The organism is Leisingera sp. S232 (assembly GCF_049800895.1).
Taxonomy (GTDB): Bacteria; Pseudomonadota; Alphaproteobacteria; order Rhodobacterales; family Rhodobacteraceae; genus Leisingera.
The window spans coordinates 1-55,863 of record NZ_JBNAFX010000018.1 but is presented as its reverse complement, the minus strand read 5'-3'; the positions used below and the strand labels follow the sequence as shown (position 1 = coordinate 55,863).

54 protein-coding genes and 3 pseudogenes (1 of these 57 only partly in view) are annotated in these 55,863 nt (G+C 62.0%); 28 read left to right on the top strand and 29 right to left on the bottom strand.

Annotated features, from left to right (window positions below; all coding sequences use genetic code 11):
• From ACP151_RS12375 to ACP151_RS12355, 5 genes are all read left to right on the top strand, one after another.
• Positions 1–196, top strand: the final stretch of a protein-coding gene (locus ACP151_RS12375; protein WP_424979206.1) for a glycine betaine ABC transporter substrate-binding protein. It extends 755 nt beyond the left edge of the window; 196 of the gene's 951 nt are visible here — the last part of the coding sequence; its start codon lies beyond the left edge, outside the window; the stop codon is at positions 194–196.
• Between the two features lie 76 nt (positions 197–272).
• Positions 273–1,322 (top strand): quaternary amine ABC transporter ATP-binding protein, encoded by a 1,050-nt coding sequence (locus ACP151_RS12370; protein ID WP_424979205.1) that lies wholly within the window; start codon positions 273–275, stop codon positions 1,320–1,322.
• On the top strand, positions 1,319–2,878 hold the full coding sequence (locus ACP151_RS12365; RefSeq protein ID WP_424979204.1) for an ABC transporter permease: 1,560 nt from the start codon (positions 1,319–1,321) through the stop codon (positions 2,876–2,878). The genes ACP151_RS12370 and ACP151_RS12365 overlap by 4 nt, the downstream gene beginning before the upstream one ends.
• An 83-nt stretch (positions 2,879–2,961) precedes the next feature.
• Complete coding sequence (locus tag ACP151_RS12360) at positions 2,962–3,951, top strand: arginase family protein (RefSeq protein ID WP_424979203.1); 990 nt, start codon at positions 2,962–2,964, stop codon at positions 3,949–3,951.
• Complete coding sequence (locus ACP151_RS12355; protein ID WP_424979202.1) at positions 3,948–4,928, top strand: agmatinase; 981 nt, start codon at positions 3,948–3,950, stop codon at positions 4,926–4,928. Before ACP151_RS12360 ends, ACP151_RS12355 begins: the two co-directional genes overlap by 4 nt.
• Positions 4,929–5,481: 553 nt before the next feature.
• Here ACP151_RS12355 and ACP151_RS12350 read toward each other — a convergent pair.
• Positions 5,482–6,024: a winged helix-turn-helix transcriptional regulator gene (locus tag ACP151_RS12350; protein WP_424979201.1), complete on the bottom strand. Its 543-nt coding sequence runs from the start codon at positions 6,022–6,024 to the stop codon at positions 5,482–5,484.
• A gap of 39 nt (positions 6,025–6,063) precedes the next feature.
• Between ACP151_RS12350 and ACP151_RS12345 the strand changes: the two genes are divergently transcribed.
• Positions 6,064–6,444, top strand: coding sequence for a VOC family protein (locus ACP151_RS12345; protein ID WP_424979200.1), 381 nt, complete (start codon positions 6,064–6,066; stop codon positions 6,442–6,444).
• A 205-nt stretch (positions 6,445–6,649) separates the two neighbouring features.
• Here the strand turns inward: ACP151_RS12345 and ACP151_RS12340 are convergent, their stop codons facing one another.
• Positions 6,650–7,168: a YHS domain-containing (seleno)protein gene (locus ACP151_RS12340; RefSeq protein WP_424979199.1), complete on the bottom strand. Its 519-nt coding sequence runs from the start codon at positions 7,166–7,168 to the stop codon at positions 6,650–6,652.
• Between the two features lie 271 nt (positions 7,169–7,439).
• Here ACP151_RS12340 and yghU point away from each other — a divergent pair, with 271 nt between their 5' ends.
• Entirely contained in the window at positions 7,440–8,315 is an 876-nt protein-coding gene (yghU, locus tag ACP151_RS12335; protein ID WP_424979198.1) for a glutathione-dependent disulfide-bond oxidoreductase, read from the top strand.
• Positions 8,316–8,613: 298 nt separating this feature from the next.
• Here yghU and ACP151_RS12330 read toward each other — a convergent pair whose 3' ends face one another.
• A complete protein-coding gene (locus tag ACP151_RS12330) occupies positions 8,614–9,405 on the bottom strand; it encodes an SseB family protein (protein WP_424979197.1) in 792 nt (263 codons plus the stop codon).
• Positions 9,405–9,995 carry a uracil-DNA glycosylase family protein gene (locus tag ACP151_RS12325; RefSeq protein WP_424979229.1) on the bottom strand — a complete coding sequence of 197 codons (591 nt, stop codon included), beginning with the start codon at positions 9,993–9,995 and terminating at the stop codon, positions 9,405–9,407. Before ACP151_RS12325 ends, ACP151_RS12330 begins: the two co-directional genes overlap by 1 nt.
• A gap of 267 nt (positions 9,996–10,262) precedes the next feature.
• Here ACP151_RS12325 and ACP151_RS12320 point away from each other — a divergent pair, with 267 nt between their 5' ends.
• From ACP151_RS12320 to ACP151_RS12305, 4 genes are read left to right on the top strand one after another with little or no spacing between them, the layout of a single operon-like run.
• Positions 10,263–10,922 (top strand): ABC transporter ATP-binding protein, encoded by a 660-nt coding sequence (locus ACP151_RS12320; RefSeq protein WP_424979196.1) that lies wholly within the window; start codon positions 10,263–10,265, stop codon positions 10,920–10,922.
• Positions 10,900–12,606: a capsule biosynthesis protein gene (locus ACP151_RS12315; protein ID WP_424979195.1), complete on the top strand. Its 1,707-nt coding sequence runs from the start codon at positions 10,900–10,902 to the stop codon at positions 12,604–12,606. Before ACP151_RS12320 ends, ACP151_RS12315 begins: the two co-directional genes overlap by 23 nt.
• Before the next feature lie 28 nt (positions 12,607–12,634).
• Positions 12,635–13,468 carry a 3-deoxy-8-phosphooctulonate synthase gene (gene kdsA, locus ACP151_RS12310; protein WP_424979194.1) on the top strand — a complete coding sequence of 278 codons (834 nt, stop codon included), beginning with the start codon at positions 12,635–12,637 and terminating at the stop codon, positions 13,466–13,468.
• Between the two features lie 17 nt (positions 13,469–13,485).
• Positions 13,486–14,982, top strand: coding sequence for a phosphomannomutase/phosphoglucomutase (locus ACP151_RS12305; RefSeq protein ID WP_424979193.1), 1,497 nt, complete (start codon positions 13,486–13,488; stop codon positions 14,980–14,982).
• 215 nt (positions 14,983–15,197) lie between these two features.
• Here ACP151_RS12305 and ACP151_RS12300 read toward each other — a convergent pair whose 3' ends face one another.
• The 3 genes and pseudogenes from ACP151_RS12300 to ACP151_RS12290 form a co-directional block, all read right to left on the bottom strand.
• Positions 15,198–17,123 carry an AsmA family protein gene (locus tag ACP151_RS12300; RefSeq protein ID WP_424979192.1) on the bottom strand — a complete coding sequence of 642 codons (1,926 nt, stop codon included), beginning with the start codon at positions 17,121–17,123 and terminating at the stop codon, positions 15,198–15,200.
• A gap of 576 nt (positions 17,124–17,699) precedes the next feature.
• Positions 17,700–19,118, bottom strand: a complete 1,419-nt coding sequence (gene rimO / locus ACP151_RS12295; protein WP_424979191.1) for a 30S ribosomal protein S12 methylthiotransferase RimO — start codon at positions 19,116–19,118, stop codon at positions 17,700–17,702.
• Between the two features lie 353 nt (positions 19,119–19,471).
• Positions 19,472–19,719, bottom strand: a pseudogene (locus tag ACP151_RS12290) (IS5/IS1182 family transposase); the annotation flags it as partial.
• A 252-nt stretch (positions 19,720–19,971) separates the two neighbouring features.
• Here ACP151_RS12290 and ACP151_RS12285 point away from each other — a divergent pair.
• Complete coding sequence (locus ACP151_RS12285) at positions 19,972–20,214, top strand: CDGSH iron-sulfur domain-containing protein (protein WP_424979190.1); 243 nt, start codon at positions 19,972–19,974, stop codon at positions 20,212–20,214.
• Positions 20,215–20,271: 57 nt separating this feature from the next.
• On the opposite strand, the gene ACP151_RS12280 is transcribed toward ACP151_RS12285, so the two are convergent.
• The 4 genes from ACP151_RS12280 to ACP151_RS12265 all read right to left on the bottom strand — a co-directional run bounded on the left by ACP151_RS12280 (position 20,272) and on the right by ACP151_RS12265 (position 22,008).
• Positions 20,272–20,532, bottom strand: coding sequence for a DUF6455 family protein (locus ACP151_RS12280; RefSeq protein WP_424979189.1), 261 nt, complete (start codon positions 20,530–20,532; stop codon positions 20,272–20,274).
• A 14-nt stretch (positions 20,533–20,546) separates the two neighbouring features.
• Complete coding sequence (locus ACP151_RS12275) at positions 20,547–20,810, bottom strand: DUF6455 family protein (RefSeq protein WP_424979188.1); 264 nt, start codon at positions 20,808–20,810, stop codon at positions 20,547–20,549.
• A 98-nt stretch (positions 20,811–20,908) separates the two neighbouring features.
• Complete coding sequence (locus tag ACP151_RS12270) at positions 20,909–21,292, bottom strand: YigZ family protein (protein WP_424979187.1); 384 nt, start codon at positions 21,290–21,292, stop codon at positions 20,909–20,911.
• 2 nt (positions 21,293–21,294) lie between these two features.
• Positions 21,295–22,008: a M48 family metalloprotease gene (locus ACP151_RS12265; RefSeq protein ID WP_424979186.1), complete on the bottom strand. Its 714-nt coding sequence runs from the start codon at positions 22,006–22,008 to the stop codon at positions 21,295–21,297.
• A gap of 149 nt (positions 22,009–22,157) precedes the next feature.
• Between ACP151_RS12265 and ACP151_RS12260 the strand changes: the two genes are divergently transcribed.
• On the top strand, positions 22,158–22,397 hold the full coding sequence (locus ACP151_RS12260; RefSeq protein WP_424979185.1) for a hypothetical protein: 240 nt from the start codon (positions 22,158–22,160) through the stop codon (positions 22,395–22,397).
• A gap of 29 nt (positions 22,398–22,426) precedes the next feature.
• Here ACP151_RS12260 and ACP151_RS12255 read toward each other — a convergent pair whose 3' ends face one another.
• A complete protein-coding gene (locus ACP151_RS12255) occupies positions 22,427–22,708 on the bottom strand; it encodes a DUF167 domain-containing protein (RefSeq protein ID WP_424979184.1) in 282 nt (93 codons plus the stop codon).
• A 198-nt stretch (positions 22,709–22,906) separates the two neighbouring features.
• Between ACP151_RS12255 and ACP151_RS12250 the strand changes: the two genes are divergently transcribed.
• Together ACP151_RS12250 and ACP151_RS12245 are read left to right on the top strand one after the other, a co-directional pair.
• Entirely contained in the window at positions 22,907–23,485 is a 579-nt protein-coding gene (locus tag ACP151_RS12250; protein WP_424979183.1) for a nitroreductase family protein, read from the top strand.
• Complete coding sequence (locus ACP151_RS12245; RefSeq protein ID WP_424979182.1) at positions 23,482–24,171, top strand: EI24 domain-containing protein; 690 nt, start codon at positions 23,482–23,484, stop codon at positions 24,169–24,171. The genes ACP151_RS12250 and ACP151_RS12245 overlap by 4 nt, the downstream gene beginning before the upstream one ends.
• Positions 24,172–24,287: 116 nt before the next feature.
• Here ACP151_RS12245 and ACP151_RS12240 read toward each other — a convergent pair whose 3' ends face one another.
• Complete coding sequence (locus ACP151_RS12240; protein WP_424979181.1) at positions 24,288–24,563, bottom strand: DUF1467 family protein; 276 nt, start codon at positions 24,561–24,563, stop codon at positions 24,288–24,290.
• A gap of 57 nt (positions 24,564–24,620) precedes the next feature.
• Positions 24,621–25,025, bottom strand: a complete 405-nt coding sequence (mce, locus tag ACP151_RS12235; protein ID WP_019296058.1) for a methylmalonyl-CoA epimerase — start codon at positions 25,023–25,025, stop codon at positions 24,621–24,623.
• 178 nt (positions 25,026–25,203) lie between these two features.
• Between mce and ACP151_RS12230 the strand changes: the two genes are divergently transcribed.
• Positions 25,204–25,923 carry a response regulator gene (locus tag ACP151_RS12230; protein ID WP_424979180.1) on the top strand — a complete coding sequence of 240 codons (720 nt, stop codon included), beginning with the start codon at positions 25,204–25,206 and terminating at the stop codon, positions 25,921–25,923.
• A 459-nt stretch (positions 25,924–26,382) separates the two neighbouring features.
• Here the strand turns inward: ACP151_RS12230 and ACP151_RS12225 are convergent, their stop codons facing one another.
• From ACP151_RS12225 to ACP151_RS12205, 5 genes are all read right to left on the bottom strand, one after another.
• Positions 26,383–27,606, bottom strand: coding sequence for a DUF1501 domain-containing protein (locus ACP151_RS12225; protein WP_424979179.1), 1,224 nt, complete (start codon positions 27,604–27,606; stop codon positions 26,383–26,385).
• Positions 27,607–27,637: 31 nt separating this feature from the next.
• Positions 27,638–29,023 carry a DUF1800 domain-containing protein gene (locus ACP151_RS12220; RefSeq protein WP_424979178.1) on the bottom strand — a complete coding sequence of 462 codons (1,386 nt, stop codon included), beginning with the start codon at positions 29,021–29,023 and terminating at the stop codon, positions 27,638–27,640.
• 255 nt (positions 29,024–29,278) lie between these two features.
• The gene (gene aspS / locus ACP151_RS12215) at positions 29,279–31,063 is read right to left on the bottom strand and encodes an aspartate--tRNA ligase (RefSeq protein WP_424979177.1); all 1,785 of its coding nucleotides are present in this window, start codon (positions 31,061–31,063) and stop codon (positions 29,279–29,281) included.
• A gap of 349 nt (positions 31,064–31,412) precedes the next feature.
• Positions 31,413–32,066 (bottom strand): aminotransferase class IV family protein, encoded by a 654-nt coding sequence (locus tag ACP151_RS12210; RefSeq protein ID WP_424979176.1) that lies wholly within the window; start codon positions 32,064–32,066, stop codon positions 31,413–31,415.
• The gene (locus ACP151_RS12205; protein WP_424979175.1) at positions 32,009–33,214 is read right to left on the bottom strand and encodes an aminodeoxychorismate synthase component I; all 1,206 of its coding nucleotides are present in this window, start codon (positions 33,212–33,214) and stop codon (positions 32,009–32,011) included. The genes ACP151_RS12210 and ACP151_RS12205 overlap by 58 nt, the downstream gene beginning before the upstream one ends.
• A 199-nt stretch (positions 33,215–33,413) precedes the next feature.
• Here ACP151_RS12205 and carB point away from each other — a divergent pair, with 199 nt between their 5' ends.
• Positions 33,414–36,785, top strand: coding sequence for a carbamoyl-phosphate synthase large subunit (gene carB, locus ACP151_RS12200; protein WP_424979174.1), 3,372 nt, complete (start codon positions 33,414–33,416; stop codon positions 36,783–36,785).
• Positions 36,786–36,912: 127 nt separating this feature from the next.
• Here carB and ACP151_RS12195 read toward each other — a convergent pair whose 3' ends face one another.
• Both ACP151_RS12195 and ACP151_RS12190 read right to left on the bottom strand, forming a co-directional pair.
• Positions 36,913–37,614 (bottom strand): trypsin-like serine peptidase, encoded by a 702-nt coding sequence (locus ACP151_RS12195; protein WP_424979173.1) that lies wholly within the window; start codon positions 37,612–37,614, stop codon positions 36,913–36,915.
• A 911-nt stretch (positions 37,615–38,525) separates the two neighbouring features.
• Positions 38,526–38,990, bottom strand: coding sequence for a hypothetical protein (locus ACP151_RS12190; protein WP_424979172.1), 465 nt, complete (start codon positions 38,988–38,990; stop codon positions 38,526–38,528).
• Between the two features lie 367 nt (positions 38,991–39,357).
• Between ACP151_RS12190 and ACP151_RS12185 the strand changes: the two genes are divergently transcribed.
• Positions 39,358–39,963 (top strand): thymidine kinase, encoded by a 606-nt coding sequence (locus tag ACP151_RS12185; protein ID WP_424979171.1) that lies wholly within the window; start codon positions 39,358–39,360, stop codon positions 39,961–39,963.
• A gap of 80 nt (positions 39,964–40,043) precedes the next feature.
• Here ACP151_RS12185 and ACP151_RS12180 read toward each other — a convergent pair whose 3' ends face one another.
• From ACP151_RS12180 to ACP151_RS12160, 5 genes are all read right to left on the bottom strand, one after another.
• A complete protein-coding gene (locus ACP151_RS12180) occupies positions 40,044–40,997 on the bottom strand; it encodes a 2-hydroxyacid dehydrogenase (RefSeq protein WP_424979170.1) in 954 nt (317 codons plus the stop codon).
• A gap of 1 nt (position 40,998) precedes the next feature.
• Positions 40,999–41,337 carry a tRNA-binding protein gene (locus ACP151_RS12175; protein ID WP_424979169.1) on the bottom strand — a complete coding sequence of 113 codons (339 nt, stop codon included), beginning with the start codon at positions 41,335–41,337 and terminating at the stop codon, positions 40,999–41,001.
• Positions 41,330–42,145, bottom strand: a complete 816-nt coding sequence (gene proC / locus ACP151_RS12170) for a pyrroline-5-carboxylate reductase (RefSeq protein ID WP_424979168.1) — start codon at positions 42,143–42,145, stop codon at positions 41,330–41,332. The genes ACP151_RS12175 and proC overlap by 8 nt, the downstream gene beginning before the upstream one ends.
• Before the next feature lie 40 nt (positions 42,146–42,185).
• Positions 42,186–42,686, bottom strand: a complete 501-nt coding sequence (locus ACP151_RS12165; RefSeq protein ID WP_424979167.1) for a YbjN domain-containing protein — start codon at positions 42,684–42,686, stop codon at positions 42,186–42,188.
• 748 nt (positions 42,687–43,434) lie between these two features.
• Positions 43,435–43,680: an accessory factor UbiK family protein gene (locus ACP151_RS12160; RefSeq protein WP_424979166.1), complete on the bottom strand. Its 246-nt coding sequence runs from the start codon at positions 43,678–43,680 to the stop codon at positions 43,435–43,437.
• 97 nt (positions 43,681–43,777) lie between these two features.
• Here ACP151_RS12160 and lgt point away from each other — a divergent pair, with 97 nt between their 5' ends.
• The 5 genes and pseudogenes from lgt to ACP151_RS12135 form a co-directional block, all read left to right on the top strand.
• The gene (gene lgt / locus ACP151_RS12155; RefSeq protein WP_424979165.1) at positions 43,778–44,677 is read left to right on the top strand and encodes a prolipoprotein diacylglyceryl transferase; all 900 of its coding nucleotides are present in this window, start codon (positions 43,778–43,780) and stop codon (positions 44,675–44,677) included.
• Entirely contained in the window at positions 44,674–45,741 is a 1,068-nt protein-coding gene (locus ACP151_RS12150) for a class I SAM-dependent methyltransferase (RefSeq protein ID WP_424979164.1), read from the top strand. The genes lgt and ACP151_RS12150 overlap by 4 nt, the downstream gene beginning before the upstream one ends.
• A 9-nt stretch (positions 45,742–45,750) precedes the next feature.
• Complete coding sequence (gene pgeF, locus ACP151_RS12145; RefSeq protein ID WP_424979163.1) at positions 45,751–46,506, top strand: peptidoglycan editing factor PgeF; 756 nt, start codon at positions 45,751–45,753, stop codon at positions 46,504–46,506.
• Positions 46,507–47,195: 689 nt separating this feature from the next.
• Complete coding sequence (locus ACP151_RS12140; RefSeq protein ID WP_424979162.1) at positions 47,196–47,966, top strand: Hint domain-containing protein; 771 nt, start codon at positions 47,196–47,198, stop codon at positions 47,964–47,966.
• 317 nt (positions 47,967–48,283) lie between these two features.
• Positions 48,284–48,463, top strand: a pseudogene (locus ACP151_RS12135) (IS5/IS1182 family transposase); the annotation flags it as partial.
• Between the two features lie 79 nt (positions 48,464–48,542).
• Here the strand turns inward: ACP151_RS12135 and ACP151_RS12130 are convergent.
• A complete protein-coding gene (locus tag ACP151_RS12130) occupies positions 48,543–49,043 on the bottom strand; it encodes an Lrp/AsnC family transcriptional regulator (protein WP_424979161.1) in 501 nt (166 codons plus the stop codon).
• A gap of 242 nt (positions 49,044–49,285) precedes the next feature.
• Between ACP151_RS12130 and trxB the strand changes: the two genes are divergently transcribed.
• The 3 genes from trxB to ACP151_RS12115 are packed head-to-tail and all read left to right on the top strand — an operon-like array spanning position 49,286 to position 51,035.
• Positions 49,286–50,227, top strand: coding sequence for a thioredoxin-disulfide reductase (gene trxB, locus ACP151_RS12125; RefSeq protein WP_424979160.1), 942 nt, complete (start codon positions 49,286–49,288; stop codon positions 50,225–50,227).
• A 5-nt stretch (positions 50,228–50,232) separates the two neighbouring features.
• Entirely contained in the window at positions 50,233–50,565 is a 333-nt protein-coding gene (locus ACP151_RS12120; protein WP_424979159.1) for a ribonuclease E inhibitor RraB, read from the top strand.
• Complete coding sequence (locus tag ACP151_RS12115) at positions 50,487–51,035, top strand: RES family NAD+ phosphorylase (RefSeq protein ID WP_424979228.1); 549 nt, start codon at positions 50,487–50,489, stop codon at positions 51,033–51,035. Before ACP151_RS12120 ends, ACP151_RS12115 begins: the two co-directional genes overlap by 79 nt.
• A gap of 23 nt (positions 51,036–51,058) precedes the next feature.
• On the opposite strand, the gene ACP151_RS12110 is transcribed toward ACP151_RS12115, so the two are convergent.
• Positions 51,059–51,286 (bottom strand): YARHG domain-containing protein, encoded by a 228-nt coding sequence (locus tag ACP151_RS12110; RefSeq protein ID WP_424979227.1) that lies wholly within the window; start codon positions 51,284–51,286, stop codon positions 51,059–51,061.
• Positions 51,287–51,529: 243 nt separating this feature from the next.
• Between ACP151_RS12110 and ACP151_RS12105 the strand changes: the two genes are divergently transcribed.
• Positions 51,530–53,209, top strand: a complete 1,680-nt coding sequence (locus tag ACP151_RS12105) for an adenylate/guanylate cyclase domain-containing protein (RefSeq protein WP_424979158.1) — start codon at positions 51,530–51,532, stop codon at positions 53,207–53,209.
• Positions 53,210–53,445: 236 nt separating this feature from the next.
• Positions 53,446–55,521, top strand: a complete 2,076-nt coding sequence (locus ACP151_RS12100) for a bifunctional sulfate adenylyltransferase/adenylylsulfate kinase (protein ID WP_424979157.1) — start codon at positions 53,446–53,448, stop codon at positions 55,519–55,521.
• A gap of 116 nt (positions 55,522–55,637) precedes the next feature.
• On the opposite strand, the pseudogene ACP151_RS12095 reads toward ACP151_RS12100, so the two are convergent.
• Positions 55,638–55,863: pseudogene (locus tag ACP151_RS12095) on the bottom strand (IS5/IS1182 family transposase); the annotation flags it as partial.

The window sequence follows — 55,863 nt, the reverse complement described above, 5'->3', positions numbered from 1 at the left end:
GCTGCATGTGTTCTATGCCGCTGGCCTGGCCGACAGCCAGCCGGAAGCCGCAGCGATGCTGGGCAAGGTGGCGCTGACCACAGAGCAGGTGAATGCTGTGGTCTATGCGCTGTCGGTTGATGGCCAGGATCCGGCCGAGTTTGCCCGCAAATGGGTCGATGAGAACGCCGATCTGGTGGACTCCTGGTTCCAGTAACATGCCCAATCATATGTCCGCAGGCGGGCGGCAGAACCGCCCGCCAAATGAAACCGGACATGCGGAGACTGCTCTCATGACTGACAATGTGATCACGCTGGACGGCGTATGGAAAATCTTCGGGGCGAATGCCGGTGCCGCCATGGCAGCGATCCTCGAACGCGGCCTGGGCAAGGCTGAGGTGCTGGAGGAATTCAACTGCGTCGTCGGTATTGCCGATGTGTCCTTTGAGGTGAAGCGCGGCGAAATCTTCTGTGTGATGGGCCTGTCGGGCTCCGGAAAATCCACCATGGTGCGCCACCTGAACCGGCTGATCGAGCCCACTGCGGGCAGTATCTCGGTGCTGGGTCGCGACATGCTGACCCTGTCCGACGGAGCCTTGCGGGAAATGCGGGCGATGAACATTGGCATGGTGTTCCAGCATATGGCACTGCTGCCGCACCGCACCGTACGCGACAACGTGGGCTTTCCGCTGCAGGTGCGCGGTGAACCGAAATCCACCCGCTGGGAGATCTCGCAGCGCTGCCTGGACAAGGTGAACCTGACCGGGTTCGAGGACCGTTTCCCGCGCGAACTGTCGGGCGGCATGCAGCAACGGGTCGGCCTGGCGCGGGCGCTGGCTTCGGACCCGGATGTGCTGTTGATGGATGAACCGTTTTCGGCGCTGGACCCGCTGATCCGGCGCCAGCTGCAGGACCAATTCATGAAGCTCTCGGCTGAGCTGAACAAGACCACCGTCTTCATTACCCACGATCTGGACGAGGCGATCCGCATCGGCAACCGCATTGCCATCATGAAGGATGGCCGCATCGTGCAGATCGGCACTCCGGAAGAGATCGTCACCCAGCCCGCCGACGATTATGTGCGCGACTTTGTCGAAGGCATTTCCAAGCTGAAACTGGTGTTCGCCCATTCAATCATGGTGCCGATCAGCGAGTACAAGCCCACCCGGCCCGTCAATTTCGACGAAAGCCCGCGGGCGCATCACGGCACCGACCTGGATCAGCTGATCGATATCGCCACATCAACCGAAAACGTGATTGTCATCACCAGCGATGATGGTGCCGACATCGGCGTGGTCGACCGCGCCACGCTGTTGAAAGGCATTCAAGGAGGCAAGGCATGAAAGATACCACGTTCCAGTCGCCTGACCTGAGTGTCGAAGAATTCACTGTTGAAAACAGCTCCTATTACGTCCGCGAATTTGCCCGCATCCAGGGCAAGACCGGCTTTGCCTGGTCGTGGAACACAATGGCCGCTGTCTGTGGCCCCCTCTGGGGAGCTGCCCGCGGTGCCTGGGGATTCTTCTGGATGTTCCTGGTGCTTGAGCTGTTCGCCCTGGTGCAGATCGGCCGGGGCCTGTGGGGTGAACTCGGCGCTGATCAGCTGACCCGCTATGAGCGCCTCCTGACCAATATCACCAAGCGCGAGGCGCAGGCGGCAGACCTGACCGCTGCAGGCGACGTCACAGGGGCAGCTGCCAAGCTGAAGATCGCCGACAACTTGCGCGCTGCCGCCGACAAGGCGCTGGAGGCCGCCAATGCCGCCAACAGCACCGCCCTCGCCATTCTGCTCACTGGTCTTGCCTTGATGGCAGTGATCAAACTGGCGGAAGGTTTCTATGCCAACATATCTTACGAGGCGCAGTATCTGCGCTGGCGCTCCGGTCAGAAAGCCCAGTCAGGGATGCGCCGCAGCGGGCTGATCTTTGGCGCCATCGGCCTTGTGGCGATCTGGCCGCTGACCCTGGTGCGCTTCACCGTTGCCAAACCGGATGAGGCCGTGGCCAGCGTCACCGGCGGGCTGCTGGGCGAACGGCTGCCGATCACCGAATTTCCGATCGGCAAGGAATATTTCGCCGCGCTGTCCAAAAAGGGCGATGCCGGGTTCGATTGGTTGGCCAACAACTTTGGCGATGTGTTCGACGGGGTGACCGCCGGCATTCGCTGGGTACTGGACGGGCTGGAGGTGCTGCTGATCCAGACGCCCTGGCCCGTGGTAATGTTCGTGACCGTAGTGATGGCGCTACGCCTGGCCGGGCCGCGGGTGGCCGTTTTCACCGCCGCCTCGCTGGCCTATCTGGCCTTCATGGGCCTGTGGGAACTGGCGATGATCACAGTGGCGCTGATCGGCGCCGGGGCCTTCCTGTGCGTGGCCATCGGCATTCCGCTTGGCATCTGGTTCGGCAAGTCCAAACGCGCCTATGCCATCGCGGAACCTGTGCTGGACTTCATGCAGACCATGCCGGCCTTTGTCTACCTGATCCCGATCATCGCCTTTTTCGGCACCGGCAAGCCGCCGGGCGTATTGGCCACGCTGGTCTTTGCGATGCCACCGGTGATCCGCCTGACCGCATTGGGCATGCGCGGAGTGCCCGAAGCCACCAAGGAAGCCGCCGTTGCCTTTGGCTGCTCGCGTCGCCAGCTGCTGTTCAATGTCGAACTGCCCCTGGCGCTGCCCTCGATCATGACCGGCATCAACCAGACCATCCTGATGTCGCTGTCGATGGTGGTAATCGCCTCGCTGATCGGTGCCGAAGGTCTGGGCGCATTGATCCTGGAAGCGCTGCAATACGCGGCCAAAGGCCAGGGCCTCTTGGGCGGTCTCGCAATTCTGTTCTGTGCCATGGTCATCGACCGGATCGCACAAGGCGCCTACCGCAGAAAAACCAGCGAAAGCTGACCCCTCCCCCGGGGTGATCCCGGACTGCCCCGGTGTTGAAGATCCGGCATCGGGGCATTTTTTAAAAACAGGCAGGGATACCTATGGCTGATGAACACCTGAAATCCATGATGGAAAACCTGTATTGGTGGGGGATCCCCACCATGTTCCGCTGCCCCAATGAAGGCCCGGAAAATCAGGACATTGCCTTGGTCGGCGTGCCCCACTCCACCGGCAATGGCACCACAGAACGCGACCAGCATCTGGGGCCACGCGCGCTGCGCAATGTCTCCGCCGTCGGGCGCCGGGTGCATGGAGCGTTTCGGCTGAACCCCTGGGAGGTCGCCAAGATCGCCGATATCGGCGACGTGCCCTTCCCCCGCGCCAATGACAACGAGGACTGCATCGAGCAGATCACCCGCTTTTATCAGCAGATCGACGCAGCAGGCGCCCGCCCCGTCTCTGTCGGCGGTGACCATTCGATCACCGGCGGCATTGTGCAGGCACTCGGCTGCGGCAAGATCACCAAGGGTGAGCCAGTCTGCTTTCTGCATTTTGATGCCCATACGGATGTGTTCACCAAGGTCGACCACTTCCTGGGCGCCAAGAAATCCGCGGCCCATTGGGGCGCCTATCTGGCGGATCAGGGCAAGGTAGATCCGCATCATTCGATGCAGATCGGCCTGCGCGGCCACCCCAGGACGCTGGACTGGCTGCAGCCCTCTTATGACTATGGCTACAACATTGTTACCATGAAGGAATTCCGCAAACGCGGGGGAGAGGACGTGGCTGCGCAGATCAAAGATGTGATGGCGGGACGTCCGGTCTACATCACCTTTGATCTTGACTGCCTGGACCCCACGATTGCGCCCGCGGTTTCCAACCTGGAGCCGGGCGAAAAAGGCTTTGATATCGACGAGGCGATCGCCCTGCTGCACAGCGTGCGCGGCATGAACATCGTCGGCGGCGATATCGTCTGCATGATGCCGACCAAGGACAGCCCCAATCAGATCACCGCCCTGACCGCCTCGGCAATCATGTTCGAGATGATTTCAATGATCGCAGAAAATGTGAAGAACGGAGCAATTGCATGACCCGAACAGGCGACATCTTCTTCCAGCCGGTATCCGCCATGGACCTGCCCCGCTTTGCCGGTGTGCCGACCTTCATGCGGTTGCCATCGATGACCCCGGATCACCCCCGCTACGGCGAGGTGCAAATGGGGCTGATCGGGGTTCCTTGGGACGGCGGCACCACCAACCGCCCCGGCGCCCGCCACGGGCCGCGGCAGCTGCGCGACTGCTCCACCATGATCCGGGCAATGAACCCGGTTACCGGCGTGAACCCCTTCACCGCCGTCAATTGCGCCGACCTGGGTGATGTGCCGCCCAATCCGGTGGACATTCAGGACAACTTGGACCGCATCACAGCCTTTTACAGCAGCCTGAAACAGCAAGCTATCACCCCGATGACCGCGGGTGGTGATCATCTGATCACCCTGCCGATCCTGCGGGCGATGGCGGCGGATGGCCCGTTGGGGTTGGTCCAGTTCGACAGCCACACCGACCTCTTCGACAGCTATTTCGGCGGCTACAAATACACCCATGGCACCCCGTTCCGCCGCGCGGTGGAGGAAGGGCTGGTCGACCCGAAACGCTTTGTTCAGGTCGGCATCCGCGGCACCGCTTATAACTCCGAGGACATCGAGTGGGGTCTGGAGCAAGGCATCCGCATCATCCGTGTGGAAGAGCTGTTTGACCGCGGCATCAAGGATGTGATGGAAGAGGTGCGTGGCATTCTTGGCAGCAAACCGGCCTATTGCAGCTATGATATCGATTTTGTCGATCCCACCTATGCGCCCGGCACCGGCACGCCGGAAGTCGGCGGTCCCAACAGCTTTCAGGCGCAACAGGTGATCCGCGAGCTGGCCGGGGTCAATCTGATCGGCGCAGATCTGGTCGAAGTAGCGCCGCCCTTTGACGAAACGGGCGGCACCGCCTGGCTGGGCATCTCGCTGATGTTCGAACTGATGTGTGTGCTGTCCCAGGCAAGGGTTCGGCAAATGGGATAAGCCGGACCGTCCCCCCCAAAGTTCACCCCCATGATAGAACAGGTTCAATATCAGCAGCCTATCCTATAGGGCTCATTTGTTCATAACTGCCGCTGTTGATGGCTGCCCAAAGCCAGTTCAACCGTCCTTCAGCGTAACTGGCCGCAGAACGTCCCCGAGTTTTGCCGGGACCTGACAGTGCCCCAGCAACCGCTGAATGTAATCGGCTTCAGGCAATACCCCCGCCGGTGAATTTCTCAGGAGGACAGTTGGCAGGCGGCTTGGACGCCAAGCCTGCTGCCTGCCAAGACAGTCTGAGGACTGGATACAGCCCGCATATATGCTGGGCTGGCCAGTGCCGGGCATATGTTCAGCAAGCCCCTGTCAGCTACATATTCAGTTGCCCCGGCCGTCTTCCCCTGCGCTGGCGCGGACTGTCTCTTGCCGCATGTGGTGATTGGCCGACAAACCGAGCGTAGCCTGCGCCAAGCAGGGCCTTGCAACATTCCCGTTTCCTTGACCTGCCCGCAGGGTTTTCCGGATGTTTGCCATTAGCCAAAAAATGGCCGCCGCCCTAATTGAACCTAATTTCAGGCGCGATGAGCTGGCTGATCAGCCCACCAGTGTTCACCGCGCTATAAGTAGACCTCGGCGGGCGGGCAGCGCCGTCTACACTGCGGCAGACCCAGCGTCTTGCCTCCATGGATTTCAATGATTGAGACAACGCCCGGTCCGTTATTGTCGGCAGGTTTCGCTTGATGTCGCTGAAATGGCTCGGAGTGTGGAGCGATGTCAAAATTGGCAACGTCCATGAACGGCGCAGCAAAGGCTGATCCTCCTGCGTCGACACTTCATAGACCTTATGGGCAATGGCTGCCGCTGAAACTCCCAAATGTGTAAGGCGGAATTCAGGGCGCAGCGGATGACCGTACCCTGGGTTGCGTTCAATCAATCCAATTTCAATCAGGTGGTCCATGCTTTGCGCAAAGGCGGTTCTACCGGCACCGGTCGCAGCCAACAAGGGCGCCTGCCGTCCGGCCACGCCCGAATGCAGGCACGAGAGTATGGGCATTGCCCAAGCCTTTGATGTGACGTTGACAAGCATCTTAATGTACATAAAGTATAGTTAGTATATTTTAAATCATGAGGAAAGCCCATGTCACTGGTTGAAGTCGATCAAACCATCACCATTGCAATGTCGGTCAAAGATCGCCATCAGAGCGCAAAATGGTACGAAACCATGCTGGGATTTGAGCTGCTCTACCATGCCGATGAGGCGGGCTGGTCCGAGGTTCGCACGAATACGCCAGGTGTCACCATCGGCCTTGGCGAACACACCAAGCCAGCCCCCGGCAACTGCGTGCCAGTTTTCGGGATCGCTGATCTGGAGACGGCACGTCAGAAACTGGAACAGGCCAAAGTTGTGTTTGATGGTGAGACGGATGTCGTCGAGGGCATGGTCAAAACCGCGACTTTCTACGACCCCGACGGCAATGCGCTGATGCTTGCGCAGGATTTGACCGGCGCAATTGCATAAAACGCGGATTTCTTAAGGCATCCACGGCGCGTCTGCTTCTGGCAGGCACCGCGCCTGCTACATTTCACGCCGCTTTGAAGCCTGGCCTATGACTGCAACCAACAGCCTTACGGCAGACATGTAAGTATCTATATTAATTACTGAAAAAGGAAAGTTACTTAGAGCGCATCGCAGGCAAGGCCGTCGCCTTGCCTGCAAGTTTCAATCAGTTCGCAACAGGCCCTTCAGACGTGAATTTGGGGATCACGCTATCTGAGGCCGCTTTCCCCTCAATCCCCGGCCAGTTGCCTTCGGCCAGATTGATGTTGCTGGGGATGTCTTCTTCCCAGAAACCGACCACCACATCGGTGATGTTCAGATAGAGCTTGTCGTCGACAATGCGCCACAGATGCGGGTTGGCCGGTACTTTGCCCCCCTTGGAGACGCCATAGGCGCAATGGCCGTCGTACTGCGGCGCATAGTGGGCCGGGTTGGCCGCAAATTTGTCGCGGTTCTCAGCCGAGGAGAACGCCCAGGTTGCGCCGTTGTAGTCCGCTGTGAATGCCGCATTGCCGCGGACCGGAGCGGTCTGAGGCGTACCAACCGGCTTCATCTCCAAGCTGTGGTAGGCCACAACATCGTAACCCGACACCGCATAGCCGGTGCCGTCGACATACTGCTCCCCGGCAAAGGCCGGCAGGGCAAAGGACAGCGCTGCCGCAGCAGCAAATGCAAAACGCTTCATGAAATCATCCCTTTCATCGGTGATCGCTTCAAATTGGGCACCGGCAAATGATCCGGCCTTGCCCTGACATTACTGCTCTGGCGGAAAATGCGAAGGGGGGTTCACGGCTCTGTGTCCTGGGACGAGAGGATGTGAGCGGATTGTAAAATTTCCGCGCGCAGACCTTCCAGTCATTGGAATTTTCAAAACACCTCTTATTTGTGGCTGAGCCGGTCGCGGCGCCGACTGCGATTGACCCGGCACAGGAAACAATCAAAGCAAGGTCCGACAGATGAGCGACACCCCCTACACCCCGCCGAAAGTCTGGAAATGGGAAGAAGGCAACGGCGGCGAATTTGCCTCGATCAACCGCCCCACCGCCGGAGCAACCCATGACAAGGACCTTCCCACAGGCAAACATCCCTTTCAGCTTTACTCATTGGCGACACCGAATGGGGTAAAGGTCACCGTAATGTTCGAGGAACTGCTGGAGGCAGGCTGCAAGGACGCCGAATATGACGCCTGGCTGGTCAACATCCTCGGTGGCGACCAGTTCGGATCCGGTTTCGTCGGGGTGAACCCGAACTCCAAGATCCCGGCGCTGATCGACAACAGCGGCGCGGAACCGGTGCGGGTATTCGAGAGCGGATCAATTCTGCTGCATCTGGCCGAGAAATTCGAAACCTTCCTGCCCAAGGAAGCCGCGGCCCGCACTGAAGTGCTGAACTGGCTGTTCTGGCAGATGGGCAGCGCGCCCTATCTGGGCGGCGGTTTCGGTCATTTCTACGCCTATGCGCCCGAGAAATGGCAGTATCCGATCGACCGTTTCACCATGGAGACCAAGCGTCAGCTGGATGTGATGGATCGGCAGCTGGCAGAGCATGAGTTTATCGCGGGCAGCGAATATTCGATCGCCGATATCGCCATCTGGCCCTGGTACGGCCAGCTGGTGCTGGGCCGCAACTATGGTGACGCTGCTGAGTTCCTGGATGCCGCCAGCTACAAACACGTGGTCCGCTGGGCCAAAGCCATCGACGCCCGCCCAGCGGTGCAGCGCGGCTGCATGGTCAACCGTACCATGGGTGACCCCGCCAAGCAGCTGCATGAGCGCCACGACGCCAGCGACTTTGAAACCCGCACCCAGGACAAGCTGGCAGCGGCAGAGTAAACAACCCACCTGCGGGCCTTCAGGTTCCAGACAGTCAAGGCGCCCGTCTGCTGGACGGGCGTTTTTTACAGCCTAGCATCCCGCCCAAGTGTGCCCGGGCAAGCCCGCCACTTCAGAATTTCGTCATGTGGCGAATCTTCGCCCCATTAAAATCGCGCACATAGACGCGACCCAAGGCGATGTTACTCCCTCATCGTGCAGGTTTCCGGCATCGACGCCAGTCGGCCCATGGCATTGCAACCAGGCTTGGCCAAAAGCGGCCCCGCCCCACTTGCAACGTCAGTTAAGGCGCAAATTGCTATTTCAGACGTGGCGGTGCGGCCGGATCGCTGCCCGGCATGACGGGTTTGAAGTCTTGCGGCGCCGTCGGCTGCGGCAGATCAAAGCGCAGACCCGCGCGCGCCAGGCTGGCTGCAGCCGGTTCATCAGCGCCAAAGAACGCAACATCCATTGCCCCTGCTTCAATGCCGGAAAAAGTCAGCGCCTCGCCCGCCGCCTTGGCCAGCGACGGCTGTGCAGCCTCCTTGGCGCCGACAAAACCCAAAAGATGGCCGCGTCCACCATCGGCATAGCGCACACCGGCCAGATAGGCCGCCGCCGCCAGCCCGCCAGCAGTGGCAAGTTTCGCATCCAGCGCCGTCAGCAGCACCTCCGGCAAACCAGCAGGCGGTAGAAATTCCGTGATCCCGGCCTCGAACTCCTCGGGCGCATGGCCAAGCGTGTGGTTCAGCCAGCCAACCGCCTCTGCCGGGATCAGAAAAGCCGACGGCGCAACCTCAAGATTCAGCCCCAGCCCGATCCCCTGCCCGGCCAGCATCTGCGCGACAACCCGGCCCGACAGCGCCGCATAAGGTACCGGTTGTCCGGCGAATTGCGCCAGCCGCTCTTCGCGGTCGAAAACCAGAACGAAGTCTCCGTCCGGTGTTTCAAACAGCTCGGGAGATATCTGGTCTCCCTTGGCCTCAGACGCCAGCATCAGGAACAGTTCAGCATCGGCCAGCCGTTCATAAAACCGCAGCCGCGCCGCATCGTCAGACGGCGCCGCCTGCATCGCGGCATGAGCTAGATCCAGCGGGGTTTCATCTCTCATCACATCAGCTCCTTCACCCGAGCCTGCAGAACCGGCAGCAGGTCCGCCTCGAACCAGGGGTTTTTCTTCAGCCATCCGGTATTACGCCAGGAAGGATGCGGCAAGGGGAAGACCTGCGGCGCATGAGCCCGCCAGCTCTGCACCAATGTTGTAACAGGGCCTTTCAGCCCCAGGTGAAAGCGCTGCGCATAAGCCCCGACCAGCACCTTCAGCTGCACTTCCGGCAATTGCGCCATGACCTGATGATGCCAAGTCCTGCCGCAGACCGCCGGCGGCGGCAGGTCGGCTTTCTTGTGGTTGTAGCCGGGAAAACAGAACCCCATCGGCACCACGGCCACCCGGTCCTGGTCGTAAAATTCTGCTTCCGACAGCCCCAACCAGGCCCGCAGCCGGTCGCCCGAGGGATCAGTAAAAGGCCGGCCGCTTTCATGCACCCGCGCGCCGGGGGCCTGGCCTGCGATCAGGATCTGCGCTGACGGACGAAACCAGACCACCGGCCGCGGCGCATGCGCTGTTGCGGTGGCTGCAAAGCGGTCGGCACAGATCCGGCAAGCGCGAATCCGCTCCTTCAGCTGCTGGCAGCCCGCCATTGTTTCGAGACTGGAAACAGACACCCACCCCTCCTTTACCGTCCGTACGCCTTAAAATTAACGTCCCTGCGCCCAGATGCAGAGGAAATTGGTTAACACATGGTTGCTGATTTATGTCACAATTCGACATAATAAGGCCAAATTGGCCGCGTAGGCCATTAACACTCCTTTGATAGGAAAGAGCCATAGGCGCGCTGTACGCGTCTGAGCAACGAGGCACATGAGAGAGCCCGCCACAGGGCCACACAGGCAGCACCGGAACCAGCGATGCTTGAGTTTGAAAACGTCAGCAAGTCCTTCTGGACAGGAACCCAGCGCAAGGTGATCCTTGACCGCGTGTCGTTCCGCATCGAACCCGGCAATTCGCTGGGCATACTGGCTCCGAACGGCACCGGCAAAACCACACTGATCAACATGATGGCCGGGCTGGAGAAACCCGATGAGGGCGAGATCCGCCGCCACTGCAAGGTCTCCTTTCCGCTGGGGTTCATGGGCGGCGTCATCAGCCGCCTGTCAGCGATGGAGAATGCTCGGTATATCGCCAAACTGTACGGCCTTGACCCGGACTATGTAGAAGCCTATTGCCGCTGGCTGTGCGGGCTCAAAGAATACTTCGACCAGCCGGTCGGCACTTTTTCTTCGGGCATGCGGGCGCGGTTCAGCTTTGCATTGATGCTGGCGCTGGATTTCGACATCTACCTGATCGACGAAGGCATGCCCAGCACCACCGACACAGAATTCAACCGCAAGGCCGGCGAAGTCCTGCAGGAACGCTTGCAGACCACCACGATTGTCATCGTCTCGCATCAAGCCCAGACGTTGGAAAAATTTGCCCGTTCAGCTGCCGTCCTCCTACAGGGGCAGCTGCACATGTTTGACACTTTAGAAGAAGCGAAACAGCTCTATGACTATGAAACCGAGAGCTAAGAAGTTCCGCATCCGCCGCACCGAGTCTGCCGACGGCAGCACGCCCCAGCCGCAGGCACCGGAGCGAACCACGGCCACCACTGCCGCGCAGGCTGCAGCTGCTGCTGCCGCAAAGCCTGCAACTGCCGCTGCCGGGCAGGCTGCAACCGCCGCTGCCGCGCGGCCTGTCCCCGGGCCCGCGCCCGCTAGCTCCCCGGCTGCGCCGCTCTCTGGCATGGTCAGTTCCGCCCAAGAAGCCAAGATGGAAACCGATATTGACGCGATCCGCCACGAAGGCCTGACCGGCCGCCAGCTGCGCCTGGCCCGGCGGATCGCGCAAAAGCATAACCTGCCCGCCACTTCGGATTTCGAGGCGGTGCGGATGCTGCGCGAACGCGGCATCGATCCGTTCAAACATGCCAATAAACTGGAACTGGTCGTGCCACAGAACACGGCGCAACCTGCAGGAAGCCCGGCTGCTCCAGGCTCCGTCCAGTTGCCGCAAACTGTGCCCGCGGGCAAAACCACGCTGCCCTCAGCAGAGGTGACACCGGCAGAGCGGCGCGCGCGGGAAATTCAGGACATTCAGCGCGACATCGCTCGCCGCCGCCGCCGGAAACTATCGCTTCTGGTGGCCAGGCTGGCCTTCTTTGTGATGCTGCCGACCCTGGTTGCGGGCTATTACTTTTATTCGGTGGCAACGCCGATGTATTCCTCCAAATCCGAATTCCTGGTGCTGAAGGCTGACAGCGCCGCAGGCGGTGTCGGCGGGCTTCTGTCCGGCACCCAGTTCGCCACCAGCCAGGACTCGATCGCCGTTCAAAGCTATCTGATGTCCAAGGAAGCCATGATGCGCCTGGACCGGGAAGCGGGTTTCAAGACCCATTTCACACAGGACTGGCTGGACCCGATCCAGCGGCTCGAAAACGGCGCCACCAACGAGGAGGCTTATGCCACCTACAAACGCAATGTGACGATCGGCTATGATCCGACGGAAGGCGTGGTGCGGATGGAGGTATCTGCCGCCGATCCCGAAGTGGCCGCGGAATTTGCGCGCAAGCTGATCTCCTACGCGCAGCAGAAAGTGAACAACCTCTCCCAGCAGAAACGGGCCGATCAGATGTCCGAGGCAGAGCAGGCCCTGACCGATGCCGAGGCAAAGCGGCGCTCTGCACAGGAACAGCTGGTGGTGCTGCAGCAACAGGGCTCCGTGCTGGACCCCGAGGGCGTGGTTGCCGCTCTGCGCTCGCAGATCAGTACCTTTGAAATCCAATTGGAAAACAAACGGCTGGAGCTGGCTGCTCTGCAGGACAACAGCCGCCCCAACCGGGCCAAAGTGTCCGGTGCCGAGGCGGATATCAAGCGACTGGAAGCGGTCATTGCCAGCCTGAACAACCGTATGGTTGACGCCTCTGCAGGTGAAAACTCGCTGGCCAGCCTGCGCATCCAGATCCAGATGGCCCAGGCCGATCTGGCGACCCGGGACCTGATGCTGCAATCAGCCCTGCAGCAGGTGGAAACGACCCGTCTGGAGGCCAACCGCCAGGTCCGTTACCTGACCACCGCCGTAGAGCCGGTGCCAAGCGACGAGCCCTCCTATCCGCGCAAGTTCGAGAATACCATTTTGGCATTCCTGATCTTTTCCGGTATCTACCTGATGTGTTCGCTCACCGCGTCCATCCTGCGAGAGCAGGTGTCATCGTAAATCCATCGGAAGCCACGATCGGAAACCCATGAAAAACGTATCTGTCGCCGATTTGAATATCGGCAATGACCGCCCCTTGACCCTGATTGCAGGGCCCTGCCAGCTGGAAAGCGCCGATCACGCCCAGATGATTGCCGGCGTGCTGAAGGAAGCCTGCGACAAGGCCGGAGCGCAATACGTCTTCAAAGGGTCCTTCGACAAGGCCAACCGCACCTCGCTGAACGCCAAGCCCGCCCTGGGCCTGGACAAGGGTCTTGAGGTTCTGCAATCCGTGAAGGACAGCATTGGCGTGCCGGTGCTGACCGACATTCACGAACCGGCGCATTGCGTGCCCGTGGCCGAGGTCTGCGACATCATGCAGATTCCGGCCTTCCTGTGCCGCCAGACTTCGCTGCTGTTGGCAGCAGGCCGCACCGGCGCTGCGATCAACGTGAAGAAAGGCCAATTCCTGGCCCCTTGGGACATGCCCAATGTGGTTGCCAAAATCGAAAGCACCGGCAATGAACGTATCCTGCTGACCGAGCGCGGCGCCTCCTTCGGCTATAACCGGCTGGTGGTCGACATGCAGTCGCTGCCGGAAATGGCGCGCACCGGCTACCCTGTGGTGATGGACGCGACCCATGCGGTGGCGCAGCCCGGCGGCTTGGGCGGCTCCTCCGGCGGGCAGCGCGAATTTGCCCCGGTGCTGGCGCGGGCCGCCGTTGCCACCGGCATCGGCGCGGTGTTCACCGAAACCCATCAGGATCCGGACAACGCACCTTGTGACGGGCCGAACATGATCTATCTGGATCAGATGCCGCACTTGATTGACACGTTGATGCGCTTTGACGCCTTGGCCAAAGCCAATCCGATCAGCATTTAAAGAAGAGAATTCGAGACATGAGCAAACCGCTGCCAGAGGTGACACCGAACACCTGGAGCTTCCTGCGCGACGCGATGATCAAACCCACGGGTTTTCGCGAATATGACGCACGCTGGAAATACCCCGAAGAAATCAATCTCCCCGGCATGACTGCCTTGGGCCTGGGTCTTGGCACCCAGATGCGCAAGCGCGGCATCGACCCGGTGATCGCGGTCGGCAACGACTACCGCGACTATTCGCTCAGCATTAAAAACGCCCTGATCCTGGGCCTGATGCAGGCGGGCATTCAAGTCAAGGATATCGGCCCGGCGCTGTCGCCGATGGCCTATTTTGCCCAGTTCCATCTGGATGTGCCCGCGGTTGCCATGGTCACCGCCAGCCACAATCCGAACGGCTGGACCGGCGTCAAGATGGGCTTTGACCGCCCGCTGACCCATGGCCCCGACGAGATGGGCGAATTGCGCGATATCGTGTTGAACGGCGAAGGCCAGCCCGCTGCCGGCGGCTCTTATGAGTTCGTGGACGGCGTCAAAGAAGCCTACCTCGACGATCTGGTCGGCGATTTCAAAATGACCCGCCCGCTGAAGGTGGTCTGTGCCACCGGCAACGGCACTGCCTCGGCTTTTGCGCCGGAGCTGTTCAAGCGCCTTGGTGTCGAGCTGGTCGAGAGCCACAACGAGCTGGACTACACCTTTCCGCATTACAATCCGAACCCGGAAGCGATGGAAATGCTGCATGACATGTCAGCATCAGTAAAAGCCTCCGGCGCCGATCTGGCGCTTGGCTTTGACGGCGACGGCGACCGTTGCGGCGTGGTCGACGACGAGGGTGAGGAGATCTTTGCCGATAAGGTGGGCGTCATCATGGCCCGCGATCTGTCGAAACTCTATCCGAATTCCACCTTCGTCGCAGATGTGAAATCCACCGGCCTGTTTGCCTCCGACCCTGAGCTGCAGAAGAACGGCGTCACTGCGGATTACTGGAAAACCGGCCACAGCCATATGAAGCGGCGGGTCAAGGAAATTGGTGCTCTGGCGGGATTTGAGAAGTCCGGCCACTACTTCCTGGCCGAACCGGTGGGCCGCGGCTACGACTGCGGCATGCGGGTCGCGGTTGAAGTCTGCAAGATGCTGGACCGCAACCCGGACCAGTCGATGTCAGACCTCAGGAAGGCGCTGCCCAAGACCTGGTCGACCCCGACCATGTCGCCCTATTGCGCCGACACCGAAAAATACGAGGTTCTGGAGCGTCTGGTGCAGAAGCTGGTGGCCAAGCATGACGCGGGCGCGCAATTTGCAGGCCGCGCCATCAAGGAGGTTGTCACCGTAAACGGCGCCCGTGTTATTCTGGACAATGGCTCCTGGGGGCTGGTGCGCGCCTCCTCGAACACGCCGAACCTGGTGGTGGTCTGCGAAAGCTCTGACAGCGAAGCAGAGATGCGGGCGATCTTTGCGGATATCGACGCGGTGATCCGCACCGAACCGCAGGTGGGCGAGTACGACCAGACTATCTGATCCCCGCACAGATGAGGTATTTCGCCTGCTATCGCAGGCGACCGGCGCCCGCCTTTGGCGGGCGTTTTCATTGCTGAGAAGCGATGTAAGGGCAAGTCTGCCCTGACATGCGCCAATTCCAGTTTATGACGCCTGCTGCCGCGTCAAGGACACGCCGGGCTGCGCCCGGGGGCCTCGCGGCCCTCCTTGACTCGTCCTCAGGCTGGACGATGGGATCAGTCGCCGCCCAGCAACCTCAACAGCTGGTCGCGGGCCTCCTGTTCGATGCGCTGTTTCAGCACATCGTTGATGTCCTGCTCCGGTGCAATTTCGGTTTCCAGATCCAGCTCCTCTGCCAGCTTCTGACGCACCCGGTCCTTGGCTTCCTGCTCAATCTCGTCGATCTTCGGCTGCAGAGCCTGGCCCAGGTCCGGACGGATATCGGGATTGTCCCAGCTGCCGCGAATGCGGACCGGGATGGTCAGCACCTGATCGGTGCCTGCCCGCACCAGCTGCGGCGAAAACAGGTAGTCCACATCCCGCGCACCAAGGCCAATCCGGCCTTTTCCTTCCGCTCGGAACCCTTTGAGCAGCACCAGCAGGTCCTCATTGCGCAGGTTGCCGCCTTCGATCGTGTAACTGGCTGTCATCTGGTCAAACACAGTGCTGCCACCATTGCCGCCCGAGCGCATCAGCTGCTCCAGATCGAAACCGGTAAAAAACCCTTTGCCAGCCTCCAGCCAGCCCTTGCCGCTGAGCGACTGCATGATGGCCGCTACCGATGTGCCGGAGCCGAGGAAATCCAGCGCGCCCAGCGCCTCGCCGTTCAGCCGGTCATAGCCTGCGGTTTCCCCCAAAGCGCGCTCCAGCCGGATGCCGTTGAAGGTCAGGCTGCCGCCCACCGACAGCCCATTGCGGTTGTTGGCAACCACCTGCCCCTGCACCTGGCCGCCGAACATCGCCGCGGGCAGGAATTTCAAAACCGCCCGGCTGCGCTCCACCGTCAGGTTCAGCTGGCTGGCACCAAGGGTCACGCCACCAGTGCTGAGACTGTCAAAGCTCAGATCCACCACAGCATTCGCCAGGCCCAGTGCGGAGGCATCGATCACCTCTTCAGGCCAGCCGCTGTCTGCGGAACTGCTGCTGCTGCCCGGATCGCCTGGCCCTGCGGTGAAACTAGAGAAGTACAGCGCCCCGCCCTGCAGCTGTGCGGTGATTTCGGGGCGATCCCCGAATTCCACATCCGCGGCACCGGTCAACTGGTTGGTACCCAGTTCCACCGCCAGATCCCGCATCGACAGGCGGCCATCAGCGGTATAGGTCACATCCCCGGCAAACACCGCCTTCTGAGCCAAGGCATCAGGCAGGAACAGGCCCAACGCCGCACCGGTCTGGACGGCGTTCTCCGCCCCAAAGGTCAGCCGTCCGCCTGCTTCACCGTTGATATCGGCATGGCCGTCAAACCGGCCCTTGCCACCTGGCGCCCGCACCGTCGCCCCAACCGACGACACCTCCCCTGCCAGGAAGGCCGCAAATGTGCCAATCTCGGCGTTCACCTCCACCGGCTCGCCCGCTGGGCGCAGCACCGCCTTGGCGTTCACCGTGCCCGCCGGGTCCGGCCACAGCAGGCTGAGATCGATGTTCTTCATCTCCACCGGCGCTTCGCCATGCGCCGCATAGCGCAGCGAGGCGCTGGTCAGCTCAACCGCTTCGATCCGGAGCGGCAATGCACCGCTGCTGTCGGCCGCCGTCTCAGAGCCACTCTGCGCCGCGCCGCTGCCGCCCATGACCCAATTGCCAATACCTTCTGCATTGGTGGCCAGGTTCAGATGCGGCAGGATCGCGGACACCTCGGTGACGCGCACATCGCCCCGCATCAGGTCGGCGGCAGAGACGCCGATGGTCAGCCGTTCGGCCTGCAGCATCGGTTCCGGCCCGGCCCACTCCGCATTGGACAGCGTGACCGCATCCGCCTTGACGCCCAATGTGGGCCAGAAGCTGAAGCGCACCTTGCCGCCAAACGCCAGCTTGCGCCCGGTCTGCGTCTCCAGCTGATCAGCAGCCAGCCGCGCGATCTTCTCGCCCGGTAATAGCAGCACCAGCCCCGCCAGCAGCACCACCGCCAGCACCAGCGCCGTCACAATCCGGATTATCAGCTTCATTTGCCCACTCCTCTTGCCGTCCCTCCCATTCACTCGGAGGTTTCTGCCAGATTACCCGCTGCAGAAACCTGCGCAATCCAAGAAGCTGCGATATTCCGGCGCCGCGCGTCCTGTCAGCACAGAGTTTACTGCAGCCGGGAGGGGCGGCGCAGGCCAATAAAGAACAACAGCGGCAGGTTGGCGGTGGTCTGGAAACCTGAAAAGGATTTAAGCACCGAAGGAAGAGCTGCAAGGATATCCTCCAGCCCCCCCGAAACCGAGCAGCAAAAACAGGTTGGAAAAGTTGAGCGGCATCGCCGCCCCTATCGGACGCGCAATCACGCCATCCGGCACCGACATACAGCAACCGGAGAGATCACCCCAAAGGGCGGCAAAACCGCTTGGAAGGCATCATGGAGAGACGCCATCATTTATAACAAGGAGAGCCTGCGCGTCTTTTTCCAGTGTTTCCCGACAACTCTCAAGAGGGGCGGACGAGGCATTGTTACAGAAAGGCCTCTTGAGGCGCGCAATACATAGTGATCTCTTTGTTCGGATGACTTGGCCTGGACGCAGGCAAGGCACCACAGGCTATCTTTAGGTGGCTCTCACACCCCACAAGTCGTATTCTCCGGCCTCATCCACCTTGACTGTCACCAGATCACCCGCCTGCAACCCGTCCGTTCCCTCATCAATGAACAGGTTGCCGTCGATCTCCGGCGCGTCAGCCTTGGTGCGGCAGGTGGCGATGCCGTCCTCGTCGATGTCGTCCACGATCACCTGCAGGGTCTGGCCGACCTTGGCCGCCAGCTTGGCCTCGGAAATCGCCTGGGCCTTCTCCATGAACCGCTCCCAGCGCTCCTGCTTCAGCTCTTCCGGCACATGGTCCGGCAGGTCGTTCGACCGCGCGCCGTCGACGTTTTCGTATTTGAAGCAGCCGACCCGGTCCAGCTGGGCCTCGTCCATCCAGTCGAGCAGATGTTGGAACTCTGCCTCTGTTTCGCCGGGGAAGCCGACGATGAAGGTAGAGCGCAGGGTGATATCCGGGCAGATGTCGCGCCAGGCGTTGATTTCATCCAGCGTCTTGGCCGCCGCCGCCGGGCGGGCCATGCGGCGCAGCACATCCGGGTGGGCGTGCTGGAAGGGGATGTCCAGATAGGGCAGCAGCGCATTGTCAGGATCCGCCATCAGCGGCACCAGGTCGCGCACAAAGGGATAGGGATAGACATAATGCAGTCGCACCCACAGCTCATCCGCCGGCGCCAGCTTGCCCAGTTCACGGCTGAGATCCTGAATGTGGCTGCGCACTTCGCCGTCTTTCCAGGGATGCGTGGAGTATTTGCGGTCCAGCCCGTAGGCGGAGGTGTCCTGGCTGATCACCAGCAGCTCGCGCACACCTGCATCCACCAGCCTCGAAGCCTCGCGCAGCACTGCATGCACCGGGCGCGACGCCAGAAGCCCGCGCATATCCGGGATGATGCAGAACTTGCACTTGTGGTTGCAGCCCTCTGAAATCTTTAGGTAGCTGAAATGCCGCGGAGTGAGCTTCACGCCCGCCGCGGGCAGCAGGTCCACATAAGGGTTGGGGCTGGGCGGCACTGCGGAATGCACCGCGTCCAGCACCTGTTCATACTGATGCGGGCCGGTCACCGCGTGGATGCGCGGGTGATGCTCGCGGATGTAGTCCGGCTCGGCGCCAAGGCAGCCGGTGACAATGACCTTACCGTTTTCCTTCAGCGCTTCGCCGATCGCCTCCAGGCTTTCGGCCTTGGCACTGTCCAGAAAACCGCAGGTGTTGACGATCACCGCATCGGCGCCCGCGTAATCAGGAGAGATCCCGTACCCTTCGGCGCGCAACCGGGTCAGGATCCGTTCGCTGTCCACCAGCGCCTTGGGACAGCCGAGCGAGACCATGCCAAGGGTCGGCTGGCCGTCACGGGGTGTGTCGCGGAACTGCGGTTCCGGAGCAAGGTCAGGACGAAGGCTGGGCGGGTTGCTGGACGGGGAACTGGTCATCCGCGCGCATATATCAGGAATGCAGCAGGAGGCAAGGAAAACAGGGGGTGCCAGCCGTGCACCGCTTGCACCCCTATACACCGGGAAGGCGCAAATTCCCTTTGCCCGGCAGCAGGCCGGGCCGCGCCCGACCTGCGCATCAAACCGAAAGCTATTTCTGGCAAAACAAGAAGGCGGCGCCCTCCGTTAAGTGTGGCAGGTGGTGTCCAAAAAGCCCGCAGCCTGCGGCAAAGCCATTTTGTGATCAGTGCAATCAATGCGTAAAGAGGCCCAAACGTCGGCAACCCCGCCCCCCACAGCAGTATTGCCGCAGAAAGGTGTCTTGAGGCGTAATTTACTCTTTCCCTTCAGGTTCAGGCCACGCGGACGATCTCGGCAGTGCTGTGGGCATTGAAGCGGTTGAAAAATGTGCCGCGAATGTGGATTTCAGTGGCGTGGCAATCCGGGGTTCTCGCGACAATGCGCGCGTCGAAGGTCTGGAGTCAACGTATCCTGACTTCTGCGCGGCGGCGGGGGTGGTATCCTGTTATTCGTTTCAGAACGCCCGGCCAGAGTGATCTGTGGCGCGCAGGGTTTCGTTGCGGGCCCGAGCTGTTGGACAACGCCGGGAAGAGCCGTGCAGGCTCCCCTTGTTTTAGATATTCTGGTCTGTCCATGATGCCCTCCAAGCCCCTCTTACAAGTTCAGTAAAGCCCTAGGGGCCACAATCCTGGAGTGATTCAGCACAACTTACGAGATAATGCAAAGACTGTGGTAGAACTGATCATTGTGGCGGAAATCTAAAAACGAACATTTCGCGCCCAGTCTGCTACGCTCTCTCCAAACCGCAATCAGCCAGTGAGAGCCCCCAGCCATGACAGACACACCAGAAATCGCCCAGAAAGCCCCTTTTCCCGTCGAAGTGACGGAAGGCAAGACCTATTTCTGGTGCGCCTGCGGCAAGTCGCAAAAGCAGCCGTTCTGCGACGGGTCGCACAAGGGAACGGAGTTTGCACCAGTGAAATACACCGCAGCAAAAGACGGCAAGCTGTTCTTTTGCGGCTGCAAGCATTCGTCCAAGCAGCCACTATGTGACGGCAGCCATTCCAACCTTTAGACCGCCAAGCTCTTGGCGGCCATGCTTTAACCAGCCAGGTTTTATCCAGCCAATGGTTCAGACGCATCGGCCTTTCAGCTGCATCAGCTGGTCGGCGTTGCGGCAGCCCGGCATCGGGGCCTGTGCCTGTTCATTGGACGCCAGAAAGGCCTCACATCGGTTCGGCGCGGCACAGGCACGGCAGCGGGTGATCATCGCCGCCCAGTCCTCGTGGCTGATTTCACCCAATGCAAATTCTGCAGACAGATCAACACCAACGGCCCGGCTCATCCCGGCCATCAGGCGCAGATGAAACAGAGGATCACCCAATGGCTTCATAGTATCCGCTCCTGTCACGCCTGCCGTTCGTTCAGATAGCCAAGCAAGTCACGGTTGCGGCAGAAATCCGGCGCGTCTGCTCCTGGGCGCGGCCCTTCTGCCATCCATTTTTGACACGCGCCGACACCGCCGCAGCGGGTGCAGCGCAGCACGGCCTCGGCGATTTCGTCGAAACGCAGGGTTCCAGCCACTGCCTCTTCCTCCAGATCCAGCCCAACGGTGCTGGCCATCCGGTCAAACAGTTCCGCGTGGGTTTTCAGTTTGGCTTCGGCGGTCATCGTGCAATTCCCCGTAATCATGCATTACAGGGGCAGCTTAGTCGCAGACCGAAAGACCGGATTTGACACAGGTCAATCAGCGACACATTTCACGCGGTTTAGCCGGTCTGCCGCTCCAGATAGGTGCGCACCGCGTCCTGAACCCGGCGAAACCGGTCGCCGCCCAGCTTCTTGCCGCCGTACCAGCGGGTCACGATGATGATGTGGTCCTTGAGCCCCTCGCGTTCCATCATGCGCAGGATCACCATGCCGGCGCCGGACTCGCCGTCGTCGGCCTTCAGCCCGCCAGAGGGCAGCATCGCGGCCCAGGTGTTATGGGTGGCCTTGGCATAAGCGCGTTCAGTCTTCAGCGCCGCTAGAACCGCATCAACGTCCTCGCGCGAGGCAACCTGTGCACCGCTCACAGCGTATTTCGAACCGCGGTCGGTCAGTACCACGCCGAGCTTTTCCAGCACGGGAACAGAGGGGTCTTCGGCTGCCATGGTCAGTTCAAATTGTGGCGCGCAATAGTTGCCTGCACCACCTGCACCCGGTCCGGGTTGGCCGGGTGGGTGCCCAGGAACCGGTCGCCTGGGTCCGGCAGCCGGTTGAAGAAGCGCACGCCGATGCTGGGCCGATAGCCAGCCTTATGTGTGATAATGGTGCCCAGTTCATCCGCTTCCAACTCGAAGTCCTTGGAATAGCTGCGGGAGCCGACAAAGCCGCCAACATCCTGGGCGGTGGAAACAGTGGCGGCGCTGCCGCCAACCAGCGCGGTGATCAGCCCGGCCCCGACGCTGACCAGCGCCGAGTTCTGCGCCTGCCGCGCCAGATGGCCACGGATGTGGTGGGCGGCTTCATGCGACATCACAAAGGCCAGCTCGTCATGATTGGCAATCTGCCCCAGCATCCGCCGGGTGAAGGTGATCACCGGGCGGCCGTCGCGTTGCAGGCTTTGATAGGCATTGGGGGCTGCGTTCGGGTCCGGATCGATGCGGATCAGAAAATCGCAGTTCAAACCCTGGGTGCGGCTGCGGCATTCGCGCTCCGCCACTGGCTCCACCCGGCGACTGACGGCGGCAAAGGCGCCCTGCACCTCCCCCGGCGCCAGCCCTTTGACCGGCTGCCGCTGTGCGGTCGGAACGGGTTGCGGCGCGGGCTCCGCCACCATGTTGCAAGCGCTGGTAGCAAGGGCAATGAGACACATAAAACGGCGCATGACACATCCTTTTGCATATCGCCTGCACTCTACCGTGCACACGCGGGGAATGGCAATTGCCCGGCAGCGGATCCTTGCCGCGGGGCCCTGATGAACACCAATGTTTGCAAGCTCTTGCCAGCAGCCGCGTCCCGGTGCAGGCTGGAGGTATGTTTACCATCGAACATGAATTTGACTCGACGGTCATCACCCTGGTGGACGAGGACAGCACCCCGCTCAACGAGGATGTGATCATCAATTCCTTTGCTGAATGCGTGACGGTCGAGCAATACGACTCACGCACCGACAGCATGCATAAAATCACCCTCTCGCACATTCAGGTGCGGGACTTGGCCGCCGCGCTGGACCTGCCTGAAGGCGTCTACAGGCTGGTGGCTGACGACAAATAGTCAACGGTCTGCCAATCTGCAGGTCGCTGTCAGGCCGGACCGGTGTAGACAAACAGCTTGCTGCGGGAGGTTGAACCGTGGCGCAGCTCCAGATTCGAAGCTGCGGCACCCATGGCCTGCGCCAGCAGCTGGCGGACGGCACCGTTTGCCTTGCCGTTTTCTGGTGCCGCCGTGACGAATATCTTCAGATAGCCGCTCGCCTGCACAATCGCATTGCGGCCCGCCTTGGGCGCAACCCGGACTGCAATCTCCATGCCTGGCATACGCAAATGGCTCAGATCCGGCAGGTCTCTCTTCTTTGGCTTTCCCATATCGCCGCATATGAACTGGGCGCAGCAAAATTTCCATAGACAATGGCGCCGATCCGCCGCTCTCTCACCGGCTGAAAACCCCAGCTCGCCGCCCTGCTGCAATCACGGCACACTTGTAGCCCGCAGGGCCTTTTACCTCTTGAAATAACATCCCAAGCTGCCGAGATAGGCAGCAAAAGATGTAAAAAGGTTTCACATATGCCTGCACGCAATGACGCAGCCCTTGAATTCCTGCTGTCGCGCCGCTCGCGCCCGGCCAAAACACTGGTGGCGCCCGCGCCTGCGCGGGATCAGCTGCTGCCGATCCTGACCGCCGCCGCCCGCACGCCCGATCATGGCAAGCTGGAGCCCTGGCGTTTCATCGTGGTTGAAAAGGCCGCAATGGGACGGCTGGCCGGTCTGACCGAGGAAACCGGTCGACGCCTGGGCAAAAGCCCCGAAGATATCGCCAAAGGCCGCAGCCAGTTTGACCAGAGCCAACTGGCCGTGGTGGTGGTCGAAGTGCAGAAAAAGAGCCCCAAGATTCCGGCTGTTGAACAGACGTATTCGGCCGGCGCCGTCTGCCTGGCACTGCTGAATGCGGCGCTGGCGGCGGGCTGGGGCGCCAATTGGCTCAGCGGCTGGGCCAGCCATGACCGCGATTTCTGCAAAGCGGCTTTCGGCCTGGCTGAGAACGAGCGTATCGCCGGTATCATCCACATCGCCACCGAAAGCTCCGCCCCGCCGGAACGTCCGCGCCCGGACCTGGACGCCATCACCACCTGGATGACCGCATGATCTTCTCTGCCTTCTTCAAGACACTCGGCCAAACCGGCGATCCGCGTTTCCGCAAGGTGCTGTTTCTGGGGCTGGGCCTCAGCGTCGCGCTGCTGTTTGCCGCCTATGCGGCCTTCCTGATGCTGATCCAGTGGCTGGCCGGGCCGGAAGTGACACTGCCCGTTCTGGGCAAGGTCACCTGGATCGATGACCTGCTGTCGTTCGGTTCGCTGTTCTTCATGCTGTTCCTGTCCATCTTCCTGATGGTGCCGGTGGCCTCGGCGATCACCTCAATGTTCCTGGATGAGGTCGCCCAGGCGGTGGAGGACAAACACTATCCCGCTCTGCCTCCGGCTGCCAAAGTGCCGTTCTGGGACGCAGTCCGGGACACGGTGAACTTCCTGGGCCTGTTGATTGCGGCCAACGTTCTGGCGCTGCTTCTCTATGCGCTGTTTCCGCCTGCGGCCCCGTTCATCTTCTGGGGGCTGAACGGCTTCCTCCTGGGCCGGGAGTATTTCACCCTGGCCGCCGCACGCCGCGTCGGCACAGCCGAGGCCAAGAAGCTGCGCCGCCGCCATTCCGCAACCATCTGGGCTGCGGGCACGTTGATGGCGATGCCGCTGTCTGTGCCGCTGCTAAACCTGGCGATTCCGATCCTCGGCGCGGCCACGTTCACCCATATCTATCACGCGCTATCGCGCAGATAGGAGCGCAACCGCGCCGCGCGCCAGCGCGGCGCCACGCCCAACGGAGAGGGCTGCATGTCAATGCAGTCAAAACCGGCGGGAGAGCCTAACTGCCCGGAAAACCGGAAATGACAGGCTTACTGCTGCTCGGGGAGCATTCCCATCCAGTCAAAATCCCGGACCGAAATCACACCAGACAGAATGATGCCGCAGATGACGGCCCACAGCAGTGCGGCCACCCCGGTGGTGATCCAGGCCTTCTGCTTCAAAAAATGCTGTTCCGGTGCGCCTGCATGGGTTCCGGGCACCACCTCTCCCTTGTCGCCCTGCGTCTCGAGCCGGATCGGAATGACCACCAGAAAGGTCATGAACCAGATCACCGCATAAAGAACGATCGCAGATGTAACGCCCATGGCTCAGGCCTCCAGTGGTTTCCCCTACCCCGCAGCCGGGACAGGGTGCTCTTACTCTCAAACTTCCTCGAGTTCCACCAGGCAGCCGTTGAAATCCTTGGGATGCAGGAACAGCACCGGCTTGCCATGGGCGCCGATCTTCGGCTCGCCGCTGCCCAGAACCCGGGCGCCTTCGGCCTGAAGGTGGTCGCGCGCAGCCAGGATGTCCTCGACCTCATAGCAGACATGGTGGATGCCGCCGGCCGGGTTCTTTTCCAGAAAGCCGTTGATTGGCGAGTTTTCCCCCAGCGGGTACAAAAGCTCGATCTTGGTATTGGGCAATTCGATAAACACCACAGTGACGCCGTGATCCGGCTCATCCTGGGGGTCACCAACCTTGGCGCCCAACGCATTGCGGTACTGCGCCGAAGCCGCCTCCAAATCCGGAACAGCTATGGCAACATGGTTCAGTCGGCCGATCATCTCTGTTGTGCTCCTCTCACAAACATTCCTCCGCCGCGGTTATGGGGTCTTTGCTGCGCCGCGGCAAGTGCGCCAATCCGCACGGGCCGCAGCAGCCGGGCAGTGGCGCACGCGCCGTTAACGACTAATTAGCCTCGAATCCCTAGCGTCGGAACATATCCCGCAAGGAGCATATGTTATGGACGATTCGGAACTGTTTGCAGCGGCCCAGCGCCTGCCCACCACCCGCCGCCCGCTTTTGGGGCTGACCATTCTGGTCGTGGAAGACAGCCGCTTTGCCTGCGAAGCACTGCGCCTCCTGTGCCTGCGAAGCGGGGCCCGGATCCGACGCGCTGATTGCCTGAAATCCGCCCGGCGGCATCTTCAGGTCTACCGCCCGTCGGTGCTGATCGCTGATGTGGGCTTGCCGGACGGCTCTGGCCTCGACCTGATTCGCGAACTGGCGGACGCCAGCCCGCGCCCCAGCGTGATCCTGGCCACCTCCGGAGACCTCAATATGGCGGATGCTGCAGTCGAAGCAGGGGCCGCAGGCTTCCTGGAAAAGCCAATCACTTCGCTGGCAGCCTTCCAGCAGGCGGTGCTGACAAACATGCCCGCCGACCGCCAACCCGCCGGGCCGCGCGCGCTTAACGATGAAACCGTAGAACCCGACCTGCTGGCCTATAGGGACGACATGGCCCATGCGGCCGAGGTGATGAACATGGATCAGGAAGAAAAGACCCTGGCCTATCTGGCGCAGTTCCTGGGCGGCGTTGCCCGCAGCGCAGGCGACCGGCCGCTGGCCGATGCCGCCGACCGCCTGGCCCGCTCAAGGCAGAAAGGCCAACCGTTGACCCAGGATGCCGCCACTCTGGCCGGCCTGGTACAGGAGCGGCTGCAGCGCCGCGCGGCTATCTGACATGGCCGAAGTGTATCTCATTGCCCTCGCCACATTAATCATTGTGCTCTATGGTCAGGTCCGGCTGGAAGCCCGGACCATACGCCGCAACCGGACCAGCTCTGCTGCGGGCCGCTCCCTGTTTCTGCAACGACGCCAACAGTAGCCTGCTCGCTGCGGCCCTCAGGGCGGCCCGCTCTCGCGGCCACAACCGGTCGGCCTCTGCCAGCAACAGACCACCGGCCAGCAGGGCCCGCCCTGCCGCTGTCTTGCGCTTGGCGACCCTCCGCATTGCTGCGCTGGAAAGAAATCCCACATGCCCCGATCCCTCCCGCGCCCGCAGCTGCCCGGCTGGCGCCGTGCCGCTTGGCGACCTTGGGCCCGGCACCGCCCGCAGGGCGGTGCCGGGCCCAACGGAGAGGATCGTTCCCTGAACGGGCCGAACCGGCGGGAGCCGCTGCCGGTGCCAGCCATGTCCTGCTACAACAACAACCCCAAGTCGCTTCCCATCTCCAGGCCGGGGAATACATTGGCCTCCAAACCACCCTTGCCGGCTCCAGTCAGCCCATGCAGCAACCAGGCCAATGACCTGCGCACATCCGCAGTTGGCATCAGATCGCGGCGGTCATAGAGATCCGCCTCTGCCAGCCCTGGCCAACGCCCCAGCACCCGGCCGCCGCGGATGGCACCGCCTGCCAGCAACATCGCACCGCCCGTTCCGTGATCAGTACCGCCGGTGCCGTTCTCCCGCACGGTACGCCCGAACTCGGTCACCGCAGCCACCGCTGTCTTGCTCCAGACGTCCGGCCCAAGGCCGTTCTGCAATGTCAGGATCGTCTCCGACAGCCGCCCCAGCGCATTTTTCAGCCCATAGGCCTGCCGAGAATGCGTGTCCCATCCGTTGATCGAGAAGGCAGCAATCCGCGTGTCGCCGCGCAGCTGCTGTGCAGCATAGGCAGCAACCTCGTTATGCACTTTGCCCTTTGGCGCGGTCATCATGGACATCATCATGTCTTCGTTTCCAGCTTCGCCACCGTCCTGCGCCGCCTCCAGATCCATGTCCTGCCGGGTCAGCTCCAGCGCCTCGTTCAGGGCAGCGTGGAACAGAGGGTCATCCTCCATCAACAGCGCCGCCAGCCGTTCCGCCTGCGGGCTCATCATCAGCCCGGCACCCGGAGCCCATTGCGACACTGGCGCGTCTCCCTCCGTCAGCAGCATCCGCTCCTGGCCGATGGCAAAGGCCGTACGCGCCTCTGCTCCCGGCATCTGCTGCAGCAGTCGGTTCAGCCAGCCGCCCTCCGCCTGCCTCAGCCCGGCAGTGCCCGCCTCCAGCAAATCCTGGCCATCGAAATGGCTGCGCCGGCCGCGGTAAGGAGTAGACACCGCCTGCACAAACGCCAGTTCCCCTCCGCGCCACAGCGGCAGCAGCGGCGCAAGTCCCGGGTGCAGCGCATAAAATCCGTCCAGATCCGCCGCCCCTGCCGCCGGGCCGCCTCTCAGGCTTTGCCGCAGCCCGGCATAGTCAGGATCGCCATAGGGCTGCACCGCATCCAACGCGTCCATGCCGCCGCGCAGGATGATCACCACCAGTCTGGTGTCCCATGGGGCCGCAGCAAAAGTGACCGGTGTCAGCAGCGGACTGGCCGCCAGCGAACACCCCAGAGCAGAAGAATGGGTCAGAAGGGAACGGCGGGTCAGCTGCATCTGCAAGATCTCCTGTGCAAGGCTTAGCGGCTCAACGGCGCTGAAAGGCCGGAGAGGACAGCACCAGGCCGACCCCTTCAGTATGCGTTTCCGCCGCGCTGGCAGCGAAATGGACCCGGCCGTTGGCATAGCCGCCCAAGGCAGCCCCGGCAAAGGCACGCGGATCCGGCAGCTGCGCCAGAAGCCGCTGCGGTGCCGCCATGGTCCAGCGCAGCCGTGCGGCCAGCGCTTGCGGCGTGACCCAGGCGCTGTCTTCCTCGGACCATCCGTCAGGTCCGACGGAAAACTCCCAAACCTGCCCCATTGGTGTGAGCGGCGCCAGCAGCAGCCGGTTGATCTGCCCAGGCTTCATGGCCTCCAGATGTGCGGTCGGTACCGCCAGCGCCCGGCACGCAGATGCCACGAAATCAAACGGCGGTTTCACGTTGTTCAGGTCAGGCGCCCAGGCTGCCGGATGCTCCAGCAGCGCGGCATAAACCGCCGACAGCTCTCCCCCCGTTTCCAAATAGCGGGACGCCAGATGATCAACCAGCGCCGCCTCCGGCGTGTCAGAGATGAAATGCACCGCCAGTTTCCAGGCAATATGGCGTGCGGTGGCGGGGTGCCGGGCGAGGTCGCGCAGAGCCGCCAGAACCTGCTGCAGCTTCGGCTCGCCGCCGCCATAGATTTCCCCCAGAACGGTTTCGGAACCGGGTTCGGACATGCCAGGCCTGAACACGAACCCTGCCTCTTTCGACAGGCTCAGCCCTGTGAACAATTCCGCCAGCTGCTGCACGTCCTGCTGGCGATAAGGGCCATCCACCCCCAGCGTATGCAGCTCCAGCACTTCGCGAGCGAGGTTTTCGTTCAAGCCTTTCAGACGCTTGCGCCGCGCCGACGCCCGGCTGCCCGGACCGGAGGAGCGGTTCTGGTCCAGGTATTGCAACATCAGCGGGCTGGTCACGGCCGCAATCAGCATGTCTTCAAAACGGCCCGCCACATGCTGCCTAATCGCGGTCTCGGCATAAGACGCCGCCAGGAACCGCCACGCCCCAGACTTGCCCTGCGCTGTAAAATGGTCGGCCCAGAACAATGCCAGCCTTTCACGGAAGGCATCCTTAGAATGGGTTATCCGAAGCAGACGCTGGCTGTGCCAGCCGATGCGGAGACGGTTCAGGGACCGGCGGTAGCGTTTGTAGGCTTTTTGCGCGTCCTCGGCCCCGGCTGTGTTCTGCTGCTGATTGCGCGCCCGGCGCAACCGGCGGTATTCCTGAACACTGGCTGCAGCCTCATCAAAACCGCTGACAGGAAACCGCTGCGCCATTGTGTCCGGGCCGTGCAGGCGCTCCAGCATCTGCTCTGCTGAGGTCGGCGGCGGCAGCAAGGGTGACAGCCCTGCACCAAAGCGGATTTCAGCCAAATCGCCGTTGAACTGCATGGTTTCGCGCTCTCCCCGGAATGTCTTGCCATGGGCAGGTTAGAGCATCACCGCCCGCGCCCACAGGTGAAATTACTCTGATACGCAGGTTTTCGCGCGTTCCGCCGCTTGCGCCGCAACTGGTTCAAAAACTTTCCCGGCGCAGGACGCCTCCTGCCAAACAGATCCGGATTGCTCGCAAAAGCCCGGCTCACCGCCCCCCCCAATGCAAAAGGCCCGAGCTATTGCCCGGGCCCTTGTCAAACTTTGCAGCACTTACTGATCCTGCGGGATCACGCGCAGACCCAGTTCCATCAGCTGTTCGCTCAGCGGTTCGGACGGTGCCGACATCATCAGGTCTTCGGCACGCTGGTTCATCGGGAACATGATGACCTCGCGGATGTTGGCCTCGTCGGCCAGCAGCATCACCATACGGTCGATACCGGCTGCACAGCCGCCGTGTGGCGGGGCGCCGTATTGAAAAGCGTTGACCATGCCGCCAAAACGCTTCTCGACCTCTTCCTTGCCATAGCCTGCGATTTCGAAGGCCTTGAACATGATCTCCGGTTTGTGGTTCCGGATCGCGCCCGAAACCAGTTCATAACCGTTGCAGGCCAGATCGTACTGGTAACCCTTGACCGCCAGCGGATCGGACAGCAGCGCGTCCATACCGCCCTGCGGCATCGAGAACGGGTTGTGCTCGAAATCGATCTTGCCGGTTTCCTCGTCCTTTTCGTAGATCGGGAAGTCGACGATCCAGGCAAAGGCAAACCGGTCCTTGTCGATCAGACCCAACTCTTCACCGATCACGGTGCGGGCGCGGCCTGCAACGCTTTCAAAGGTCTTGGGCTTGCCGCCGAGGAAGAAGGCCGCGTCGCCCACGCCCAGGTCCAGCTGCTGGCGGATTGCCTCGGTGCGCTCGGGGCCGATGTTCTTGGCCAGCGGGCCTGCGGCCTCGATGCCTTCGCCCTGGTCGCGCCAGAAGATATAGCCCATGCCCGGCAGGCCTTCGCCCTGCGCAAATTTGTTCATCCGGTCGCAGAACTTGCGGCTGCCGCCGGTCGGCGCCGGGATGGCGCGGATTTCGGTGCCTTCGTTTTCCAGAAGATTGGCAAAGATCGCAAAACCGGAGCCGCGGAAATGCTCAGAGCAGTCCTGCATCTTGATCGGGTTTCTGAGGTCCGGCTTGTCGGTGCCGTACCATTTGGCGGCATCCTTGTAGGAGATCTGCGGCCAGTCGGCGGCGGCATCCACTTTGCGACCCTGCCCGAATTCCTCGAACACGCCTGCCATCACCGGTGCGATGGTGTCAAAGACATCCTGCTGGGTGACAAAGGACATCTCCAGGTCGAGCTGGTAGAAGTCGGCGGGCGAGCGGTCGGCGCGCGGGTCTTCGTCGCGGAAACAGGGCGCAATCTGGAAATACTTGTCAAAGCCCGACACCATCATCAGCTGCTTGAATTGCTGCGGCGCCTGCGGCAGCGCGTAGAACTTGCCCGGATGCAGACGCGAGGGCACCAGGAAGTCGCGCGCGCCCTCTGGGGAGGAGGCGGTGATGATCGGCGTCTGGTATTCGTTGAAGCCCTTGTCCCACATGCGCTTGCGGATCGACTGGATCATATTGGCACGCAGCACCATGTTGCGCTGCATCTTCTCGCGGCGCAGGTCCAGGTAGCGGTAGCGCAGACGGGTTTCCTCCGGGTATTCCTGTTCGCCGAAGACCATCAGCGGCAGTTCCTCGGATGTACCCAGCACCTCGATGTCGCGGATGAAGACTTCGACCTCGCCGGTCGGAATTTTCGGGTTCACCAGGCTCTCGTCGCGCGCCAGCACGTTGCCGTCGATACGGATACACCATTCGCTGCGGACCTTCTCGATCTGGGCAAAGACTGGGCTGTCCGGGTCGGCCATCACCTGAGTCACGCCGTAGTGGTCGCGCAGGTCGATGAACAAGAGGCCGCCGTGGTCGCGGACGCGGTGGACCCAGCCCGACAGGCGGACGGTTTCACCGACGTTGGATTTGTTCAGTTCGGCGCAGGTATGGCTGCGGTAGGCGTGCATGGCTCGGCCTTTCGTTATGCGGGTCGCAGGTCCTTGGGGACCGTCATTCGGGAAATGCGCAAAAGGGCGCGGAATTCGTCCGGGGTGGTACACTAGGTTGCAGCGCGCTTGTCAAGCAAACAGGGTCAATTCAGTGCAGTCAGTCGTCTGAAACCACGGGTTTGCTTCCTCAGCGGGGATCTCCCGCCCCTTACTCGCCCCATCGCTGGCGCGACCAGGCGGTACGGGTTGGGCCGGGCGCCGCGCCTGCGGCGCGGCGTGCAGCGCACCGCAGGTGCGCTGCCGGGCCCAAGGGCAAAGGTCTGCTGGCGCCAGCCAGGAGGACTGTTGTCCGCGGGAGCGCTGTCTCTCAGACCAGCCGCACCGGGATCAGCCCGCGCAGGGAATTGCCCATGTGGATGGCTTTCGCATCCTTCAGGTCCTGCAGATCAAGAACCGCCTCCCGACACTCCCTGCGCTCCAGCTTCACCTGCCGCAGGATGCCCGGCAGCAGGCCACAGCTGAGCGGCGGCGTCACAACCCGGCCATCCGCCTGGGTCACAAAGAGATTGGTGATGGTGCCCTCACAGACCTCGCCAGATTGATTGAGGAACAGCAGCTCATCCACCCCCTCCGGCAGATCCGCCCGCGCGGCATCATAGCGCGCGCGGCGGGTGGATTTGTGCCGCAGCCAGATATCATCAGCCTGCAGCCGGGTCTCTGCGATGCCGAGCCGCCATTCTGAGGGGCTATTTCCCAAGGGTGATGTGGTCAGCGCCAACTGCCCCTGTGCATCCAGGGTCAAACGGCAGCGCAGCGGCACAGCGCCTGTGGCCCTTGTCAGGAGTGCCTGCGCTTGCGCCGTGTCAAAGGCGATGCCAAACACCGCCGCACTGCGCCCCATCCGGTTCAAATGCTGGGCCTGATGCCGGAAGCCTTCGCCCGGGTGCCAGCCCAGCGTTTCGATCAGGCGGAAAGCGGGATCGTTCTGGATGGCGTCACACGGGCGAACCGGGCTTTCCATAAGGCTTCCTCATATTCCGATTCTGCAGTGCTGTCCCAGACCACGCCACCACCCACATTCAGCGTCGCGCGGCCGTCTTCCAGCATCAGGGTGCGAATTGCCACATTGAACTCGGACGCGCCATCTGGCGCGGCCCAACCGATGGTGCCGCAATAGATATCACGCGCCCAGGGCTCCATCTCTGCCAGGATCTCCATAGCGCGGATCTTGGGCGCGCCGGTGATCGACCCGCAGGGGAACAGTGCAGTAAAAATATCTGCCAGCCCGGCGTCGGGCCGCAGCTTTGCCCGCACCAACGAGACCATCTGATGCACGGTGGCATAGCTTTCCACTGCAAACAATTCCGGCACATGCACCGAGCCGGTCTGCGCCACGCGGGAGATATCGTTGCGCAAGAGGTCCACGATCATCAGGTTCTCGGCGCGGTTCTTTTCGTCCTGACGCAGGAAATCCCGACGGCGGGCGTCCTCGACAGGATCGTCGCTGCGGGGCTGGGTGCCTTTCATCGGGCGGGTCTCGATCACGCCGTCCGCGTCAGTTCGAAAAAACAGCTCCGGCGACCGCGACAACAGGTCCGGCAGCCCGGCCTGTTCCACCAGAACGCCATGGCCGACGGCCTGTTTGGCCTGCAGCACAGCGTAAAGCTCTTCTGCGGTGCCGTAGGCCTCCGCATCAATCGGAAAGGTCAGGTTAGCCTGATAGATGTCACCTTGGCCGATGTTGCGGTTCACTTCAGCGAAGGCCTCGGCGTAACGCTCATAACTCCAGCGGGGTGTAATGCCTTCCAAACCGGCACAGCCCGGCTGCAGGCCGGGCAGCGCCCGACCCTCCCCACGGGAGGGCGTTTTTGTCCCCTCCAAGGGCCGGGCGCTGCCCTCTGCGTTCTGCGGCAGCGGCGCCTCATAAACCCCGAAACACAGCAGCGGCAGCCGCCGGTCCTCTGGCATCTGCATCGCCAGTTTCGGCTCCAGCGCATAGCCAAGCTCATAAGAGGCATAGCCTGCCAGCCAATGCCCGGCATCCCGCGCCGCATCCAGCGCCGCCAGCGCGGCAGACACCTCTTTAGGACCGTCCGCACGGATCACGCGCAGCGGCTGGTCGAAACATAAGCCGGCCCCTTTGGGCCCCTGATCAAAACGAATCCGCACCGGATTTGACTCCCTGAGGTCTTGGCCTCACATATAACTGTTCGCTATGCGAACAAAAGGGGGTGGATGCGGCATTTCCAATTCCGTTTCCGATACCCCTTGAACCTTTCGGCGCGGTCCCTATAACGCAGGACAATTTGGGCGCATGCTAGCGCCCGTGATTCAAAGCTGCCCGCACGTCAATCAAAGGAATATGGCCATGCCTAAAAGAACCGACATCCAGTCGATCATGATCATCGGAGCCGGTCCGATCGTCATCGGGCAAGCCTGCGAGTTCGACTACTCCGGCGCCCAGGCCTGCAAAGCTCTGCGCGAAGAAGGTTACCGGGTCATCCTGGTGAACTCCAACCCGGCGACCATCATGACCGACCCGGGCCTGGCCGACGCCACCTATATCGAGCCGATCACTCCGGAAGTGGTGGCCAAGATCATCGAGAAAGAGCGCCCCGACGCGCTGCTGCCGACCATGGGCGGGCAGACCGGCCTCAACACTTCTCTGGCACTGGAAGAAATGGGCGTGCTGGAGAAATTCGGCGTTGAGATGATCGGCGCCAAGCGCGACGCCATCGAGATGGCCGAAGACCGCAAGCTGTTCCGCGAAGCGATGGACCGGCTCGGCATCGAAAACCCCAAGGCCACAATCGTCACCGCCCCCAAGAAAGAAGACGGCTCTGCCGATCTGGACGAGGGCGTCCGGATCGCACTGGAAGACCTGGATGAAATCGGTCTGCCGGCAATTATCCGCCCCGCCTTTACCCTTGGCGGCACCGGCGGCGGCGTCGCCTACAACCGCGACGACTACATCCATTTCTGCCGCTCTGGCATGGATGCTTCGCCGGTGAACCAGATCCTTGTCGATGAAAGCCTTCTGGGCTGGAAAGAATACGAGATGGAAGTGGTGCGCGACACCGCCGACAACGCCATCATCGTCTGTTCCATCGAAAACGTCGACCCGATGGGCGTGCACACCGGCGACTCGATCACTGTTGCACCTGCGCTGACGCTGACTGACAAAGAATACCAGATCATGCGGACCCACTCGGTCAACGTGCTGCGCGAAATCGGCGTGGAAACCGGCGGCTCCAATGTGCAATGGGCGGTGAACCCCGCCGACGGCCGCATGGTGGTAATCGAAATGAACCCGCGCGTCAGCCGTTCCTCGGCGCTGGCTTCCAAGGCCACCGGCTTCCCGATTGCCAAGATCGCGGCCAAGCTGGCAGTGGGCTACACCCTGGACGAGCTGGACAACGACATCACCAAGGTGACCCCGGCGTCGTTCGAGCCGAGCATCGACTATGTCGTCACCAAGATCCCGAAATTCGCCTTTGAGAAATTCCCCGGCTCCGAACCCTATCTGACCACCGCCATGAAATCCGTGGGCGAGGCAATGGCGATTGGCCGCACCATCCATGAGAGCTTGCAAAAGGCGCTGGCTTCGATGGAATCGGGTCTCACCGGTTTTGATGAAGTCGCCATCGACGGCGTCGGTGTCGGCGCATGGGAACCCGCAGGCGATAAGGCTCCGGTGATCAAAGCCATCGGCAAACAGACCCCGGACCGGATGCGTACCATCGCCCAGGCGATGCGCCATGGCCTGTCCGACGATGAGATCCATGCCGTCACCAAATTCGACCCCTGGTTCCTGGCCCGCATCCGCGAGATCGTCGAAGCCGAAGCCGGTGTCCGGGAAAACGGTCTGCCGTCGGATGAAGCCGGCCTGCGCGCACTCAAGATGCTGGGCTTCACCGATGCCCGCCTGGCCATTCTGACCGGCGCAAGCGAAACCGACATCCGCAAGGCCCGCCGCGCGGTTGGCGTCAACGCGGTCTTCAAGCGGATCGACACCTGCGCCGCCGAGTTCGAAGCGCAAACGCCCTATATGTATTCGACCTACGAGGCCCCGGCCTTTGGCGACGTCGAATGCGAGGCACGGCCTTCGGACAAGAAGAAAGTCGTCATTCTGGGCGGCGGCCCCAACCGGATCGGCCAGGGTATCGAGTTCGACTATTGCTGCTGCCACGCCTGCTTTGCGCTGACCGGCGCGGGTTATGAAACCATCATGATCAACTGTAACCCGGAAACCGTGTCGACCGACTATGACACTTCGGACCGGCTGTATTTCGAACCGCTGACATTCGAACATGTGATGGAAATCCTGCGCGTCGAACAGGACAACGGCACCCTGCACGGCGTCATCGTGCAATTCGGCGGCCAGACCCCGCTGAAACTGGCCAATGCGCTGGAAGAGGAAGGCATCCCGATCCTGGGCACCTCACCGGACGCCATCGACCTGGCCGAAGACCGCGAGCGGTTCCAGGCACTGGTCAACCAGCTGGGCCTGAAGCAGCCGAAGAACGGCATCGCCGCTACCGATGAACAGGCGCTGGCGATTGCCGAGGACATCGGCTTTCCGCTGGTGATCCGCCCGTCCTACGTGCTGGGCGGCCGCGCAATGGAAATCGTCCGCGACATGGATCAGCTAAAGCGCTATATCGCCGAGGCGGTGGTGGTTTCCGGCGACAGCCCGGTGCTGCTCGACAGCTACCTGGCCGGCGCCGTTGAACTGGACGTGGATGCGCTTTGCGATGGCAAGGACGTGCATGTGACCGGCATCATGCAGCACATCGAAGAGGCTGGCGTGCACTCGGGCGACAGCGCCTGCAGCTTGCCGCCCTACTCGCTCGCAAAAGACATGATCGAGCAGATCAAGGTCCAGACCAACGCCCTGGCATTGGCGCTGAATGTGGTTGGCCTGATGAACGTCCAGTTCGCGATCAAACCCAATGAAGACGGGAAGGAAGAGATCTTCCTGATCGAGGTGAACCCGCGCGCCTCGCGCACCGTGCCGTTTGTGGCCAAGGCCACCGACAGCGCCATCGCCTCCATCGCCGCCCGGGTGATGGCGGGCGAGCCGCTGACCAACTTCCCGATGCGCGCGCCTTATGAGCCGGACGCAGGCTATGACGTCAACACCCCGATGGCGGACCCGATGACGCTGGCAGACCCGGACATGCCCTGGTTCTCGGTCAAGGAAGCGGTGCTGCCCTTTGCCCGCTTCCCGGGCGTCGACACCATCTTGGGGCCGGAAATGCGCTCCACCGGCGAAGTCATGGGCTGGGACCGCTCCTTTGCCCGCGCCTTCCTCAAGGCGCAGATGGGCGCAGGCATGGTTCTGCCCTCCTCTGGTCGCGCCTTCATCTCGATCAAGGACGCTGACAAGGGTCAGCTGATGCTGGAAGCGGCGCAGATCCTGGTGGAACAGGGCTTTACCCTGGTCGCCACCCGCGGCACCCAGACCTGGCTGGACAGCCAGGGCGTCGCCTGTGAGCTGGTCAACAAGGTCTATGAGGGTCGCCCGCATGTGGTGGACATGCTGAAGGACGGCGATGTTCAGCTGCTGATGAACACCACCGAAGGCGCACAGGCGGTCGAGGACAGCAAGGAAATGCGCTCGGTCGCGCTGTATGACAAGATCCCCTACTTCACCACCGCGGCCGGTTCCAATGCTGCCGCCCGCGCGATCAAGGCGCAGGCCGAAGGGGACGTCGAGGTGAAAAGCTTGCAGGGCTGATCACACCCCCGTCCGGCGTCACACCCGGACACCGAAAGACAGCAAAAGCCCCGGAACACCCGGGGCTTTTGCCGTTGGAGAGAGCGGCGTTAAGGAACGAGCCGCTCCTGGGACATCTCCAGTGAAATCAGCCTGCCCTGCGCATCAACGCCTGCAGCGAATGCCCCAGCGGCGCAGCCAGCGAAACACCCCTGCCGCCCATCCGCGCCCGTGAAGAGATCACCGACACCAGCTGCGGCGCGCGGCCCGGGCGCAGTTGCAGCACCGGAGACCCCGAAGCGCCAAAATCCACTTTGCAGGTTGTGATCAGAGATGCCTGCCGCGCCACCAGCACCTGGCAGGCGCTCTGCAGCTTCGGTCTGGTGGCATTGCGGTGGGAATAGGACATCACGTCCACCCGAGCGCCCTGCACCGGCGCTGCAGCCAGTACCAGCGGGCGGATGACGTCGGAACTGATCGGCTTCTCCAGCCGCAGCACCGCCAGATCGGTGCCGGTGCGGAACTGGCTGACCTGGCCATGCCGGTAATCCGCATGGATCGCCACCTGAACAACCCGCCGCACAGCCTTGGAGCGGCGGCCGTTCAGCCCCGCCTCAAACCGGATGCTGAGCGGCTTTACCGTCCGGCCACTGCGGATGTCATACATGCAATGCGCAGCTGTCAGCACCAGATCCGGCGCTATCAGGCTGGCCGTGCACATGCTGCGCCCGCCAATGTTCAGCCGCCCTACGGCCTCCCAGCCATCAACAGATTGCGCCCCATCCGCGGCGACTGTTCCAGCGCTACAGGCGAGCAGCGCCGCAGCGGCAATTTTTGCCAGATATCTCATGATCCACTCCATGTTCCCACGAAGCCATCCTCAGAGATGCCTGAGGCCGGATTGCGGCCCGCTGTGGAGCCGCTCTGTCAGAAAGATGTGGAGAATGAGACAAAGTTAACAGAGGGTTAACAGCCAGTCTTCAGGCCGCAACCCGGTCGCCTGAAGCCCCTTATTTTGTTAACACACCCAAACAGATTTCGGAAAAAACCCTTAAAAACCCCGGAAAAGCTTAAGAGCTATATTAGGAGCTTCGCATAAGTTTTCCCCTGTTTCCGCTGGGTTTCTGCCCAAGGACGGTAACTTCGCGACCCAAATGCGGCACAAATGAGCCTTAACAAACGCCTAACCGCCGCAGCAGGCGCCGCCCAATTCTTTAACAGGGTCAAACCCCATTTCATGCCGCGAACCTGCAACGGGTCTTGTCGGGGCCCCTGCCCCGCGGCATAGTCACCCAGGACCCGAGCAGCAAAAAGGAGCGCCCGAATGCGCCTGCCCATTCTCCTGACCGCCCTGCTGGCACTCGCCGCCTGCGACGTGCCTCTGATCCCGCTGATCTGAACACCAAAGCCCCGGCCATCCGGGGCTTTTTTCATCCGGCTACGGGCAGAGCGATCTGCTTTGCCGCCCCGTTGGCGCGCTTCTGCGACATTCTCCAGAGTTTCAGAACACCAGCTTGTCGGATGTTTCGCGCAGCCGCGCACCAGTCACGAGACTTTCGCCTCCGCCAGCATCTTGTCAAGGGATGGCCTGCCGCGCCGACATTCTCCTGCAAAAGCAAGCCGGGTGCATTTGCAGGACCGTCTCTCACAGCCCAAGGCGTCCAGCATCCGCACCGCAGCACCCAGCCGACCCGCAGGCCTGCGATTGTCTTGTACAGATGACCTTAAGCGATCCTCGGCAGATCGCTCTAGCCCGGCATATCAGCCGCTTTCTTCTTCCAGATGCAGCTTCATATCCAGGAGCACCTGCTGCAGCAGCACCGTTTCCCGCAACAGACGCTTGGCCTCATTCACGGTGATGATACCATCTTCCATGGCGGCCTGGTATTCGCACATCAACTGGGCAAACCGCTGGCTCAGCGCAATCACATCGGCATTCACCCCGCCGCTGCGGCCAGTTTCCTCGGCACTGCCGTTGCCATTGTAGGACAGCGTGATGTTCTTCAGATCCGCCAGTGCCGATGTCACATGCGGAAACGAAGAAGCGCTTTCCAGCTTGGCCACGGCATCAACCGGCATGAACCGGTCGGCATGTTCTGCATTATCCGAATAGTAGCGCCCCAGCGTCGCTTTCGACTTGCCGGTGATCTGGCAGGCGGCTTCGATGCCGACATCCTTCACCAGCGCTTCGGTGTGCTTCTTCAGATACGTCCCGATTTCAGCCATATACGTCCCACCTGGTTGCCCGCCGCCCCTTAGGGGAACGAACTGATTGTTTTCCCATTTCTGACTTGTAGAGGAATTGCGATACCTTATCCATCCCTCAGGTTTTCAGGGATTTAGCAAGTGACATGGTGCAATTTGGCATCTGTTGTCCAGTGCAAGGCAGGATGGGTGAGTGACGTCCTGTCGGCAGGGTAATTGGTCTGCCCGGAACTTGTGCTCTCCGGGGCGAATGGCGATGGCCGCCAAAAGGGGTTTTGTTCCACCCTGGCCGCGTCTGCCCCGGTGAGCCTCATCGGGCCCCGCAGGTCCTGCCACTCTCCCAAGAAAGCAGTTTCCCTGACGGCCACACACAGGTAAACCGCCCGCCATGGCCAAGCTTTACTTCAACTATTCGACCATGAACGCGGGCAAATCGACAGTGCTGCTGCAGGCATCGCACAATTACCGCGAAAACAACATGGAGACCTATCTGCTAACCGCCCGGCTGGATAACCGTGCCGGCACCGGCAGAATCGCCTCGCGCATCGGCATTGGCGAGGAGGCGGACATGTTTGCCGCAGGAGACGACCTGTTTTCCCGCACCGAGCAGCGCCTGGCCCAACGGCCGCTGGCCGCGGTTTTTGTCGACGAGGCGCAGTTCCTGGAGCCGGATCAGGTCTGGCAACTGGCCCGCGTGGTCGACGACCTGCGGGTGCCGGTGCTGTGTTACGGCCTACGGGTGGATTTTCAGGGCAACCTCTTCCCCGGCTCCGCCACCCTGCTGGCGCTGGCAGATGAGATGCGCGAAGTGCGCACCATCTGCCACTGCGGCAAGAAGGCCACCATGGTGGTCCGCCAGGATGACCAGGGCCGGGTCCTGACCGAGGGTGACCAGGTGCAGATCGGCGGCAATGAAACCTATGTCTCGCTCTGCCGCCGCCACTGGCGCGACGCCACCGGTGCCTCGCATAATGACAAAGCAGCCACCACCTAAGGCCGCTGCTTCTTTCTGGTTCCAAATACCCCGGGGGGGGTCCGGGGGCAGCGCCCCCGGCTTTGTGCCAGGGCAGAGCCTCAGACCCGGTTCGGCAGCGCAGCACCAGTCAGACAGGCCGCAACATTGTCCAGCGCCATATGGCCCATGTTGCTGCGCACCTCCTCGGTGGCGGTGCCCAGATGCGGCAGCAGGGTGGCGTTGTCCAGATCGATCAGCGCCTGCGGCACTTTGGGTTCGAATTCATAGACATCCAGCCCTGCACCGCCGATACGGCGGTTTTGCAGCGCCTCGATCAGCGCCGCCTCCTCAACCACCTCACCGCGGGCGATGTTGATCAGATGCGCATGGCTCTGCATGGCGTTCAGCACTTCGGCGTTGATCAGGTGATAGGTTTCAGCCCCGCCCGGAACTGCCACCACCAGGAAATCCACTTTGCCGGCCAACGCAATCAGGTTCTCGGCGCGGTCAGCCGGGAAGTCCAAGTCCTTCGCCGAACGCGCCACATAAGACACATCCATGCCAAATCCGAAATGGCAGCGACGGGCAATGGCCTGGCCGATCCGGCCCATGCCGGCAATGCCGACACGTTTGCCAGTGGCGTGCAGCCCCAGCATCTGGGTCGGGTGCCAGCCTTCCCAGCCGCCCCCTCGCAGCATCCGCTCCCCCTCGGAGGCGCGGCGCGCTGACATCAGGATCAGCGTCATCGCGATATCGGCTGTGGCATCGGTCACCGCGCCCGGCGTATTGGTCACCTCGACGCCCGCCGCCCGTGCGGCCTCTACGTCGATATGGTTATAGCCGACACCGAAGTTGGCCAAGAGCTTGCAGCGCGGGCTGCCTGCCTTGGCAAAGATCTCCGCCGTAAACTTGTCGCCCAGCGTCGGCACCACGATGTCGAACTCGGCCAATGCCCGCAGCATCTCCGCCTCAGACATCACCGCGTTGCTCTCGCGGATTTCCAGATCCTCAAATGCCTCGCGCGCGCGGGCCTCCACCGCTGCCGTCATCGGCCGCGCAATCCAGATTTTCATCTCAGTGCATCCTCCCGCCCAGCGGGACCTGTCCATCAGGTCCGGCCAGGAATATTTCTCCATCCTCATCCGGCAGGCCCAGCACCAGGATCTCTGACATGAACGTGCCGATCTGCCGCGGCGGGAAGTTTACGACGGCCAGAACCTGCTTGCCCACCAGCGTTTCCGGCATGTAATGCGCCGTAATCTGCGCTGAACTCTTTTTTACGCCAATATCCGGCCCAAAATCGACCCAGAGCTTGATTGCAGGCTTGCGCGCCTCGGGAAACGGCTCTGCACGGATGACCTCACCGACCCGAACGTCAACTTTCAGGAAGTCGTCAAAACTGATCTCAGCCACGCGCCAGCTCCTTGGAGCGGGTGGTTGCCGCCGCCACCGCCCGGTTCAGCAGTGCCGGGAAACCGTCGTCGTCATCCATCAGCACGTCCAAAGCGGCCTGGGTGGTGCCGTTGGGGCTGGTCACATTGATGCGCAGCTGGCTGGGGCTGTCCTCTGCCGTCTCGGCCAGCGCACCGGCGCCTGCAACGGTGGCCTTGGCCAGCTGCATCGCCAGCTCCGCAGGCAGCCCCTGCGCCTCGCCCGCAATCGCAAGCGTTTCGATCAGGTGAAACACATAGGCAGGGCCAGAGCCGCTGACACCGGTGACCGCATCCATCTGGCCCTCATGGTCCAGCCGCACAACCTGCCCCACGGCCTTCAGCAGCCCCTCGGCACGGTTCAAATCGGTATCCGTTGCATGGGTATTGCCGATGATCGCAGTGATCCCGCGCCCCACAGCGGCCGGCGTATTCGGCATTGCCCGTACGATCGGGGACTGCGCGCCCAAAACATCTTCGAAGGTTGCGATCGAGGTTCCGGCAGCCACAGAGATAAACAGGGTGGCACCGTTGCCATAGCTCTGCAGTACTGGCAGCGCAGTGCCCATCATCTGCGGCTTTACCGCGATCAGCACGATCCCCGGCGCCGCAGGCAGCTCTGCATTGATATGAACGCCGGTGCCCTGCAGCCAATCCGACGGGTTCGGGTCAATCACCCAGACCGAGGATGCGGGCAATCCGCCCTCCAGCCATCCGGCCAGCATCGCCGACCCCATCTTGCCGCAGCCCAGCAGTACCAGCCCGCGCGCGGCTATCTCTTGCATATCCATCAATCGCCCCTCCCCAATACCTCAGGTTCAGGGCGAAGTCTTACGCTCGGCCGTAAGCCTCTGCAATGGCGACCTGCATCGCCTCCTCGGTGCTGCGCTTACCCCAGACTGCCAGCTGGATCGCCGGGTAATAGCGTTCGGCGTTGGCAACCGCCGCATTGATCATCGCGTCGATCTGCTGTGGGCTGGCCATCTGGCCGCCTGCCAGCATCAGACCGTAACGAAACAGCATCAGCTTGTGATCGGCCCAATAGGTGAAAGAGCCCTCCCAGCACTGATCATTCATGCTGTTGATCAGCTCATAAAGCCGCGGCAGCTCCGCCTCCGGCGGCTCCATCTCAAAGCTGCAGACCAGCCGCAGGCATTCCTCATAGCCCGACCAGGCCAGCGTCAGCGAATAGGTGCGCCACTGCCCCTCCACCGACATCGCGATCTGATCGTCTCCGACCCTGTCGAAATCCCAGTCATGGTGCGATGCCAGATGCTCGACGATATCTATGGGGTGAACATCTTCTTCCAGGTGAAGCTCGGATAGTGCCATGGTGCCACCTCTCTTTTTGCCTAGCGCATGAGGCAGAACAGCTCCCAATAGCTAGGTTTTTTAGCTACAGGACGGGGAGTGATCCCCGCTCCCATACTAGATATGGTGGAGCCGAAAAGGTGATCTGGCAACCCTTTATTTTGGGGATATCTGCAATAACTTGTGGATGAACTATCCACAGCCCCCTAAATGCCGGCTGCGTGACTATGAAACGGGTCACAGCAAAGGTAAAGTCCGGACAACCGCCCGCGCCCAGTATTTTGCGCCTCAGGTTGCAGCATGTGAATTGCCCGGATCATGTCTGCGGCGCCCAAGGACACCGGCCAGAATTGCGATAGGCCCCTGACAACCTCCGGTTCAGACGCTTCTGACCGGCGCCCGTGCTGTCAACGGCCCGGCCCGGGGTATGGCGCAGTTCGGCCGCGTCCGCTTCGTTGAGACCCGCCCCGCGTCGCCTCCAAGTTTCCAGACCCGTAGCCCCGTCCTATGACGGCCGATGGGCACCGCACTGCGGCCTGGCAAAAAATGGGAGAGCTTACGGCAAAACGCGGTATGGATGGCGGCCCCGGCCCGTCAAAGCTTGCACGCAGGCCGGAACGATAAAATCGGCAGAATATGGTTTTCGCGGAACACGGGCCGTCTTGGATACAGCCGACCAAGACAAAAAAACCTGCGGCAGATTGCGCTGCTGCAGGTCCAGGGCCGCTGAAGGGCGGGCAGCCTGCCCCGCCCGGTTCAGGCTTTGCGCTTACTTTTGTGCAGCCTCCAGCGCGTCCAGACGCGCCTTCAGCGCCTCATTCTCTTCGCGCGCCTTCTGGGCCATCGCCCGCACCGCATCGAATTCCTCGCGGGTGACAAAGTCCCGGTCGGCCAGCCAGCGGTCGATCATGCTTTTCATCGCAGTCTCCGCCTCGTCCTTGGCGCCCTGGGCCACGCCCATCGCATTGGTCATCAGCTGGGAAATGTCATCCATGATCTTGTTGCGGGTCTGCATGTTCTTCTCCGTCTCGAGGTTACCCCCTATATGGGCAAGCACAGGCGCGGCTGCAAGCCGTTGACTTCCCCTGAAGAGCAGAGGCATTCAGACGCATATGCAGGCCATGATCCAATTCCCCGACCTCTCGCCCGAGATCTTTTCGATTTCAATCGGCACTTTCGAATTCGCCCTGCGCTGGTACGCGCTGGCCTATATCACAGGCATCGTCATTGCCTGGCGCCTGGCGGTGGCGGCCCTGCGCCGCCCCGCGCTTTGGCCCGGGCAGCAGCCACCGATGAGGCCCGAACAAGTAGAGGATCTGCTGACCTGGATCATTCTCGGTGTGATCCTCGGTGGGCGCCTCGGCTTCGTGCTGTTCTACCAGCCCGCCTATTATCTGGCGAACCCTGGCGACATCCTGAAGATCTGGCAGGGCGGCATGGCCTTTCACGGCGGGTTGATCGGGGTGATCGCTGCCTCCTGGATCTATGCGGCGCGTCACGGCATTCCCCGCCTGCAGATGGCCGATCTGGTGGCCCATACCGTAGCCCCCGGCCTGCTGCTGGGGCGGCTGTCGAATTTCATCAATGCCGAGCTTTGGGGGCGTCCGACCGATCTGCCCTGGGGGGTTGCCTTCCCCGGGCAGGCGGCACAGGACTGCGGCCAGGCGCTGGGAGCGCTTTGCGCCCGCCACCCTTCGCAGCTGTACGAGGCCTTGATGGAGGGGCCGATCCTGGGCGCCCTGCTCTTGTATCTCGCCTGGCGCCGCGGTGCCTTTTTCACTCCGGGCCGCCTCTTGGGCGTGTTTCTGGCAGGCTATGGCTTCGCCCGTTTTATTGTCGAGTTCTTCCGCCAGCCGGATGCGCAATTCGTCACCCCCGGCAACCCGCTGGGGCTGGCCTGGCAGATTGACGGCTTCGGCCTCACCCAGGGGCAGGCCCTGTCACTGCCAATGATCGCCATCGGCCTCTGGTTCCTGATCCGCGCCCGCCAATCCGACCGGAGCGCGGCATGAATCTGCAAAACCACCTGATCGCCCGCATTCAGGCGGGCGGCCCGATCCCGGTTTCGGACTACATGGCAGAATGCCTGCTGCATCCGCAGCTTGGCTATTACACCACTCGCGACCCGCTGGGCGCCAAGGGCGACTTCATCACCGCACCGGAAATCAGCCAGATGTTCGGCGAGCTTCTGGGCCTTTCGCTGGCACAGACCTGGCTGGATCAGGGATCGCCTGCTCCTTTTACCCTGGCAGAACTTGGCCCCGGCCGCGGCAGCCTGATGGCGGATCTTCTGCGCGCCACCCGCGGCGTGCCCGGCCTCCACGCCGCGATGCAGCTCCATCTGATCGAGGCATCGCCCACCCTGCGCGCAGTCCAGAACAAAACCCTGGAAGCCTACGCGCCCGAATGGCTGGACAGCGTGGATGCGTTACCGGATCAGCCGCTGTTCCTGGTCGCCAATGAGTTCTTCGACGCCCTGCCCATCCGCCAGTTCATCCGCACAGGCAACGGCTGGAGCGAGAAGCAGGTCGGTTTGAAGGACGGCGCCCTCACCTTTGGCCTTGGCCCCGCCGCGCCGCAGCCCGCATTGCAACACCGGCTGGTCGACACGCAGGAGGGCGATCTGGTCGAGCATTGCGAAGCCGCCGTCCCCGTCACCCAGGCCGTCGCCACACGAATCGCTGCCCATGGCGGCGCCGCGCTGATCATCGATTACGGCGACTGGCGGGCTTTGGGGGACACTCTGCAGGCCCTGCGCGCGCATGAACCCGCCGATCCTCTGCAGGCCCCGGGCGAGGCCGACCTGACGGCGCATGTCGATTTCGAGGCACTGGCCCTGACTGCAAAAACCGCAGGCTGCGCCCATACCCGCCTGACCCCGCAGGGCGTGTTTCTGGAACGGCTTGGCATCACGGACCGCGCCCGCGCCCTGGCTGCGCCGCTTGCTGGTGAAGGTCTGGAAACCCTGATCGCCGCACATCGGCGGTTGACGCACCCCGATGAAATGGGAAACCTGTTCAAAGTGCTTGGCCTCTATTCTTCACAGGCCACCCCTCCGCCAGGATTGAACCCATGATGGCTAACAATGACGCTTGAAATCCTCACGTCCGATCTGCTTGGCCCGGTGCGGCACGGATTTTTCACCCGCAAAGGCGGCGCCTCCTCCGGCATCTATCACGGGCTGAACTGCGGTCTTGGCTCTACCGACCAGCGCGAGGCGGTCCAGATCAACCGCACCCGCGTGGCCGCAGCCATGGATGTCGAGCCGGAACATCTGGCGGCAGTGCATCAGGTCCACAGCGCCGATGTGCAGGTGGTAACGGAACCCTCGCAGGACCGTCCGCGGGCGGATGCAATGGTCACCAATGTGCCGGGTCTTGCGCTGTCGATCCTGACCGCAGACTGCCAGCCGGTGCTGTTCTCCGACCCCGAGGCCGGCGTCATCGGCGCAGCCCATGCCGGCTGGCGCGGCACCTTGGACGGGGTGCTTGAAGCCACGCTGGAGGCAATGGAAGCCCTCGGCGCCCGCCGCGAAAACACGGCTGCTGTGATCGGCCCGTCAATTTCCCAGCGCGCCTATGAAGTCGGACCGGAGTTCTTTGAAGACTTCATGATGCAGGACGACGCCTATGGCCGCTTCTTTGCCACTGGCGAGAACGGCCGCTATCTCTTCGACCTGCCCGGCCTCGGCCTGCACAAACTGCGGCAAGCTGGTGCCGGCAATGCTGGCTGGACACGTCATTGCACCTATTCCGACCCCGATAAATTCTACTCATACCGTCGCGCGACCCACGCCAGGGAAGCCGACTATGGACGGCTGATTTCCTGCATCCGGCTTTAAGGGTCTGTTAACCAAAGCAATTGTGGCGGATGTTTTTCATTTCCGCCGCATTCGCTGCTGACGCCGCTCTGTTCACATATGACCCCACGTCATTTCCCTTGAAAACCAACCACCTGCAGCAGCCTGCAAGTGCTCTGGCCCAGATTGCGAAGTGCAGTTTCCAGGACTGAAAATGCCCCCTGCGGGCCATATTCAGGGCGCAAAGATTACCCATAAACAGGTCAGACCAACAAAAACAGCGGCAGTCCGACAGCACGGATGCAGCCGCCGGGCGAAGGACAGACTGACCATGAAAATGAACAAACGATTCATTGCCTCAATATTGCGCTCCGCAAGGAGCGAAACCGTAACCCTGCCCTGGGTTGCCGCCCGCCGCTTCCGCGGCCAGGCGCGGCTTCAGCCCATGGCACGGAAACTGGGTTAACGCCGGGGACGGATGCCTCTGAAGCGGCCCCACTGACGCCTGCGCGCCAGTCCGGTCAGCCGCCAAAGGGGCATCCAACCGGCCTGTTTTCGCGGACCGCCTGCACCAGGGCGGCCCTGCGTCCCGAGTTAACCAGTTTGCTTCAGATTTTTTGACAATTTGAACCAACTGCGACCAAACTGGGGATATTAAATCGTTCAAGCACGTCTGTGTTGCCGGTGGGGGCCGATGCAAGCGGGCAGTTTGAAAGGAGAGGTCTGCTGTCATGACCATCCCACAGTCGCTGCACAGGGCAGCAGCCAACGCCGTCGAGGCCACTGCAATCCTGCAGGATCCTGCCGCGCTGCGCAGTGTGAACAAACCGCAGCTGCGCCGCTATGAGGTCAGCTGCCTGCTGCCTGGTGGCGGTGTTTCCGAAACCCGCCATATCGCCCCGGCTTTGCCGCTGTTCGAAGACGCTTTCAGCGCCTTTACGCGCGGCTCGCTGGTGGAAACATCCCAAGGCCCCATTGCGGTTGAGGACCTGCTGCCCGGTGATGAAATCCTGACCTTCGGTGGCGGCAGCCAGCCCTTGCAATGGATCGGCCGCACCACCGTGCTGCCGACACGCTCCAACACCCGCACCCTGACCAGCTTTATGGCGGACAGCCTGGGACTGCAGAAACCTGCATCTCCGCTGGTGGCCGGCCCGTCGGCGCGTCTTCTGCGCACGCCGCCGCACCTGCAAGGGGCGGGCGACGAAAAGCGCCTGACCCTGGCGCCCGAATTCCAGGACGGCATGAGCATCTTTGAAACCGCGCCGCCGTCGCCCGTAGACCTCTACCACCTCTGCCTGCCGCGGCATGCGGTGATCACCGTGGGCAGCCTGCCGTTTGAGACCTTTCATCCGGGGCCGGATGCGCTGAAGCTGGCCAGTTATGCGATCAAGACGCTGTTTCTGAACTTGTTTGCGCACACCGACAGCATTCAGGGTTTCGGGCCGCTGTCCCATCCTCGGGCCGACAGTGTGAGCCATCCGGGGACGGCCATTTTCTGACGGCAAGTTCAGGCGCACTTGCCCCGGCAGGTAGCTTGTGAACACGCCAAAGGTCCCTTTCGGGGCCTTTGGCTCAGCACGTTAGGAAAATCTAGAAGCGCTAGGGGACCGCAGCGGCCTTGTTGCACAAATCAAGTGAGGGATTCACTGCGTGAAACCAGCATGGTAGCTGGGATGCATGCGCAATTGGACCCCTACGATATACAAGACCACGAACAGGTCATCTTACACTGAAGTACTGAAGCAGCGCGGATCTTTGACCATCAGGTTGGATCCGAGGATGGGCTGGACGCCGCTGCCAACTGGCAAGCCGCGATCGCCGGAGGCGCGGATATCACCGCAAAATCCGGGCTGAGGCAAAGAGGAACTGCATCAAGCTGATTAAACAATCCCTGATGGCAAAAGACTTCGCACGCCAGATCGCGGAACTGCACCTTCGTATCGCCATACTGAACGTCTGCACGGCGCCTGGTATACCTGTCACAGTTTCTGTAGGGTACAGTCCGACCGGGGAGAAACGAACTGCGGCTAGACCCGGAGTTGTGCAACAACACCGCTCAGCGCAATTTCTGCAGGTCAGGCCTCGCGCGCCAGCCGCTCTTCCAGCACTTCAAACGGAACGCCGGGCTCGTCCTTGGCACCACGGATCACCAGCGAAGTCTTGACGCTTGCCACATTCGAAGTGGTCAGCAGATCGCCGGTCAGGAAGCTCTGAAAGGTGCTCAGATCAGGCGACACGCATTTCAGGATGAAATCCACTTCGCCGTTCAGCATGTGGCATTCACGCACCAGCGGCCAGCTGCGGCATTTCTCTTCGAACGCACTCAGCTCTGCTTCGGCCTGGCTCTCCAGCCCCACCATCGCATAGACCTGCACCTCAAAACCCAGTTCGCGGGAATTCACATCCGCGTGATAGCCGTGAATCAGCCCGGATTCCTCTAGCGCCCGCACCCGGCGCAGGCAGGGTGGCGCGGAAATCCCGACCCGCTTGGCCAGCTCCACATTGGTCATGCGCCCATCGGCCTGAAGCTCCGACAAAATCTTGCGATCAATCGGATCAAGACGGGTTGTGACCATGCCAGAAGCTCCTGTGAGATTTGCGTTTCTTATAGCACCGCCGCCGGGCTGCGCAATATTGTTTCATCTCTGCGCAATATTCTTTGCAGCTGAGCAGCGCAAGACGCAACGCGCAGATCCATGGCACTTTTGCATCCTGCCGCATGCAATGCCTTGGGGGTTTAAGCCTGCCCGCCCTGCCGCTATATGCATTGCCTGACGGCGGCACGCCCGCCAGGCTGCATTACGTGGGGACACAACACATGAGCGAGACGCGCCACACCAAGGTTCTGATCATCGGTTCCGGGCCTGCCGGCTATACTGCGGGGGTCTATGCTGCCCGTGCCATGCTGGAGCCGATCCTGGTTCAGGGGATCGAACCCGGCGGCCAGCTGACCACCACCACCGAGGTCGAGAACTACCCCGGCTTCACCGAGGTGCAGGGCCCTGATCTGATGATCAAGATGCAGGAGCACGCGGCGGCGATGGGCACCGAGATCATCGGCGATATCATCACCTCACTTGACACCTCGTCCCGCCCCTTCACCGCCAAGGGCGACAGCGGCACCACCTATACAGCGGATGCGGTGATCCTGGCCACCGGCGCCCGCGCCAAATGGCTGGGCCTCCCATCGGAAGAGAAATTCAAGGGCTTCGGAGTCTCGGCCTGCGCCACCTGCGACGGTTTCTTCTATCGCGGTCAGGAGATCGTGGTGATCGGCGGCGGCAACACCGCCGTGGAGGAAGCGCTGTTCCTCACCAACTTCGCCTCCAAGGTGACCCTGATCCACCGCCGCGACGAGCTGCGCGCCGAGAAGATCCTGCAGGACCGCCTGATGAAGAACGAAAAGATCGAAACCCTGTGGTTCCACACGCTCGAAGAGGTCGTCGGCACCGACACCCCGCTGGGGGTCGAGGGCGTTGTGGTCAAGAACGTGCAGACCGGTGAAGTCAAGGAGATCCCCTGCAAGGGCGTCTTTGTTGCCATCGGCCATGCGCCCGCCAATGAACTGGTCAAGGACGTGCTGGAGCTGCACAACGGCGGCTATGTTCAGGTCAAGCCCGGCTCCACCGAGACCTCGATTCCCGGCATCTATGCTGCGGGCGACCTCACCGACCACAAATACCGCCAGGCGGTCACCTCGGCTGGCATGGGCTGCATGGCTGCGCTTGATGCCGAGCGTTTCCTGGCCGAGCAGGAGTAACCGGGATGCCGCATGATTTCACCGCACAACGGGCCGAAACCGTTGCGGCATTCGACGACCTGCAGGCCGAACACGGCCTGCCCGAGGTGGCGGACGTGGATTACTTCTTCGTCCCCGCCCGCGACGGCGCCGATTGGCACCCGCTGGCCGAAGAGCTGAGCCGCGACGGCTATGCCTGCGCGTTCATGGAGGCCGAAGGCAAAGACCCCGCCTATCTGATTGCCACCCTGCCCGAGCAGATCATCTCTGCCACCGGCATCTGGATCGGCGAGGAAGTGGCCACCCGCGCGGCTCTCTCCCACGGCTTCGCCCCGGACGGCTGGGGGCTGGAGGGCTGAGACGCCCCCCTCCTCTTCTGCCCTTTTCCGGCGCCGTCTGGAGAATTCTTCTGTTATCGCATGCAGACGCGCCTCTGGCCCCTGCCCGCGCGCCCGAAGGGCGGTTTCACCATTCCGGCCAGGCCGCGCTTTACACGTCTCTCACCCCCGAAGGCTGCGCTGTCGCCATCCGGCGATATGTTTCCCAGGCCAATGACCCGCGGGTCATCCAGCCGATCCGTGTATGTGCCAAGCGGATTGCGGACTATCGCGGAAACCCTGAGGCATCAGTGGTCTGGCAGGACATCCGCGCCACTGGTGCGGCAGCCCCGACCTGGGTTTTCTCAGATGCGGCCCGCGCCGCCGGGGCACAGGGGCTGCTCTATTCTTCCCGATCGCGCCCGGAACTCTCCCACCTTGTGATGTTTGACCTCTCTGGCGATGCGGTGCAGGCCCTCGGCCCCACGCGCCCCTGGCAGCCCCCCGGCTAAGCCGCAAAACAGCCACAAGCTGTCTACCGGCACCCCGGCAATTGTTCTTGCGCCTTCAGCCGACTGACGTCTCCTCGCTCCGCCGCACTCAGCGGCACTTCGCCCGCGCTCATGCCGGGACTGCAACCTGCATAGGAGAATGCCGCCTGTCCGCGCGCGCTTTGAAAGCAGTAATCGCGGCGTGCAAAAATCGAATTGCGCTGAAACCACAGCGCATCGCACCGCGTTCGGCAGGTAGGACGCGTTTTCAGTGTCTGAATTGTCCAGAGCCAGGGCGATCCGGCGCCTCGCCTCTGCTATTGAGGACAACCCTGCAAACGGCCCCAGCGCCAGCATAAAACCTTTAGCCAATTCAAAACCATGTGAAATCCCCGACAAATCAATTCCGCCTGACCGTGGCACAGGCCCGAAACCGCGATCAAGACAGTCTCCCGCTTGACCCCGCCCCTTTGGCCACGCAGTCTGCCCGGAAAACCGCAAACAGGAGGACCGGGGTGGCAAGTGCGCTCTGGCAAGGCAACTGGATCACCCGCACCCGGATCGTCACCGGGCTGGTGCTGCTGGTCTTTGCCTTCTTTCATTTCATCAATATCGGCGTAGGGCTGCTCTCGCCTGATTGGATGGATGAGTTTCAGGACGCCCGCCTGCTGATCACCCGCAGCCTGCTGGGCAGCCTGATCCTGGGCACGTCGCTGGTGCTGCACGCAGGCATCGCATTGTGGAGCCTGGCCCGCCGCCGCAGCCTGAAGATGCGCTGGGGCGAAGCCCTGCAAACCTTGCTGGGCCTCTTGATCCCGCTGCAGCTCACGGCTCATCTGGTCTTCACCCGTTACGCGCATGAAGTCTACGGCACCAATGACGAGATGCCCTATCAGATCATCCTGATGTGGAACTCGCCGGAGATCTGGCAGCAAAGCCTCTTGCTGCTTGCGGTGTGGATTCATGGCTGCATGGGGCTGCACCACTGGCTGCGGCTCACCCGTTGGTGGCGCGCGCTGTTTCCCTGGATGACAGGCCTTGCCGTCTTCATCCCCGCCTTTGCTTTTGCCGGCCTCCTGACCGAAGGCCGCCGCATCTACGCCCTGTTTGCCGAAGGTACTGAACGGGCGGCACTGATGGAGGGTTTCAACTGGCCCAGCCAACAGGCATTTTCAGAGATGTTTGCCGCCGAGCGCATTGGTCTTGCCATTTTCGGCCTGCTGCTGAGCCTCGCCGCGGCAGCCTTTCTGCTGCGCAAGCTCCTCCTGCGCCGTCGCGCCGTCACCATCCGCTATGCCTACGGGCCGGAAATCCGCGCCGAACGCGGCATGACACTGCTGGAGATGTCGCGTTCTTTCGGCATTCAGCATACCTCACTTTGCGGCGGCAAGGGTCGCTGCACAACCTGCCGCGTAGTGGTGGAAAATGGCGGCGAACACCTGCCACCGCCGGACCCGTCTGAGGCCCGCAGCCTGGCCCGGGTTCAGGCCCCGGACAATATGCGGCTGGCCTGCCAGATCCGACCGCAGACGCCGATGACCGTCACCCGCATGTTCCGCCCCGACGGCCGCCCCGGCCGAGCCCATGCCAGCCAGGGCGAAGAGCAACAGCTGGCCGTGCTGTTCCTGGATATCCGCGGTTTTACCGCCCGCACCGCAGGCCAGCTGCCTTATGATGTGGTGTTCCTGCTGAACCGGTTCTTTGATGCCATCGTGCCCGCCATCACCCGCGCCGGTGGCACTGTCGACAAATACCTGGGCGACGGATTGCTGGCCTTGTTCGAGACCTCCACGCCGCAACGCTCTGCCCGCGCCGCGCTGCAGGCCGCGACCGCCATTGGTGAAGCCCTGCAAACCTTCAATGCAGAGCTGGCTGCCGATGGCGAGCCCGAGGTCCGCATCGGCATCGGCATCCATCTGGGCGAACTGGTCCTGGGCGAGATCGGCAGCGCCGCCCATGCCCCGCGCACGATCATCGGCGGCAGCGTCAACACCGCCAGCCGACTGGAAGCCAAAACCAAGGAACGGCGCGTGGAACTGCTGGTCTCTGCAGATGCGCTGGAGGCCGCAGGATATGAGTCGACCCATATGGCACTGGAAACTTTCCAGCTACGCGGCGTTGACCGACCTTTGGCCGCGCTGCCGGTCGAACACGCAGCTGCCCTGCCGCGCCTGCTCGCCGGAGAACAGCGTTAGCCCCGCAGCCCGCCGCGCAAAACACATGTTTCCCACACCGCACCCGCCACCGCCGCTCATCCGACGCAGCACGCCCAAGGAGAACAAGCGACCGCCCCACCCACAGCCGTTTCGCAAGAGCAACGCGGCAAAAAATCGCCGGCGGCGGCCATTTCTCCCTTTGCTTTCACGGCAAACCATGCAATGCGTTCACGCGTGAACATACTTTTAACCGGTTGACCGTACTGCTGCCCGCCATGAGCGACACCGCATCTATACCCAGCCCGAACAGCGAAGACCTGCTGTTCCGCCTCCTGCGCCAGCTTGACGCCGCGCCGGGCGCCTCTCAGCGCGCAACTGCCGCTGCCCTGGAAATCTCACTGGGGCGGCTCAATACCCTGTTGCGCACCGCCGCCGACAACGGGCTGATCACCATCAGCGACCGTCCGGGACCGGACAAACGCCAGCGGTATGCCTACTCGTTGACCACCCGGGGTGCTGCGGAAAAACTGCGCCTCACCGATCAATTCCTTGCCCGCAAATTTGCGGAATACAACGCGCTGCACGCGGAACTCACCGGCTCCGCCAGCGGCCTCCCCCCTCTCAAACACAGGACCAACCCGATGCAAAGCAATCTGGCTCCCATCCCTGAGCTTTATGTTTCCTACGAAAGCGCCCAGAAACTGAAGGTCGAAGCCGCCGACCTGGTCAGCTGGGATCTGACCCCGCGCCAGATCTGCGACCTGGAACTGCTGATGAACGGCGGCTTCAACCCGCTCAAGGGCTTTCTGTCCCAGGCCGACTACGACAGCGTTGTCGACACCATGCGCCTGACCGACGGCAGCCTGTGGCCGATGCCGATCACCCTGGACGTCTCCGAAGACTTCGCCGCATCCCTGGAATCCGGCCAGGACATTGCCCTGCGCGACCAGGAAGGCGTGATCCTCGCCACCATGACCGTCACCGACAACTGGGTGCCGAACAAGGCAAAAGAAGCCGAAAAAGTCTTTGGCGCCGATGACGACGCCCACCCCGCCGTGAACTACCTGCACAACACCGCAGGCAAGGTTTACCTGGGCGGTCCGGTCACCGGCATCCAGCAACCTGTCCACTATGACTTCCGCGGCCGCCGCGACACCCCGAACGAACTGCGCGCCTATTTCCGCAAGGTCGGCTGGAACAAGGTTGTGGCCTTCCAGACCCGCAACCCGCTGCACCGCGCCCACCAGGAGCTGACCTTCCGCGCCGCGCGCGAAGCCCAGGCCAACCTGCTGATCCACCCGGTGGTCGGCATGACCAAACCGGGCGATGTCGACCACTTCACCCGTGTGCGCTGCTACGAGGCGGTGCTGGACAAATACCCGGCCGCCACAACCTCGATGAGCCTGCTGAACTTGGCGATGCGCATGGCCGGCCCGCGCGAAGCCGTCTGGCACGGCCTGATCCGCAAAAACCACGGCTGCACCCATTTCATCGTCGGCCGCGACCACGCAGGCCCGGGCAAGAACTCCGCCGGCGAAGACTTCTATGGCCCCTATGACGCGCAGGAGCTGTTTCGCGAGCATCAGCCGGAAATGGGCATCGAAATGGTCGACTTCAAGCACATGGTCTATGTGCAGGAGCGCGCCCAATACGAGCCGAACGACGAAATCGAAGACCGCGATAACGTCACCATCCTGAACATCTCCGGCACCGAACTGCGCCGCCGCCTCGCCGAAGGCCTGGAAATCCCCGAGTGGTTCTCCTTCCCCGAGGTGGTGGCCGAGCTGCGCAAGACCAAACCGCCGCGCGCCGAGCAGGGCTTCACCGTGTTCTTCACCGGCTTCTCCGGCTCCGGCAAATCCACCATCGCCAACGCGCTGATGGTCAAGCTGATGGAGATGGGCGGCCGCCCCGTGACCCTGCTTGATGGTGACATCGTGCGTAAGAACCTGTCGAGCGAACTGGGTTTTTCAAAAGAGCACCGCGACCTCAACATCCGCCGCATCGGCTATGTTGCCTCCGAGATCACCAAGAACGGTGGCATCGCCATCTGCGCCCCGATCGCACCCTACGCCGCCACCCGGCGCGCCGTGCGCGAGGACGTAGAAGCCTTCGGCGCCTTTGTCGAAGTGCACGTTGCCACCTCGATTGAGGAATGCGAGCGCCGCGACCGCAAGGGCCTGTATAAACTGGCCCGCGAAGGCAAGATCAAAGAGTTCACCGGCATCTCCGACCCCTACGACGTGCCGCAGAACCCCGAGCTGTCGGTCGAGACCGAAGGCACCGACGTCGACAACTGCGCCCACCAGGTTCTCTTGAAGCTGGAAAGCATGGGTCTGATCAAGGCCTGAGCCTGACACCCGTAAAACAGGAACGGCCCGCCATTTGGCGGGCCGTTTTTCTGCCATCCTCAGGGCGTTGTTGCGCAACTCGTTTTGAGGACGAGCTTCCCCTTTCCGCGGCGGATTCATCCATCACACACGATCTCGGCGGTGCCGAGGGCCGAGAATCGGTTCATGAGAGCGATGCGGATGTGGATTTCGGCGGTTTGTCTGTCTGGGTCCCTCGCCATGATGCGTTCGCCGAATGCCTTGAGGCATAGCATTTTGGCCTCCACGCGACTTCGGATGTGATAACCACTCCATCGTTTCCACAGCGCCCTGCCGAAGCGTTGCGAAGCGCGCAGTATCTCG

Excerpts from the sequence above, each read along its gene's own strand:
- ACP151_RS12370 (WP_424979205.1), top strand. The coding sequence starts at position 273 with ATGACTGACAATGTGATCACGCTGGACGGCGTATGGAAAATCTTCGGG.
- ACP151_RS12365 (WP_424979204.1), top strand. The coding sequence starts at position 1,319 with ATGAAAGATACCACGTTCCAGTCGCCTGACCTGAGTGTCGAAGAATTC.
- ACP151_RS12360 (WP_424979203.1), top strand. The coding sequence starts at position 2,962 with ATGGCTGATGAACACCTGAAATCCATGATGGAAAACCTGTATTGGTGG.
- ACP151_RS12355 (WP_424979202.1), top strand. The coding sequence starts at position 3,948 with ATGACCCGAACAGGCGACATCTTCTTCCAGCCGGTATCCGCCATGGAC.
- ACP151_RS12350 (WP_424979201.1), bottom strand. The coding sequence starts at position 6,024 with ATGTACATTAAGATGCTTGTCAACGTCACATCAAAGGCTTGGGCAATG.
- ACP151_RS12345 (WP_424979200.1), top strand. The coding sequence starts at position 6,064 with ATGTCACTGGTTGAAGTCGATCAAACCATCACCATTGCAATGTCGGTC.
- ACP151_RS12340 (WP_424979199.1), bottom strand. The coding sequence starts at position 7,168 with ATGAAGCGTTTTGCATTTGCTGCTGCGGCAGCGCTGTCCTTTGCCCTG.
- yghU (WP_424979198.1), top strand. The coding sequence starts at position 7,440 with ATGAGCGACACCCCCTACACCCCGCCGAAAGTCTGGAAATGGGAAGAA.
- ACP151_RS12330 (WP_424979197.1), bottom strand. The coding sequence starts at position 9,405 with ATGAGAGATGAAACCCCGCTGGATCTAGCTCATGCCGCGATGCAGGCG.
- ACP151_RS12325 (WP_424979229.1), bottom strand. The coding sequence starts at position 9,995 with ATGGCGGGCTGCCAGCAGCTGAAGGAGCGGATTCGCGCTTGCCGGATC.
- ACP151_RS12320 (WP_424979196.1), top strand. The coding sequence starts at position 10,263 with ATGCTTGAGTTTGAAAACGTCAGCAAGTCCTTCTGGACAGGAACCCAG.
- ACP151_RS12315 (WP_424979195.1), top strand. The coding sequence starts at position 10,900 with ATGACTATGAAACCGAGAGCTAAGAAGTTCCGCATCCGCCGCACCGAG.
- kdsA (WP_424979194.1), top strand. The coding sequence starts at position 12,635 with ATGAAAAACGTATCTGTCGCCGATTTGAATATCGGCAATGACCGCCCC.
- ACP151_RS12305 (WP_424979193.1), top strand. The coding sequence starts at position 13,486 with ATGAGCAAACCGCTGCCAGAGGTGACACCGAACACCTGGAGCTTCCTG.
- ACP151_RS12300 (WP_424979192.1), bottom strand. The coding sequence starts at position 17,123 with ATGAAGCTGATAATCCGGATTGTGACGGCGCTGGTGCTGGCGGTGGTG.
- rimO (WP_424979191.1), bottom strand. The coding sequence starts at position 19,118 with ATGACCAGTTCCCCGTCCAGCAACCCGCCCAGCCTTCGTCCTGACCTT.
- ACP151_RS12285 (WP_424979190.1), top strand. The coding sequence starts at position 19,972 with ATGACAGACACACCAGAAATCGCCCAGAAAGCCCCTTTTCCCGTCGAA.
- ACP151_RS12280 (WP_424979189.1), bottom strand. The coding sequence starts at position 20,532 with ATGAAGCCATTGGGTGATCCTCTGTTTCATCTGCGCCTGATGGCCGGG.
- ACP151_RS12275 (WP_424979188.1), bottom strand. The coding sequence starts at position 20,810 with ATGACCGCCGAAGCCAAACTGAAAACCCACGCGGAACTGTTTGACCGG.
- ACP151_RS12270 (WP_424979187.1), bottom strand. The coding sequence starts at position 21,292 with ATGGCAGCCGAAGACCCCTCTGTTCCCGTGCTGGAAAAGCTCGGCGTG.
- ACP151_RS12265 (WP_424979186.1), bottom strand. The coding sequence starts at position 22,008 with ATGCGCCGTTTTATGTGTCTCATTGCCCTTGCTACCAGCGCTTGCAAC.
- ACP151_RS12260 (WP_424979185.1), top strand. The coding sequence starts at position 22,158 with ATGTTTACCATCGAACATGAATTTGACTCGACGGTCATCACCCTGGTG.
- ACP151_RS12255 (WP_424979184.1), bottom strand. The coding sequence starts at position 22,708 with ATGGGAAAGCCAAAGAAGAGAGACCTGCCGGATCTGAGCCATTTGCGT.
- ACP151_RS12250 (WP_424979183.1), top strand. The coding sequence starts at position 22,907 with ATGCCTGCACGCAATGACGCAGCCCTTGAATTCCTGCTGTCGCGCCGC.
- ACP151_RS12245 (WP_424979182.1), top strand. The coding sequence starts at position 23,482 with ATGATCTTCTCTGCCTTCTTCAAGACACTCGGCCAAACCGGCGATCCG.
- ACP151_RS12240 (WP_424979181.1), bottom strand. The coding sequence starts at position 24,563 with ATGGGCGTTACATCTGCGATCGTTCTTTATGCGGTGATCTGGTTCATG.
- mce (WP_019296058.1), bottom strand. The coding sequence starts at position 25,025 with ATGATCGGCCGACTGAACCATGTTGCCATAGCTGTTCCGGATTTGGAG.
- ACP151_RS12230 (WP_424979180.1), top strand. The coding sequence starts at position 25,204 with ATGGACGATTCGGAACTGTTTGCAGCGGCCCAGCGCCTGCCCACCACC.
- ACP151_RS12225 (WP_424979179.1), bottom strand. The coding sequence starts at position 27,606 with ATGCAGCTGACCCGCCGTTCCCTTCTGACCCATTCTTCTGCTCTGGGG.
- ACP151_RS12220 (WP_424979178.1), bottom strand. The coding sequence starts at position 29,023 with ATGCAGTTCAACGGCGATTTGGCTGAAATCCGCTTTGGTGCAGGGCTG.
- aspS (WP_424979177.1), bottom strand. The coding sequence starts at position 31,063 with ATGCACGCCTACCGCAGCCATACCTGCGCCGAACTGAACAAATCCAAC.
- ACP151_RS12210 (WP_424979176.1), bottom strand. The coding sequence starts at position 32,066 with ATGGAAAGCCCGGTTCGCCCGTGTGACGCCATCCAGAACGATCCCGCT.
- carB (WP_424979174.1), top strand. The coding sequence starts at position 33,414 with ATGCCTAAAAGAACCGACATCCAGTCGATCATGATCATCGGAGCCGGT.
- ACP151_RS12195 (WP_424979173.1), bottom strand. The coding sequence starts at position 37,614 with ATGAGATATCTGGCAAAAATTGCCGCTGCGGCGCTGCTCGCCTGTAGC.
- ACP151_RS12190 (WP_424979172.1), bottom strand. The coding sequence starts at position 38,990 with ATGGCTGAAATCGGGACGTATCTGAAGAAGCACACCGAAGCGCTGGTG.
- ACP151_RS12185 (WP_424979171.1), top strand. The coding sequence starts at position 39,358 with ATGGCCAAGCTTTACTTCAACTATTCGACCATGAACGCGGGCAAATCG.
- ACP151_RS12180 (WP_424979170.1), bottom strand. The coding sequence starts at position 40,997 with ATGAAAATCTGGATTGCGCGGCCGATGACGGCAGCGGTGGAGGCCCGC.
- proC (WP_424979168.1), bottom strand. The coding sequence starts at position 42,145 with ATGGATATGCAAGAGATAGCCGCGCGCGGGCTGGTACTGCTGGGCTGC.
- ACP151_RS12165 (WP_424979167.1), bottom strand. The coding sequence starts at position 42,686 with ATGGCACTATCCGAGCTTCACCTGGAAGAAGATGTTCACCCCATAGAT.
- ACP151_RS12160 (WP_424979166.1), bottom strand. The coding sequence starts at position 43,680 with ATGCAGACCCGCAACAAGATCATGGATGACATTTCCCAGCTGATGACC.
- lgt (WP_424979165.1), top strand. The coding sequence starts at position 43,778 with ATGCAGGCCATGATCCAATTCCCCGACCTCTCGCCCGAGATCTTTTCG.
- ACP151_RS12150 (WP_424979164.1), top strand. The coding sequence starts at position 44,674 with ATGAATCTGCAAAACCACCTGATCGCCCGCATTCAGGCGGGCGGCCCG.
- pgeF (WP_424979163.1), top strand. The coding sequence starts at position 45,751 with ATGACGCTTGAAATCCTCACGTCCGATCTGCTTGGCCCGGTGCGGCAC.
- ACP151_RS12140 (WP_424979162.1), top strand. The coding sequence starts at position 47,196 with ATGACCATCCCACAGTCGCTGCACAGGGCAGCAGCCAACGCCGTCGAG.
- ACP151_RS12130 (WP_424979161.1), bottom strand. The coding sequence starts at position 49,043 with ATGGTCACAACCCGTCTTGATCCGATTGATCGCAAGATTTTGTCGGAG.
- trxB (WP_424979160.1), top strand. The coding sequence starts at position 49,286 with ATGAGCGAGACGCGCCACACCAAGGTTCTGATCATCGGTTCCGGGCCT.
- ACP151_RS12120 (WP_424979159.1), top strand. The coding sequence starts at position 50,233 with ATGCCGCATGATTTCACCGCACAACGGGCCGAAACCGTTGCGGCATTC.
- ACP151_RS12100 (WP_424979157.1), top strand. The coding sequence starts at position 53,446 with ATGAGCGACACCGCATCTATACCCAGCCCGAACAGCGAAGACCTGCTG.